Origin of the sequence: Deinococcus sp. Arct2-2, from assembly GCF_004801315.1 — a bacterium.
Taxonomy (GTDB): Bacteria; Deinococcota; Deinococci; order Deinococcales; family Deinococcaceae; genus Deinococcus.
On the sequence record NZ_SSNW01000046.1, the window covers coordinates 1 to 45005 of the forward strand.

Genomic DNA, 45005 nt, shown 5'->3' on the forward strand with positions numbered 1-45005 from the left:
CGCCCTTCAGGCCCTCGGAGCCACCATGATCTAAATCTTAGCAAGGATGTACTTAGATGCTGTGACTGATGCCTGTCAATTCAAATCGAGCCTTTCAGCAGAGCCTGTGTTCAGCACAGCCTTGAGCAGCGGTAGAAGAACTGAGCAGTGAATCTGGAGAGCAGGAAAAAAATATCCGCCAACACAGAGTGTTGATCTGTAAAGCAATTCAGGATTGTCTCCTCAACCTGCGAAATCAACTTCGATCAGGCGATCAAAATGATCAAACCGCCCGATCAGCATGTGATGCCCAAACATTCCGCCGTCGTCATACACCACCTCAAAGCCTTCCGGTTCCCAAGAGATAGATTCGAGCTGCGCCGTGCTAAATAGTGTCTCCACAGAAGGCTGATCCACATCCATCAAGCCGGTCAAGCGTTCAGACTGGCTGAGAACCCCTTCGACCAACGTCCGTTTGATGTCATGCTGGCGCAGACCAAAGCCTGTTAAGAAGCTGTTGACTTGACGAACCGTCCCCGCTTCAATATCCGGCACCGTAAGCCAGATCAACCCGTCCTGGTCCCGAAATTGACCTTGCCAGACTTTAAGCAGCTCATCATGCGTGAACTGTTGAGGACCGATCTGCCAGACCACCGCGCTTTCTCCGCTGCTCACCTGTCCACATCCCCTAGCAGAATGCCGAGCGAGCCACACCCCTGACCACCGATCTGGACCATGGGCCTACCTTAAGCGTTCTAGGCCGAGTGGGCTGCATGATTTCGCGGTCAGGTGAGCCACCAGTGCAGGCCAAGCCCAGCCCAGCCGGTTGCGTGTGCGATCGTGTTTCATGCAGGGGAACTGCTCCCAGTTGGTTAAAAACTTCCTACATACATCGTCAGAAGTTCTACAGGGTACGGCTAGGGCGACGAAAGCTCCGTTTCAAGTGCTACTCAGCGGCTCCGCCCCGGCTTTCCTTAGAGCATCCAACTCAAGGGCCGTTGTCTGGTCATCGGTAGAGACGCGAGTGTAGGCAACGGGAGTTAGTGCAAAACCCTGTGCCAAAAGTAGGTGTAAAAGCAATAGGGATTCTGCTGGCGAATTCAGGCGGCACGCAGTTGAGCGAAGCGCGAGCGCCTTGTTCTGACGGGCCGATCCCCGTCCAGCCAGGCACAGAGCCGAACCACATTGATTGCCAGGGCGGTCAACACATGCTGGAGAGACGTTTTTTGCAGCTCTCGATACCGGCAGTTCCTCAGTCCGAAGGCTCGAACCCCCTGTGAAAGGGTGCCCTCAATGCCCGCGCGCCGCTGGTGGCGACGCTGATGGCCTGATCAGCCGCCTTCACTTGCTGCTCGAGGAGCGCGAGCCGTGCATCGCTCCAGAGTTGGGTCGTGGCACTTGGAGGAGCCTGATGATCCGCAGCATGGCGGCGGCTTTTCTCCAAGGTGATTAGGGCAACGATGACATCACGATCCCGAACCAGAGCACGCAGTTCAAGGACATCCGCTTCTGGCGGCGTCCAGCAGGCTGGACGCATGGTCGCGCCGTATTGCGCGATGAGTGCGGCATCGAGGGTGTCGGTCTTGCCGCGCCTCAACAGACTCCGAGCGAAGAATTTGATCTTGGCCGGATTGACGACACTGACCTTGAATCCGGCGTCGTGCAGCGTGAACGCAAGGACTTCCCAGTACACGCTGGTGGATTCCATCACCACCTGCGTTTTTTGAGGCGCAGCGCCTCTCTTGTGCAGCCAGGTCAACAGATTCTGGTGACCCGCAGCAGTGTTGGCACACGGCTTGGCAGCTTTCTGTTCATCGCCGTCCAGACAAACAAAAAGCTCTGTTTTGCCGATATCGATCCCGACCATCAACATAAAAACCTCCAGTGAAGAGGGATGGTCACTGCCCTGATCAATCGACGTTACTTTGTGTTCGGGCTTGGTAGCCGCTGCAGAGGGTTGCGTCTGAGTGAATGGGTCTCGGGCCGACCATGATTTCGCCCCCGATCTTGAAGATCTATGTGGCTCACAGGTGTGTTGGCCCGAGTGGGAGTGACGCGCCCAGCTTTCCATGGCTGGGCGCAACACACAATGTGGCTACTACCCGTGGACGCATCTCGAAGCTTGGAAACCCTCGACTCAGACGGATTGTGTACAGCGCCGCCGTGGCAGCAACGCGTACCAAGACGAAAGAAAAGGCGTTTTATCAACGCCTTCGGGAACAGGGAAAACCGGGGAAAGTCGCGGTGATCGCCTTGGCACGCAAATTGCTGTGCGTCGGGTTTGCTGTGGTGAAATCCGGCTTATCCTCTGACCCAGAGTTCATGAGGCCCACTGGCGAGGCTTGACAACTCAGGCGCACAACAATATCTACAAAAATTTCAAAATTGTGTCTCTTCCCTGGCCGAAGTCAATGCGTTCCCCACCTTCCTCACGGGTGTCAGCCTCTCAGGCCCTCATGGCTTTCAGGATCAGCAGCTCTGAGTCCAGGCGAGTGGTGCCGTCTGTGGCCCGGTTGTGCTCGGTCCAGTGCGCTTCCAGGTCGTGGCGCAACGTGTCCTGCAGATCCTCAGGCAACGCCGCAAACGCGCGGTTGGTCGGGCCGTAGTAGGTGCGGTAGAACCCTACCACCTCGGCGGGGCCGAAGGGATAAGCCAGGGGGTAGGCCATGCGCTCGAAGCTGAGCGCCGTCACGCCAGTACCGAAGCGCTCGCGCAGCACGGTCTCGTCCCCCCACAGCATCGGTGAGGGCATCAGCGGCGAAGGCGGCACGTGGCGCCCGATGACCTTAAACATTCCACCAATGAAACTGGCTGGTGTCCAGCTGCCGATCACTAGCCGTCCGCCTGGTCGACACACCCGCAGTGCTTCGGCCACCACCCGGTCCGGACGCGGAGCGAACATCATGCCAACCAGGCTGCTGACCACGTCGAAGCCCGCGTCCGGGTACGGCAGGTCCTCGGCATCGCCCTCATCGAAGTGAGCGCTTAGGCCGTCGGTTCTGGCCCGCTGCCGGGCCTGCTCAATCAGGTTCGCTGCGATGTCCACCCCTGTAGCGTCGGTGCCTGCGCGCGAGGCAGGAATCACCAGTTGCCCTGCTCCGCAGGCCACGTCCAGCAGACGCTCACCAGGGTTCAGGTTCAGCCGCTGTAGGAACTCCAGGGCACCCGGTTCCAGATAGCGGGCGAAGACCCCGTAGTCGCCGCTTTCCCAGGTGGCCTTGAGACGGGTCTTGAGGGCCTGCATCTCGCTGTCTGGCTGCGCTGTCGTTCCGGTTGTCATCGTTCCAGTCATGGTGTCCTCCCAGGTGGGCCGCTGGTGTTCCCTGCTTCCCGACCTCAGGCTAGGCCACTGCTTCCGCCGACCGGTACGGGGAACTACGGTAGTTGGAAAGGCCGGCTACCGTAGTGCGCGCAGCCCTCCTGGCCGGGGGGGTACGCTGAAGGCAGGATGGACAGCATCGTGCAGGGTTTGCCATGACGGTTCTCGTCGGACGTTCGCAGGAACTGGCCGTGCTGGCCGGGGCGCTGGAACGCGCTGGTCAGGGTTTGGGGGGCGTGCTGCTGCTGGACGGCGAGGCAGGCATCGGCAAGACGCGTCTCCTCGAAGTGGCGCTGGCCGGTCAGGCACTCCAAGTTCTAGCAGGCGCGTCACGCGACACCCGGGTACGCGTACCTTACTCGCCCCTGGTGGCGCTGCTGCTGCCAGAACTGGGGGCACTGGCACCCGAGAATGGCAGCACACCCGCACTGCTGCAAGGGGCTTTGCGCGCGGCCTTGCGCCTCCTGACACAGGGGGGCCCGACAGCGCTGCTGCTCGAAGACCTGCACTGGGCCGACCACGCGACGCTCGACCTCCTTCCGCTGCTGCCGAGCTGGCTCGCAGACCGGCAAGTCCTGACGCTCGGCACCTACCGGCCCGAAGAGCTGCCGCGCGGCCACCCGCTGCGGCAGGCCCGCCAAGACCTGCGCCGGGCTGGGGTGCTGGAGGAGTTGCACCTCGGCAGTTTGACGGCGGAAAGCATCGCCGAACTGGTGGCTGGGACGGTGGGGGCACCCGTGGCCGACAGCGTATCTGACCTAGTACATGAGCGTTCAGAGGGCGTGCCGCTCTACGCCCGCGAATACGCGGCGGCCCTGCGCTCAGGGGGAAAGCTGGCCCCCAACCGCGACGGCCTGTTGGATCTGGTGCCAGGTCAGGGTGCCGTACTACCGCAGACCCTACGGGACGCGGTCCTGCTCGACGTGGACCGCCTGCTCCCCGAGGTTCAGCGGGCCGCCGAGACTGCTGCAGTGCTCGGGGCGGCCTTCGACATGGATATGCTGGACGCCCTGCTGGTGGACGAACTCCTATGTGACGCGCTGATCGGGTGTGGCCTGCTGACCGGGGATCAGGGGCGCGTGTCGTTCCGTCACGCCCTGATCCGCGACGTGGTGTACGCCGGTATTCCTTGGGGTCGCCGCCGCGGCCTGCACCGGCAGGTTGCGGCGGCGCTCACCACCACTGCTGTTTCGGCGAGCCTGATTGCAGAACATTGGCTGGCCGGGCACGAGCCAGAGCAGGCCCGCGCCGCGCTGCTGCGCTCTGCCGAGGCGTCGTGCCGGTTACACGCCTACCGCGACGCCGCCGAAGCGGCCAGCCGGGCACTGGAATTGTGGCCGAGTGGCGCCGATGAAGCGCACCGCCTTGAGGTGCTGGCGCAACTGGGGCGCTGCGCCCAGGCCTGCGGCCTGCTGAGCGAGGCGGCCCGCGCCTGGCGAGAGGCCGCGCAAGCTCACCTCGAGGCGGGTCACACCCACGGGTTCGCCGAAGCGCAGCGCCGACTCGCAGGCACCCTCGACCTGCAGGGATTGTGGGAGCAGGCCAGCGAGACGCGCCGATTGGCCGCCGAGGCCTTCGGGCGCTGCGGAGCTGCCGCCGAGGCCGCTGAGGAGCGGCTGACGCTCGGAACTACCCTACGCGCCGTGAGCCGCAATTCTGCCGCCCTTGAGGTGCTGACACTGGCCCTGAACGACGCCAGGCAGGCCGGGAGGCGCGACTTGGAAGCGCGCATTCTAGGGCAACAGGGCAATGCCTTGGCACGCAGCGGGCAGGCCGAACAGGGGCTCAGGGTCTGCCGGGACGCACTGTCCATCGCCATAAGGGGCACCTTCACCGGGGCGGCGGTCGAGGTGTTGCACCGGCTGGCGGATACTTTGGAGCACTGCGGTGATTTTCTGGGTGCGCGGGCCGCCTACGCCGACGCCTTTGAGCTGTGCGAGGAGACAGGTCCGGCCGCCTTCGCCTGCCGAGCCTGCGTGACCGTGCCGCTGTATCAGAACGGGGCGTGGGATCGGGCTGCCAGCGAGTGCCGGGTGGTGTTGACCTCGCCCCATGCGCCGCTGGCGCCGCGTGCTGTGGCGGGTGCCATGCTGGGCACCATCCTGGCGCACCGGGGGCAGCCTGCTCGCGCCCGCCCTTTCCTGACCGATGCGCCAGAGCTCGCCCAGCGGGCGGGGGTGGCGGCAGTCAAGCTCCGCGCCCTGTGGGGGCTGGCTCTGGTGGGAGAAGGATTGGGTCAAGCTGAGGAGGCGATGAACCGTGCCCGCGAACTGCTCGACATCTGGGAGGGCGTCGAGGATCATTACCACATTCTGTCGCCGATGCGTTGGGCGTCCAGTTATTTCGCCCTTCAGGGCATGGAGCAGGATCTGCGCCGCGCCACCGAGGCGCTGAACCGCGCCGCCGACCTGAATGGCGGGCCGGTCGCCTTCTCTGCCCTGGCGCACGCGCTAGGTGAGCTGGCGTGGCTGGGCGGTCACCCGGAGACGGCCTCAGGGCAGTTCGAGATCGCCGTGAACCTGCTGCGGGATTCCGACAGTCCATATGAGGAGACCTGCACCCGGCTGCGGGCTGGACAGGTGCTAGCGGTTTTGGGCCGTGCGGAGGAAGCCAAAGAACACCTGAGCACCGCGCACCGCGTCGCCCGCAACCTGAATGCTGTGATGCTGACCCAGCAGGCAGCCGCCGCACTGGAAGGGCTAGGCGTGGTGACTGGACGCAGAGGCGTCCGGCCCACTGGCGAGCCCGCGAACGGCCTGACCCGGCGCCAGAGCGAGGTTCTGAAGCTGGTGGCACTGGGCCGCAGCGACAAGGCTATCGCGCAGGAACTGCGGCTCAGTCCCCGCACGGTTGAGATGCATATGAGCCACATCCTGGCGAGCTTGGACAGCCGTTCCCGAACCGAGGCGGTCAGGAAAGCGGCCGAACAGGGACTGCTGGATTGGCGGGGTAGTCCTGGCCCAGGTATCACCTGAGAGAGAAGTCACCACAATCTGGAAGCAGCCCCCCTACGTAGGCGATATGGCGACACGAGGAGACGGAGAAACACCCATTCTCAAGCGCTGCTCTCCGAATCGCGTTGTCCCTGACCCTGAATGTTAGTAGTCTCCTGTCATGCAGAAACGGCCAGATCTGCACAGAATGAATGGGGCTGGCAAACACGATCATTGTGCATTGTGAAAGCCTGTTGCACGGATGAACACAAAAGCAACAAGCTTTCGCAACAAGAAAGTGCCGTGTTCATCAGAGCCCTACCACCTGTGCAAATCCCTCCCTTTTGCAAAGCCTTGAAGTGGAATCCTGGGCGAGTTGGACAACTTGCGACCCTTCGCTGGGTTAAGCCCTGTTGGGTTCTGGGCCAGGCAGTGGGAGGTCGGCGCCCTCCTGACGGAACACTACTGTTGAGCACTCGCACTCGGGCTATGCTGGCGTGACGGGACAGGCTTGAGGTGGACACGCGTCTGGAAGGCTTGAAGCTCGACTTCACGCCGGGGAGCACCCATGAATTCGCACACCGACCTCCAACAGCGCTTCGAAGCCCAGGCCCATACCCTCCAGATTCATCAAGTCGAGCTCGAAGCCCAGAACGAAGAGCTGCGCCAGACCAACCTGGAATTGGAGCTGGCCCGCAACCAGTACGCCGACCTATTCCAGGCGGCCCCCGTGGGTTACGTCGTCTGTGATTCGGCCGGCACCATTCAGCAGATCAACGCCCTGGGCTGCGCCCAATTGGGCTCCCCAGAGATCCACCTCATCGGGCGTCCGTTCGCCCTCTTTGTCGATCCCACTCAGCGGCCCCACCTGGCCACCCTGCTGAACCACGTGTGGACCCGCGCAGACGGACCTCACCGCACCGAGCTGCAGATGCACGGTTCAGATGGCCGCTGGTGGCAGGCCCAGCTGGAATGCACCTCCTTGCACACCCCCGCGGGCTGGCGGGCACGCATGGTGCTCACCGACGTCACCGCGCTGAAATCGGCTCAACAGGAAGCCGATGAACGCCGCCAAGAGGCCCAGAGCCTGAATGCCGAACTCCAGACCTTCCTGCGCGCCCTGACCCAAGACCTGACCGGGCCACAGCGGCAGATCCAAGGCTTTGCCCAGTTCCTCAAGGACAGCCTGACCCCCGCCGATGTGAAGAGTGCCAAAGTCCTCCAGCATTTGCTGGAGGCCGCCTCCGACTTGGGAACGCTCACGACCGCCCTGACTGAATTTTTCCAGAGTACCCAGCCCAGCACGCACCGCACTCAGGTCAACCTCAACCACTTGGTCTCCGGTCTAGCTCATGACCTCGAACCCGAGTGGCCGGGCCGGGAGGTCAAGCTGACGTATGACTCTCTGCCCACCATCTGGGGCAGTCCTCAACAGCTCCGGCTGATCTTCAAACACCTGCTGTCCAACGCGGTCAAATTCACCGGGCCTCGCCCGGAGGCCCAAATTCATGTGGGAGTTCAGGAACACAGGGAAGCCTACGTGTTCAGCGTGCGGGACAACGGCGTGGGCTTCGATCCGGCGCAGAACGAGCGGCTCTTCACGCTGTTTGGGCGGCTGCACCGCCCCCGCGACTTCAAGGGGCAAGGACTGGGCTTGGCGCTCGTCAAACGCATAGTGCAGCACCTTCACGGTCAGGTCTGGGCGGACAGTGTCCCCGGTGAAGGCGCCGTGTTCTGGGTTCAATTGCCCAAGCCGGAGGGTGCCGTCACGCCCACAGACTCTGCAGCGTAAGCACCAAGTCTGGGTTCAGAAACACTGAAGGCTGCTGGCGTGCCTTTAGGCCACACTGGGGCTATGCTTCCACACCGACTGGTGGTCATTGGCGCGTCTGCGGGGGGGATGCACCCCCTGCAACTCTTGGCGGCCGGGCTGCCAGCCGACTTCCCCGCCACCGTGTGCATCGTCTTGCACATCCCCGCCCATGTACCCAGTTTCTTGCCCGAGATCTTGGGCCGGGCCGGGCCGCTCCCGGTCTCGACTCCGGTTCAAGGTGAACCCCTGTTGCCGGGGCACATCTACTGTGCCCCGCCCGATCATCACCTGCTCGTCGAAGAAGGCCGCTTCAGTGTGACTAAGGGCCCCAAAGAAAACCGGATGCGCCCGGCGGTGGACACCCTGTTCCGTTCAGCGGCCTACAGCGAGGGGCCAAACGTCATTGGGGTGGTGCTCTCGGGCCTGCTGGATGACGGTACCTCGGGGCTGTGGACAGTCAAGCACTTTGGCGGCAGGGCGGTCGTCCAAGATCCCGAGGACGCCCAGTACAACTCGATGCCGAAGAGTGCAGCAGATCAGGTGGACATTGACCACACGGTGACGGCTGAGGGACTGGCCGCCTTGCTGATCCGCTTGGTGGCCGAGCCCATGGGGACGGAGGTGCATGTTGACGAGGGTGACCGGGAACGGGTGGGGATTGAAGTCAGTATTGCCAGCACGGCACATGCGTTCCGGAAAGGCGTCATGAAGTTCGGCCAAGTGACGCCCCAGACCTGCCCGGAATGTGGCGGCGTGTTGGTACAAATTAAGGAGGGGGGCATTACCCGCTACCGCTGCCATACCGGTCACGCCTATACGGGCGACACGCTGCTGGTCAGCGTGACGGAGAAGATCGAAGATACCTTGTGGATCACCATGCGGGCCTTAGAGGAAGCCAGCATGCTGCTGGAGAACACCGGCCGGGAACTGGAAGCCAATGGACAGACCCGGCTGGCCAGTGAATACCTGCGGAAGGCTGAAGAGATGGAAGACCGCACCCAGCGGATCTTTCAGAACATCACCGAGAATCAAGCCCTCAGTGACGAGCAGCTCATCTACGACACCGCCAAGGAAGAGGTCTAACGGGCGCCAGAGTTCAGGAACGTGGCCAGCTGATCGGCGGGCAGGGGCGGGGCGAAGAGATACCCTTGGCCGACGGTCAGGCCCAACGCCATGAGTTGGGCGCGTTGTGCTTCGGTTTCAACACCTTCAGCGACCACCGTCAAGCCCAAGGTGTGGCCCACGACGGCGATGGTTCTAACCAATTCCCGGTTCTGATCCAGCGTCGTCACGAACGAGCGGTCAATTTTAAGCATCCGCAAGGGGAAGCGGTGCAGGCTGCTCAGGGAGGAAACCCCGATCCCGAAATCGTCGACCACCAGTTCGATCCCGGCGGCGTGTAAGACCTGCAGGGTGGCTGCGTCGGTGTCCGCAGGCTGGGTCAGCACCCGTTCAGTGATCTCAATCAAGACCTGCCATGGGGCGGGCAACGCCGTCCCGGCGAGGTGCGCGGCCACGTCGGCCACTTGCCCCAAGTGCGCGGCTGACACATTGACATTCAGCCACAGTGCCGGGAACTGGGCTGAATCGACCGGCCAGCGGGCCAGTTCCCTGGCTGCCGTCTGCAGCACCCAGCCGTCGAACTGGCCCATCAGCCCCAGCTCTTCGGCCAGGGGCACAAACGCGCCGGCGGACAAGAGCCCCTGCTGGGGATGCTGCCAATGGATTAAGGCTTCGAGACCCAGCAGCCCCCCATCTTTCAGCGCGACGATGGGTTGATAGTGCACCCGCAGTTCGTCACGTTCGAGCGCGTGCCGCAGGTCGCCCTCCAATGCCAAGCGGCCTCGGAACTCGTCGCGCATGGCGGGTTCAAACAGCCGGGTGCCCGCCGGCCCACCCCGTTTGGCTTGGTAGAGGGCCAAATCTACGTCCCGGAGAATCTCTTCCGAGGTGTGGTACTCGGCGGTGACCAGCAAGACCCCGCTGCCGATCTGAATGAACAGCTCTTGGCCTTCGACGATGAACGGACCGAGGAGCGCGTGTTCCAGCCGGGCCATCACCCGGGAAACGACGGCCTGATCCGCCACGCCGTGGAGCAGCACCGCGAACTCATCGCCGCCGAGCCGGGCCACGTGATCCGTGGGCCGGATCACGCTGTGCAGGCGCCGGGCCAGTTCCTGAAGCACATGATCCCCTGCCGGATGGCCCAGAGTGTCATTGATGCGTTTGAAGCGGTCCACGTCGCAGAAGAGCACCGCGAACGGTTCTCCTCGCTGGTGCAGACCCTCGAGCGCCAGGAGAAGACATTCCTCAAAGGCGGCCCGGTTGGGCAGGCCGGTCAGGGCATCATGCCGCGCCTGATGCCGGAACTGGGCACTCAAGGCATGGAATTGCTGGGTGCCTTCACGCACCCGGTCTTCCAGAGTGGCGTTCAGATCATGCAACGCCCCTTGGGCTTTAACCAAGGGCGTCAGGTCGGTCAGGCTCAAGAGATAGGTCGCCTGATCCTGTGGGGGATGGGGCAGCGCCAAGACCTGCAGGTGCACGTCCAACAGCTGGTTCCCGCTGGGGATCAGCCTGAAGGGCTGGCCCCCAGTGGCGCCAGGGACGGACAGGACGCGCAGCAGCTGGTTAAAGGCTGCACGTTGAGCAGGAGCAATGAACTGCAAGAAGCGCCGGGTCAGCAGGTGACCTCTCTGGAAACCGAGCAAGCGTTCTCCCGCCGGATTGACATTCAGCACCATGGCTTGCGCGTCGAGCGTCAAGTAGGCGGTGGGCACGTGCTCATACAGGCTGTGCTGGAGCTGGTGTTCGCGTTCGAGTTCGGCCACGGTGAGCTGGAGCTCTTCGTTTTGTGCGGTGAGTTCCGCGTGATAGACGTGGAGTTCATAGTTCAGGGCTTCTGCAGGCCAGCCCGCCCAGAGCGGCAGCGGTGAGGTGGAGCGGACGTGGTGTTCGGCTTGCGCTCGGAGGTGCTGGGCTTCAAACACAGGGTCTGGATTAGTCATGTCGCCTCAGGGAGGGGCCGGGGACTGGAGGGGTGGACAGTGGACAAGCGGCGCCTCTCCCAAATCCGTTTGCGGACGGGGAATGTTAGGTATATTACAGAGTTGTTCAGTGGATGGGATGTGAATCTGGCCAAGCTCAACGACGAGAAACGAGCGCTCAGCATTTGGACACCGGTTGGATAACTCTGCATCCACAGTCCCTGCACGAGTCCTCTCTGGTCTGTCTGGGCGTCTTGCAGCACGGAGTTGCTCTTGGGCGGACTACCTCTGTTTTATGACGTCTCCTCGCGTTCCAGCCGGACAGGGCGTCCTCCCGTATACTTCGAACTGACAGCGGGATGCGATAACGCCGGGAACCGTTTGGGGAACGAACAATTCAGGAGATCGCTATGGACACCTCGTACACCCTTTCGCCCGATCTCCAGCTCCTGAGTCAGACCCTGGCTGCCTGTGCTATTGGCGTCATCATCACGGACGCTCTTCAAGCCGATCAGCCGATCGTGTACGTCAATCCAGCATTTGAGCACCTCAGCGGGTACTCGGCAGTTGAGTTGATCGGGCGCAATTGCCGCTTCCTGCAGGGTCAAGACCGCGGTCAGCCTGGCGTGGTAGAGATCAAGCAAGCTCTTGCACAGGGACGCAGCACCACCGTGACCCTGCGCAACTACCACAAGGACGGTACCCTGTTTCACAACGAGCTGACCATCAGCCCGATTCACGACCAGGCAGGCAAGGTCACGCACTTTGTCGGCTTCCAGAACGATGTGACTGCACGCGAACGGGCCTACCAGAGCGAAGCCCAGGCCCACGGGCGGCTCACCTCGACCCTCAACCGCACGACCGAAGGCTTTGCCGCCCTCGACTGGGACGGAACCATCACCTATATCAACAGTTCTGCGTCCAGCCTGCTGGGCAGGTCATCAGCCGAGCTGCTCGGGCACAACTTCTTTACCACCTTTCCTGAACTCGAAGACCGGACCCTGGGGCGCGCCCTCCGCATGTCGCAGGAAAATAGAGCGCCTCAGCGGGCCGTCAGTTACCTGCCGACCCTCCGAAGGTGGGTCGAAATGACGATCGAAACATCGGATGAGGGCCTGTGGATCGTCAGCCGAGATATCACGGCCCAGAGAACCGCCGAGGAGGAGCACGCGTATTTAGCCGCCATTGTTCAGGCCAGCCATGATGCCATCATTGGGGTAACGCTCGACGGCACCATCCGGGCCTGGAATGCAGGTGCGGAGCACCTGTATCAGCACGCCGCTGCAGAGATGGTCGGGCAGTCGATCACGATGATCGTGCCGCCTGAGTTCCATGAGCAGCAGCAGCAGGCCTTCGAACTCGCCCGAAGCGGCCAGCGGACTCAGCCCTTCGAGTCGGTCAGGCTGACCAAAGGGGGTCACCGGCTTCCCGTGGTGGTCAGTGTCTCCCCGATCATCAACGTGGCGGGTGAAGTGATCGGCCTGTCCAAGCTCGCGCATGACATCAGCGAGCGCAAGGTCGCCGAAGTCAGGATTCAGGCCCTCCATGAGGATCTTCAGCAGCAGGTTCGGCGCATCACCGCGCTGCGGGAGATCGACCAAGCCATTGTCTCGAGTGGGGAACTTTCCATCACGCTGGGCATGATCCTCGACAACATCAGGCATCAGTTGGGTGTAGACGCCGCAACGGTGTTGCTGCTCAACGCCTCTACCCTGACGCTCGAGTACACCGCCGCGCGTGGCTTTACCACCGCACTTCAGGGGTTCACCGTCCGGTTGGGTGAAGAGTTGTCTGGGCGGGTCGCGCTGACCCGTCAACCGCTTAGCATCCCTGATTTACAGAACGTGCTGGTGTCTCAGCCCTGGCGCGAGATGTTAAACAAGCATCACCTGATGGCGTATTACGCGGCACCGATCATCGCCAATGGGAAGGTGCTGGGCGTGCTCGAAGTGCTTCACTCTCAGCCGTTCGAGCCGTCTTCGGTCTGGCTCGAGATTTTTGAACTGCTGATCAGTCAGGCTGCCATTGCCGTCGACAATGCGGGCCTATTTCGGTCACTTGAACACACCACCTTGGAATTACGTTTTGCCTATGAGGAAACCATTGAAGGCTGGGCGCGGGCCCTGGACCTGCGCGACCATGAAACAGAAGGCCACTCAAGGCGCGTGACTGAACTGACGGTGAGGCTGTGCCAGCACTTGGGCCTTCGTGCGCAGCAACTGGTCGATGTGCGCCGCGGGGCCCTGCTGCACGACATCGGCAAGATGGGCGTGCCGGACGCGATCCTGCTCAAGCCCGACAAGCTCACGCCGGAGGAGTGGGACAAGATGAAGCAGCATCCCCGCTTGGCGGTGGAGCTGCTCTCGTCCATCAAATTCCTGCGGCCGGCGTTGGATATCCCGCAGTATCACCATGAAAAATGGGATGGCAGCGGGTATCCGCTGGGCCTGAAGGGCAAGGACATCCCTTTGGCAGCACGGGCATTTGCGATAGTGGATGTGTATGACGCCCTGACCAGTGACCGGCCTTACCGGAAAGCATGGACTCGGGAGCAGGCCATCAACCACATCAGAAACGAGGCCAATGCCCACTTCGACCCCAGTGTGGTCGAGGTGTTCATCCAACTCATAGAAATGCCCTGAACTGGCGCCTGTTCTATCCCCAAGGACGCCACTGATTCGGGCAGTTGTCTTCTCTCGTCAGCAGCGAGCGCCTGTCTTGGGCGATCCGCTGGCTGGGAACGCACTACACCAGGCCCCTGAACGTTACAGAACTCGCGGAGCACGTGGGCCTGAGCCCTGCGGCGTTTCACCGGATGGTCAAAGAACGGCTATGAGTCCCTTGCACTCTCAGAAGATCCTGCGGCTCTCCGAAGCCCAGCAGCACTAGGCCGCCCACTGCCGAAACCATCCTACTGGGGCTTAACCTGGCGAAGGCCGAATTTTTGGCTAACTCGGCCGTGCGGGCTAGCCGTTGAGCAGCCGCTCGTGCATGTCCAGTGCGAAGGTGCCGTAGGGGTTGATGTGCTGCTCCTTCACTGGCGCCAGGGCCCGCAGGTCTGGTTCGGTCAGCCGGCCCTGCCACTCTGGTTCCGCGAGCACTTGCTGCATCATCAGGGTGTTGCTGTAGACCCGGCATATTCCAGTCCACGCGGCATTGCTGGCTGGACATGACTGGACGACGCACCGCCTCTCGGCGCCTCAGGCGGCTTCAGGGCCCGCCTGGGCGTGGATCATCTGCATGAAGATCTGAACCAGATCGGGATCGAAATGGGTGCTGGCCCCACTCTGAAGATGCTCCAGGGCTCGTTCCTTGGTCCAGGCCCGACGGTAGGGGCGGTGACTGGTCAGCGCGTCGTAGACATCGACGAGGGCGAACGCTCGGGCGGCCACAGGAATGTCAGTGCCTCTAAGGCCCAAGGGATAGCCGCTGCCGTCCCACTTCTCGTGATGGTACTCCGGGATGTCCAGGGCGGGGCGCAGGAACTTGATCGGTCGGAGCAGGGCCACGGCGTAGCCTGGATGTTTTCTCATCTCCACCCACTCCTCGTCGGTGAGCGCGCCGGGCTTGAGCAGCACCGCGTCCCGGATCCCCATCTTGCCGATGTCGTGCAGCAGCGCGCCGCGGCGCACATGGACGAGTTCCTCGGGCGGCATACCCAACTGCTGACACAGCGCGACTGTCTGCTCCGTCACGCGTCTAGAATGGCCTTCCGTTTCGTGATCCCGCAGATCCAGCGCCCGGGCCCAGCCTTCAATGGTTTCGTCGTATGCCAGGCGCAACTCCAGGTTGCTCCGTTCCAGTTCCTGCAGGAGCTGAGCATTCTCGACGGCGATGCTGGCCTGTCCCAACAGGGTGGCGAGCTTTTCCAGCCACCCCTCGGAGGGCATGAATCGGCGCTGATGCATCACCTCAATCACCCCGATCACCTTGCCTTTGGCGATCAGCGGCGCGGCGTAATACGAGGTGACGCCTTCGCGCCTGAGCACCTGCTGCCAGTCCGGTGCGAGGAGGACCGTCTTCAGGTCCGAGACGCTGACCGCCTGACGGTTCAGCACCGCCCGACCGGCGAGCACGTCGGTGAGCATCACCGCTGACCCCTGCAGCATGGTGCTGTGCAGGCCGCGGGTGGCCACATATTCGAGGGTGAGGGTGTGTGGATTGAGGGTCAGCGCGGTGGCCGCGTCTGCGCCGAGGTGCTGGCGGATGTTCCCAAGAATCAGCCCCAGGGAGGTGGTGAGATCGCCACTCGAGGCGATGGCCTGGTCGATCTCACGCAGCCCGGTGATGTACCGCACCTGCTGCTCGAGCGTCTGGTTGAGCAGCCGGATATTGCGCTGGGCGAGCTGCAAAACGGTGATGTCGCGCATCATCTTGGCCACGCCGATGACCTGACCCTGCGGATTGCGGATCGCCGCAACCGTTATCATGACCGGGATGCGCCGACCGTCCCGGGCGATCCGGACGGTTTCGAAGGCTTCAACGCGCTCACCCTGCGAGACCTGATGGAAGATGAGGCGCGTCTCGCTGTGCAATTCAGACGGGATGATGAGGGTCATCGGTTGACCGATGGCCTGTGCCGCCGTATAGCCGTACAACTCCCCGGCCCCCGCGTTCCAGGAGCGGATGACGTCGTCGAGGCCTACGCCGACGATCGCGTTGTGACTGGCCTGGACGATGGCCGCCAGAAAGGCCTGATCTTCCTCTGCCGCCCGCCGCTGGGTCACGTCGCGGGCCACACCGTAGAGCAGGGCGTCTCCTGGCTCCAGCATGACGTTCCACTCGAGCCACACGATCTGGCCCTGCTTGTGGAGGTAGCGGTTTTGAAAGACTGTCAAGATCCCCGTCTCATTCAGGTCGTCACGCTCGGTGCGGGTCTTGGGATGGTCATCGGGATGCACGAAGTCGAGGTAAGATCGGCCGATCAACTCCCCAGGCATGTAGCCCAGGATGCGCTCACAGGCCGCACTGATGCTGACGAATCGGTCGTCCAAACCGATCGTCACGATCATGTCCAGCGAGAGATCAAGGGTGTGCTGCAACTTCATAGCGAGGTGGCGGGAGCGTTGCTCACTCTCTTCAAGCTCTCGCTGTGCACGTTTTTCCGGCGTGATGTTGCGGACCAGCGTCACGACGCATTCCTACTGACCGAGCATGATCGGAACCATCGACACCGTTGTGTCGGCCACCTTTCCCGATCGCAGACGAAACTGCACCTCATGGTTGTAGAGCTTCCCCTGCTCCCGCAGTGTTCGCCAGATCTCCGCCTGCTGCACCGGATCGACCCAGAAGTCTAACTCGGGCCCCGTAGATCCGATGATGTCTTCGCGACTGTACCCGCTCTGGCGGAGAAATTCAGGATTGGCGTCGAGGTAGCACTCGTCGCTGAGTCTGGTGATCACGATCCCGATCGGCGCGGCCTCAAAGACCCTGCTGAAGCGTTCCTCGCTGGCCAGCTGCTGTGCCTGAGCGTGATGTTGCTGGGTCACGTCACGCACAAACAGCGAGACGCCGTCCTTGGCCGGGTAGGCGGTGGCCTCCAGCCAGCGTTCCACGGTGGGGGCGTAACTCAGTTCACGCTGGACGAGGCCGGTGGCTCCGGCCCGTTGAAGGGCCTGGCCGATGGGCGAGTGGAGGTCGAGCGAGAACAACTCGGGGAGATGCTGCCCCCTGAGCTCGCTCGGCTGCTTGTTGACGATCGCCGCCGCCGCCGCGTTGACGTACCGGATGTTCCAGTCCAGATCGAACGAAACGACGCCGTCAGTGACCCGCTCCAGCGTCGAGGAGAGGGTCTGCTGAAGCTGCGCCTGCTCGTGCAGGGCCTGCTCCCGTTCAGTGACGTCCTTCTGGAAGCCGGCATAGTGCGTGAGGATCCCAGACGCGTCAAAAATCGGCGAGAGGGTCAACTCGTTGTAGAAGAGACTGCCGTCCTGGCGGTAATTGCGCAGGGTGACGGTGACATTCTTCTGCAGCGCGATGGCCTGTCTGATCTCTTCTCTGCCGGCCTGGTCGCGGTCGTGCCCTTGCAGGAAGCGGCAGTTGCGCCCGAGGATCTCCTGAGCCTGGTAGCCACTGAGCTGCTCGAAGGCCGGATTGACATAGATGATTGGACAGTCGGGCTGGCGGGCGTCACTGATCACCACGCCGACGCTGCAGGAGGCCAGCGTTTGGGTCAGGAGGTGAAGATCAGCAGCGTGAGTTGATTGTGTATCCACGAACTCCTCCTGTTTGATTGTGCTGATTGGGTTCATGGGTCGAAGACGCAGAAGGCCAGCGCCTCCAGAGAGTCGACTGCCCCTCTGGAGCAGTTCGGTCCGGGCTTCGTGCAGCGACGTGACGCCGCCTGAGGCGCCGAGAGGCGGGGTCGTGTGCGGCCAGCAATGCCGCGTTGACTGGAAGACGCGCGACGATGATCAGCCCGTCACGAGCGTGTTCTTTCCCTGGTGTTTGGCGGCGTACATGCAGTGGTCCGCGCGTTCGAGTAACGCGGCTGTACTCTCGCCGGCGACGTGCTGAACCAAACCGAGACTGGCGTGCATCGTCACGGTATCAGCGTCCAGCACGAATGGGGACTGAAACGCAGCCAGAATGCGGGGCCCCAGCAGCTCAAGAACGTCTCGGGACTCCGTCTGCCTTAGCAGCAGCACGAACTCGTCTCCAGCCAGCCGCGCGACCAGATCACTGCCCCGAACAACTCCCGTCAGGCGTGCGGCCACCTGCACCAGCAGCTCATCCCCAGCCTGGTGCCCGTAGCGGTCGTTGATCGATTTGAAGCCGTCCAGATCCACGAACCCCAGCGCGACATGCCCTTGACGGTCGATCCGTGCAAGCTCGCGTTCCAGCTCGAGCATAAACTGCGCCCGGTTGGGTAAGCCAGTGAGGACATCGGTGAAGGCGCGGTGTTCCATCTGCTGTTGAAGATCGATACGTTCGGTCACGTCAGTCTGAACACCGATGAAATGCGTCAGTGTTCCCTCAGCATTGTGGATCGGCCCAATGTTGAGGGCATTCCAGAAAGGCGTTCCACCTTTCTTGTAATTCAGGACCACAAGGTCGATGGCTGCCCCGGCGTCGAAGGCAGTCCGCATTTGGTGGATGGCCTCGGGATCCGTGCCCTCACCCTGCAGGAAGCGGCAGTTGTGGCCGACGATTTCGCTGAGGGTGTACCCGGTCAGCCGTTCGAATGCTGGATTGCAGTACACGATGGGCCGTCCCTCGATATTGGCACTGACGACGATTCCATTGGTGGCGTTGGTCAGTGCGGCGACGAGCATCAACAACCATTCAGGCTGATCACTCGGCAGCAGATGTGCAGTGAAAACAAAAGGCGCCTGTGCGTCTGTTTTGGGGGCTTGGAGATCGGTTAGACGAACAAACTCGCCCTCAGATGACGGCATGTTTGGCATGCTTAAGACTAGGTTAAGGGGGTTGACACAAACATCACAGTCGTGGTAATCCGTGGCGCCTTAACGTGGTTCGCGGCTGCCTGAGGGCAGAAGTGGCTCAATCGTCTGGCTACCCCTGTTGCAAGGAGGGCACCAAAAACGGGGGCAACACCGTTTCACGGTGATTGAACGAAACGATAGGGCGTTTTGAATTCGCCTTGTCGGAGTTCACCAAAATCCGGGGGCTAGAGATCCAGTAACCGGACGGCTCACTGATAGGCGGCGTCCACAGCGTCCAACGATAGGTGCTGGTAGGTTTCCAGGCTCTTCTTGCTGGCGTGTCCACTGAAAAGTTGGATCTGTGCGTCTGACAACTTCTGGTCATTCAGGAAGATCGTCAGAGGTGGCACGGTTAGCGTGTAGGGCTGTTCTGGCCCTCACGCGACAAAGCTCATGTGGGTTTTGACCTGCAGGGGCACCACGTCTGCTGGCCGGTAGAGGCCGCAGAGGTGTTCGCGGTCGCCCGTTCGAAGCTTGAACAGGGCAGCGACGGTTTGACCGTCCGCAGGTTGCAAGCCTTCCAGTTTCAAGGCTTCAATGGTGGCGAGGTCGAGTGGATGGGTTTGGTGGGAGGTGGGGATGTTCTCTTTGGGCATGAAGGCACTCTTCCGCTTGCTCAAGCGTGGGCTCAGGCAGGCACACAGTATCCCTCAGTGGGCAGGGGGCCGAACGGAGGCGGGGGAGAGTGGGGGGGCGGCACCTCAAACACCCGGTATCTATGCCTGAAAACGGCACCAGGCCAGCCGCTGCCACCACCATCTGGGTTCCGAACCGCGGCTTGAACTTTCACTGCTCTCCGCAAAAGCCTTTCTTGTTGCACTGCTGGCTGCGGTAAGTCAACCCATGGCTGAGTAGGGCTTGGTGCTGTGTATCCAGGGCAGCGAATCAGCCACAGCATTGGCACCCCATTAGCTCAGCGCCAGAGCTGTGCCAACCGCTCGCGCACGTGGGGGGCCACTTCGCCTCCCAGCAGGCCGATGGCCCGCAGCATGCGGTCATGGGCCACTGCCACATTCGTCATCTGAAACGTCAGGCGCGACACCCCTCCCAGCACCTCATGTACATGTACGGCCTTGTCGACCACCTCCTGCACGCTCCCGATCAAGTACGCCCCAGACGGGCCACACTCCGCCTCAAACCGGGCACGTGAAGCCGGGGGCCAGCCGCGCTCACGGCCGATGGTGTCGACCATGCGGGCGTAGCCTGGATAGAACGCGTCGCGCGCTGCTTGGGAGGTTTCCGCGACGAAGCCGAAGGCGTGCACGCTCACCCGCAGTATTTCTGGTGCGTGCCCCGCCGCCTCGCCTGCACGGCGGTATAAGTCCACCAGCGGCCGGAACCGCCGGAAGTCCCCTCCAATGATGGCCACCATCAGCGGCAGTCCCAGGGTTCCCGCACGCACGAACGACGCGGGTGTGCCGCCGACGCCGACCCAGATAGGCAGCCGCTCCTGGTGCGGGCGCGGGTACACGCCTTGTCCGGTGAGCGGCGCGCGAAATTGTCCCTGCCACTGGACGTGGGTCTCGTCACGCAGTTTGAGCAAAAGGTCGAGCTTTTCGACGAACAGCGCGTCGTAGTCTTCCAAGTGCAAGCCGAAGAGTGGGTAGGCTTCCACGAAAGAACCGCGCCCGACCACGATTTCCGCACGGCCACGGGACAAGAGGTCGAGGGTGGCGTACTGCTGGAACACCCGGACAGGATCGTCGGCGCTGAGAACGGTCACGGCACTGTTGAGGCGAATGCGTTTGGTGCGGGCGGCGGCGGCGGCGAGGATCATGGCGGGCGCGGCATCGAGATATTCGCGGCGGTGATGTTCGCCGACGCCAAAGGAGTCGAGGCCAACCTCGTCGGCGCGTTCGATTTCTTCGATGAGGTGGTTGAGGCGGTCGGCACCGGAGAGCGTGACTCCGGTGTCCGGATCGGTGATGGTGGCGGCGAAGCTGTCGATGCCGATCTGCATATGGAACTCCTTCACGAGGGGGGAGAGAAGGGCCAGGAACACAGGCTGTCCCTGAACTTGACGCGGATTCACTTTAGCACTAAAGTGAACGTATGGCGCAAGTTCCCCCTGCCCCGAATGCTCGGCGTGCCAGCACTGGCCGCCCCGCCGTGCTCGCCTGGTTGCGGATGTTGCATGTGACTCAGCGCATCAGCAAAGCTTGGAATGAGCTCCTCAAAGAGCATCAGCTCAGCCCAGCGCAATTCAACGTGATTGCCACCATTGGCGGCCAGCCCGGCCTGACCCAGCGTGACCTCAGCGAGAAGCTGTTGGTGACCCAAGGCAACACCAGCCAGCTGATGCTGAATTTGGGTCAGCGCCAGCTCATCGAGCGGCGTCCTGTCGGGAGAGAAAAGCTGCTGCACCTGACCCCCACGGGCCAGGCCCTGTTTGACGCGCTGGTACCTGCGCATGAGGACTGGTTGGTCGAGCAGTTCGGAATCTTGACGGCCGAAGAGCAGGCTCAGCTGGCCCTAGTGCTACGGCGGCTGGAGCGTGCACAGCGCTGATGGTGCGGTGCATTCAGGGAGACCTTGTCTGGTGAGCCACCGCCCTCAGTGGACTGAAAAAAGTTGAACCTCAAGATCCCTCCCGATACAGGGGTGCGCCCCAACCTTCGCCCGACAGAGAGGAACCTGGAGACCTGCATGACGCCCACCCCACCGCCTCCTCTTCTCTCTCCGCCTGGGGTCTCCCTCAAGACGCATGTCGTCGTCGTCGGTGCCGGTCAAGCGGGGCTGTCTGCGGCCTATCACCTCCAGCAGCTCGGTTTAGTTCCGCATCAACACTACGTGGTGCTCGATGCCGCCGCCGCGCCCGGCGGGGCGTGGCAGTTCCGTTGGCCTACCTTGACGCTCAGCACCGTCAACCGCATTCATGACCTGCCCGGATTGCCGTTTGCACAGACGGTCGGTTCGCACGAGCCGCAGGTACGGGCGAGCCTTGCTGTTCCACGTTACTTCGCAGCGTATGAAGAGACCTTTCATCTGCCGGTCGTCCGGCCGGTGCGGGTCAGCTTGGTCACTGAACATGGCCAGCGTCTGAAGATCGGGACAGACCGGGGAGACTTCTCGGCCCGGGGACTGATCAACGCTACCGGCACTTGGGAGACCCCGTTCATTCCGATGTACCCCGGTGCAGACCGCTTTCGCGGGCGGCAACTGCACACCCGGGACTACACAGGCGCGCAGGCATTTGCCGGGCAGCATGTGCTGATTGTCGGGGGCGGCATTTCCGCCGTCCAGTTGCTGGATGAGATTTCGCAGGTCACCACCACGACCTGGGTGACGCGGCGGCCACCCGAGTTCCGCGAGGGCCAGTTCACCGAGGAGGCGGGGCGCGCGGCGGTCGCGCTCGTGGAGGAGCGGGTGCGCCTCGGCTTGCCGCCGCAGTCCGTGGTAGCCGTGACGGGTGTGGTGCTGACGCCAGCAGTGGAGGCCATGCGGGCCAGAGGGGTGCTCACGCGGCTGCCCATGTTCAGCGAGATCACCGAGGACGGAGTGCGCTGGGCCGACGGTACCGAGCAGCACGCCGACGTGATCTTGTGGTGCACGGGCTTTCGAAGCTCACTCGATCACCTGGCACCCTTAATGCTGCAAGGCAGCGAGGGCGGCATCCGGATGACCGGACGGCTCGCGACGCAAGTGGCCAAAGATCCGCGCGTGCATCTGGTGGGCTATGGCCCGTCGGCGTCGACGATTGGCGCCAACCGGGCAGGCCGCAGCGCCGCGGCGGAATTGATGACATTTCTTGGGCTGCCTTGACTGTCCTACCTAGACTGCACAAACGTTCCAGAGAGAGCAGGGGGCCTTGCTGTAGAGCTTTTAGTGTCTCAGCAGGCCGCGCTCAAGCGCCGCCATGACAGCGGCAGTGCGGCCCTTGACCCCAAGCTTGTCGAAGACCCGAACCAGATGGGCTTTGACCGTCGGCTCACCAATGAGGAGCTTGGAAGCGACCTTTTTGTTGCTCAGCCCATCTGCCACCAGAGAGAGGACTTGAAGTTCTCTGGCGGTCAGGAGGTCGGCAGGCTGATCCATCGAGCGGTGCATGAGCTTTTCGGCAACACTGGAGGCCAGCCGACGTTCTCCGCGCGCGACCGCTCGAACGGCGGCGAACAATTCGTTGTGGGGCGTGTCTTTGAGGAGGTGGCCGACAGCGCCCGCTTCAATGGCCTTTAAAATATCCATGTCACTGTCGTACACCGTCAAGACGAGTACGCGGCTCCCGGGAACCGTCAGTGTCAGTTGGGCTGTGGCCGCTGCACCGTCCAGTTCTGGCATCCGCAGATCCATCAACACCACATGTGGATTGGTCTGCTGAGCCAGCGAAATAGCTTCAGCGCCAGTGGCTGCCTGACCGACCGTTGCCTGTCAACTCGCCTTCCAGTACATGGCGAGAACCTGAGGGATGGTCTTCGGCAGCGGCGGCGTCAACAGTACGCTCGACAAACCCGACGTCACCCTGTGTCTGCGCACGGCCCAGCTGGAAATCAGAGTTTGGTCGCGGAGCCTCTGCGCTCAGAGTGCCGAGGCTCAGCTGGGCCGGTGCTTGCTCAGTTGCTCGCGTACCGATGTCCAGCGCAAGTCCCGGTAGCGGTCGTTATCGAGCGGGGTAAGTTTGCCTTTCCCGGTGAACATGTCGCGCATGTACTGCATCCCCTGCCAGGCTGGAAAGGGATCGCCCGGCTGCGGCGCGGCGCGCTTGGCCACCCTGATCATCAGGCCAAGCATTCCTTTTCCACCCACATACAGCGGCCGGTACAGTTCCCCGGTCACCTCGCTCATCACCCCGGCGAGTTCGCGGGCGCTGATTGTTTCCCCAGCGATGCGCAGAAAGCGCGGCGTGCTGCCGTCCAGGGCAGCGGCGGCCACATAGGCGGCCACGTCGTCCTTGGTGGTGAAGTCCATCGGCTGGTCGGCACTGATCCAGTACAGCACCCGGCGAATCTTTGGCTGGATGATAGGCATCTCGGCTCCCAGCACGTCCATAAACGCGCCGTTGAGGATAGACGTGATCTGGATGGAGGCGCGGTCAGCCCGGCCCATAAATTCGCGGCGCAGGTCGAGGTTGCGGTTGTCGCCCGGCGCCGTGTGGGTGAAGTCCTCGGAGTAATCCGACGGGATAAAGCGCGGCACTCCCGCGCTCACGGCGGCGTCAAGGAGAAGGCTCTGGCGGTCTAGGATCACGTCATGCAGGCCGTTGAGCGCCGAGACGACACAGGAGGCGCCAGCCATGGCGGCGGCAAGTGAAGCAACGTCTTCCGGATCCGTTTCCGCCAGGCTCACGCCGAGTGCGGTGAGGTGGATCCGCTCAGGAGCGGACAGGTTCGGGCGGATTAGGGCACGGACTGCGGCGCCGCGGGACACCAGGGCCCTGGCGATGCGGGTGCCCAGGTCGCCAGAGGCGCCCGCGAGCACAATGATGGGTTGGGGGGAAATCATAGAAAAGTCCCCTGTGCCAGAGACAGGGCCCTGGTGGGTGGTGAGCGAAATGTGCTGTCAAGAGGTTAAAGGCCCATGAACAGGGAGTGAGGTTCCGGTGTCGGTCTGATGTGAGTTTGTCTTCCCTGAGCAGGTCGGAGAAACACCCTCTTCACTCCTTGAAATTCAGTGGTCTCAGCCCATTGACTGGTGGACGCTCGAAAAGCGTGGGTGGCCTGATGGTGCCCTTCGAGTGTGCCGGTGATGTGCCAGAACCTGCTGGCGAAGAGGAGGCGCACGCGGAGACAGGGCAAGTCTTCCTACTGGCCGGCGCAGTGACCGGGACGCACCGTCTCCTGTCAGGCCGCGTTGACCTGATCCGTTCCACTATGCGGCCGAAGACGCGCCCGACGAGCAGTTGGGACCCGGCTGTCAACCTGTCCACCGGACAGGGCCCACGCTCAAGGTCAGTGCTCCTCGGGACGCAAAGGGTTGGGGCCGGGCACGATGTCCATGCCGTAGCGTCAGAGTTGCTCGGGCGTCATCAGGGGATTGAGCGTGGCGTTCTTGGGCGGCAGGATCCGTGCGGGTGCGGGCATCGCCATCTCAATGACGGCGGCCTCCAGGCTGGCCGGGGTGTAGCCGTTGAGGAAGCGGGCCGTCTCGCTGTCGACACGGAACGCATGGCGGGTGCCGCGCGGCACCATCAGAAAGTCGCCCGTACGCGCGACCTTGGTTTCGTCGCCCACCAGAAACGTGATCTGGCCATCCAGGATGTAATAGGTTTCATCCGACCAGGTGTGCTTGTGCGGCCCGGGTCCTGAACCCTGAGACAACCATTCTTCCATCAGCGAGAATCGCCCCCCCGTGTCCTGAGCGCCGGGCAGCACAATCCACAGGATGTCAAGCCACCGGTAGGCGGGCGCCGTATTGCTGCCGTGGTTGAACCCTTCAGCGCCGGGCAGCGGCGAGAGAGCGGCGGGCGTGTCGTTCGTCATAGCAGACTCCTCGGTCCTTTCAGTCAAGTGGATCTCCGGTCTGCTCCGCTTCGCAGATTCAGGCGGTTCGGCGCTGGGGCAGGGCGCGGGCAGCAAACTGAGTGAAATTCTCCAGCGGCACGTCCGGGTACCGCCCGTTCTGAAGGTGACTGAGATTGGTCTGACCGATCAGCATGTAGAGCTGGTAAGCCAGCAGCACTGCAGCGAACGGATGAGAGGTCTCTTGGAGTGCCTGCGAGTGTGCAGCGCGCAGTTCCGCTTCTGTGCCCATCACGAGGTGCTTGAATGTTCGTCCGGTCTGGGCTTCTATCACTTTGGTCGCGTCAAGGATCGAGAGGCGGTCACCCGCGAAGGCGAACTTACCCTCCTGCACGCCCGGATCCAGGGCAATCCGGGCCACCATCCGCGCCGTGTCTTCCAAGCTGGTGGTGTCGATCATCTGGGTACCGTCGCCCCAGTAGGTCACGGTGCCAGTGTCATCATCGAACGTCCCTGCACCAGGCGCAAACATTTCCATGAAGGCACCCTGGAGCACGTTGATCTGCTGAATCCCGGTGGCGGCAATCTGCTCATCCGCAGTGCGGCGCAGGTCGAACATCAGGTGCTCGCCGGGCGTCGCCTGAAAGAGGTCGAGGCCGTAGTCGGACGGCAGGATACGGCGCGCGCCGTTGCGTGCACCGCTCTGGGCCAACGCCACCTGACCATCAACGATCACGTCTGGCCCGCCTTGGACGGCGGAGATGATCACGTCCGCGCCCTGCGTGGCCCGGTCGAGGGAAGGTGGATCGGAGAGGTCGCCTTGAACCACTTCAGCGCCCCGTTCGATCAGCGGCTTGAGAAGCGCCTGCTGGTTGGGACGCTCGGCAGATCGCACCAGCAACCGGAGATGGATTTCCGGCTCAAGGAGCAGGTGGTGGGCAATGCGGCCACCGAGCATGCCGGTGGCTCCGGCCAAAAGAACGTTCTGGGTCATGGTCGATCTCCTGCAGGCGGTAAGGCGGGCACGGCTGGGTCTGCGCCGCAACAGTGCGACAATTCAGGCATGACCCGTTCACGCCCGGTTCAGGGCTCACCGCTGAGGCTCCCTGAACCGCTTGATATAATCACAAATGTGATGATCTCAATTGTGATAAAACGTGCCCAGGGCTAAGCCTCGCCCTGACCTTGTGCTGGAGTCATCGGCCTTCCCCCCAGAATTTTTGGAGCATCTGGGGTTTCTGATGAACAAAGTGGCCGAACAGCTCAACCGGCAGGTGGAAGGGGTAATTGCGCCGCACCAGCTGACGGTGGCGCAGTACGGCCTGCTGCTGCTGCTTCAAACCCGTGGCCCTCAGGCACAGATTGTGCTGAGTCAACAGGTGGGACTCGACCGAACAGCCGTCATGCGAACAGTTGATCTGCTCGAAAGCCGCGGCCTTGTTCGGCGGGATGCCGACGCGATCGACCGCCGAAAAAACAGCGTGGCGCTGACCGACGCCGGAACCGAGTTGCTGACCCAGACGCTGCCAGATGTTCGTCAGGCTGAGCAAGCAGTCACGGCCCGGCTGTCCAGTCACGAACAGGGCCTGTTGATGGCCTTGCTCCGCCGCCTGCTCAGCTCCCCGTAACGGCTGCACGATGCTTCAGCTTGGGGAGCGTACCGGTCTACGCTCAGCCACATCTTCCACAGGTGCGGCGTGACACTGGGGAGAGTGCGCTCCAGCGCCTCACTTGCTGGTTGTTCCGCCAGCGGGGGTTCAGCGCCGGCAGAGAAAGATGCGCCGCCAGCAGGTCTTCAGGTGTCTCGTCATCCCACCATCACGTGTGGCTAGACGCTCCTGAATATCAACACAGGATCAGGCTTTCAGCGTTTTTACCGCTGTCCCGGCCCAGGTTCAGCCAAGCTCGCCGGCGCTCAGTTCAGGTGGGCCAACTCGAATGGGTGCTCTCTCCAGTTGCCCTCAAGGAAAGACTCTGTCCGAATTCAATCAAAAGCGGTCATAGAACATACCGTTTGTTATCGTGTGGCATGACTGTCGTTGAAGGCCAGATCTGGACGCCATTGGGTTGGCAGGCAGGACGCCTGACGTTTGAAGCTACCATTACTGCATTTGAAGCCCTGCCCCAAGCTCCTGACGAGTGGATCGCGCCAGGATTTATCGATGTTCATGTGCACGGGGGAGGCGGGGCCGATGTGATGGACGGTCCAGATGGCATCCGGCAGATGGCGCGGTTTCATGCCGGCCACGGCACCACGGCGCTGCTTGCCACGACGATCACGAGGCCTTGGGAAGACGTCTTGCAAGCGTTACGTGCTGTCCGCGACGTGAGCCGGGATCAGCGGAGTGGAGAGGCGCAGGTGCTTGGCGCTCACCTGGAGGGGCCGTTCATCAACCCCGGCAAATTGGGAGCGCAACCCCCCTTCGCCTTGAATCCTTCAGCAGCGCGGCTGCAGCAAGTGTTGGAGAGCGGCGCACTGCGGGTCGTCACGCTCGCCCCGGAACTGCCGGGGGCTTTGGCTGCGTCCGCCGTGCTGGCGCGCTCAGGCGTCAGGGTCAGTTTCGGGCACACGCTGGCCACTGCAGCAGAAGCCGCGGAGGTGATCAGCGCCGTACAGGCTGCCGGGGGAACGGTGGCTGGAACGCACTTCTTCAACGCGATGACCGGATTCTCGGGCAGAGAGCCGGGCGTGGTGGGCGCGCTATTGGCCCGCCCAGATACCTTTGCAGAAGTCATTTTAGACACCCACCATGTCCACCTTGAAAGTTTTAGGGCGTTGATGCAGGCCAAACCGCACCGAACCCTCCTGATTACCGACGCCATGCGGGCGGCGGGGATGCCGGACGGCCGCTATGAGCTGGGCGGACAGCCTGTACTGGTGCAGGCGGGTCAGGCCAGACTCCCCAGCGGCAGCTTGGCGGGCAGCCTGCTTACGATGGATCAGGCTGTGCGTCAAGCCGTTCGGGCGGGGCTGTCTCTTCACCAGGCAGTGAGCCTGGCCAGCGTGGTTCCCGCCCAGTATCTCAATCTCACTGACCGGGGAGACGTTCAGCCTGGCCAGCGTGCAGATCTGGTGATTTTAGGCCAGCAGGGTGAACTCCACCACGTCTATCTGGCTGGCAGGCTAAATCTCAGATCTCATACGATCACTTAAATGGTTGCTTTTGATCGTTATATTTGCTAAGGTTGATGTGTTCCGCACCACAACCTGCCCAAATGCCATGTCCCTATTCCAAAACGCCGTCAGGCGGAGGTGAGCCGTGCAGTCCGACCGCATCAGCAAGATTCAGCAGCATCTCTACAGCAACGGGCTGTCCAACGTGCAGGAACTGGCCGAAGCCACCGGCGCGTCAATCGTGACCATTCGGCGCGATTTGCAGCGGCTCGAGGAGGTCGGCACCATCACGCGCACCCACGGGGGCGCGAAACTGGCCGATACGGCTGGCCCAGAAATTGCCTTTCAGTCGCGTGTTCAGGAGGCCCTGGATGCCAAGCGGGCCATCGCACAGGTGGCGTACGGCCTGCTCCGCCCACACACCACGGTTTTTTTCGATGCGGGCACGACCGTGCTTCAACTTGCCCGCCGCCTGAAGCTTGACCCCTTTCCCCTGACCGTGTTCACCAACGGTCTCGCCGTGGCGCAGGAACTGGTCAATGTCGACGGCCTGAACGTCAACCTGCTGGGCGGGCAGCTCCGGAACGAGAACCTCTCGATGGTCGGCCCTTACGCCGAGCAGATGCTGGGAGAACTGTGGCTGGATCAGCTGTATCTGGGCACCAGTGCGGTGCGCGACGACGGGCGCATGTACACCCTCAGTCAGGCGGAGGCCAGCCTCAACCGCGTCATGATTGGCCGAACCGCACAGCCGATCGTGCTGGCCGATTCCAGCAAGTTCGGTCATAGCGCCCCGTACGCGGTCGCGCCAGTCACGGCCGCGCACACCCTGATTACCGACAGTCATCTTGACGCCGCGTGGAAGTCGCGGTTGGTCGAGTTCAATGTGGCCGCCACCATCGTGCCACTCGGGAGACCCTCATGAAGCGTGCTCTACCTTTGCTGGCCCTCACTGTGCTCACCGCCTCGCTCGCCTCCGCCCAGACGTCCAGCGGCCTTGTCCTGACCAGTAGCGTCGCGCAGGCCGTCCGCAAAACCATCACGCTCGGCGGCGACCTGAAGCAGTGGGACGGCGTGCCCCAGTATCCGGTGACCTTGAGCAATGGGGTGCCGAGCGTGCCCGTCAAGAACAGCGGCTACTACTCGCTGGCTTGGGATGAGCAAAACCTCTATGTCCTCGGCGTCTTCAATCAGCCCAAAGCCACCGTGCTGGCCAAACTCGCGCCGGAAGCTGGGGAATGGTGGAACGACGACGTTCTGGAACTGTTCGTCCGGACAAACCCCTACGCCAAAGCGCCCGCCGACCTGCATTTTGCCATCAACCCGGCGGGCACCCGTTTCAAGGCGTACACGGCCACCACCGACTACAAGAGTGCCGGGCGAATTGAGGATACGCGCTGGGTGCTGGAGCTTGCCATTCCCCTCAACAGCGCCACGTTTCCGGCCGCCAAGACAGGCGATGTGTGGGCCCTCAAGGTGGGACGCGAACACCAAAAAGCGGCCGAGTACCCCATCTGGCCAGTCGGGGGCGACTTCAATTCCCCCAACAATTACGGCTACCTGGCCTTCGTGCAGCAGGCCGGCGACCCGGCGCCCCTGGCCCAAACCATCAGCGCGGCCCTCGGCAAGTCCCCGGCAGGCGCGCCCCTGACAAGCCGAATTTCGGACGTCGGATCGTATTCCGTCTATTACGGCAAACAGGCCAGCACCGTCGCCAAGCTCAACAATTATGACCTCGCCATCGTGCAGCCTTCCACCGTCACTGACGCGCAGATTCAGGCGTTGCACGCCAACGGCACGCGTGTGGTGGCCTACCTGTCTGTCGGAGAACTGGAGAAAAACAGTCCCTATGCGGGCCGTGTGCCCGCGGCGTGGGTGCTCGGAGAAAACAAGAACTGGGGATCGAAATTTATCGACGCGGGTCAAAGCGGTTGGCAGACCATCATTCAGGAGCAGGCCGCCGCCCTCAATAAACGCGGCTTCGACGGCTTTTTCCTCGATACCCTCGACACCGCCGATCTGTACCCCAAGATCGCTCCCGGCCTGGTAAAGATCGTCGAGAATCTGCGGGCCACCTACCCAGACGCAGTGTTGGTGCAAAACCGGGGCTTTGCGCTGCTCAACGACACGGCCACCACCATTGACGCCGTGATGTTCGAAAACTTCTCCAGCGCCTACGATTTTGGCAAGAAGACCTACGGCAGCGTCAACGGTGATCCCAGCTTCGTCGAGAACCTCGCCAAGCGGGGCCTGGTCGTCTTGGCGCTCGATTACGCCCAGCCGGATCAGACGGACGTCATCACCCGCGATTACCAGCGGGCGAAGTCTTATAACTTTATTCCCTTTGTCTCGACTATCTCTCTGGATCAATTACTGGAGGTCAATCCATGAACTTCATCCGTACCAGTGGAGCAGTCCTTGCGCTCACCGCCCTGATGTGCCTATCGGCCTGTGGGTCGAACACGCCCACAGCCGACATAACAGCCTCAACCCCGACGTCGGCGGCGCAGTTGACGGCGTTGGCCGCCACCAAAGCGCCCTCCCGTCTGCGCCGGGCCGACGGTACCTCCAAAGTCTCTACCTTCGACACCTACTACGCCCTGCCCGATACCACCACCCTCGACCTCCTCAGCAAACGTGACATCAGTTTTGTGCAGCCGGGCATCACGCCGGATCAGATGAGGGCCCTTCAAAACACCGGCTACGCGGCGGTGTATCTGGCCCTCGGTGAACTGGCGGTCGACAACCTGTACATCGACGGCGGCGTGACCAAGACAGGCCGGCAGGTCAAAGCCGACCACCTCAACGACAGCCCTAAATGGTTCATAGGCACCAACGGCAACTTCGGGGCACCGATCCTGAACCTCACCACTCCGGCGGTTCGCACTTTCCTGGTCAACAACGCTGGCGCACTGCTCGACCGGGGCTTCGACGGCCTGTTTCTGGATACCATCGACGACGCGGAGTTCTTCTCGAATGCCGACGCTGCTGGGCCGACCACGGCCGTGTACATCGAGGGGGCTGTGACGTTGGACGCAGGGCGTCCCAACTATGCCGCCATGAAGCGCGCCTACATCGACACCATCAAGGCGCTGCGCTCGGCGCTCCCCAGTGCCCTGCTGATCCAAAACGGCGGCTTTGACCTGCTGCTCGACCGCGAGAATGCCACTGACGGCAGCCAAGGCTATGTGGACGGCGTGATGCATGAAGTGGCCGTCACCAAACCCAACAAGCCCAGCCCCACCGCCGACGACACCGTATGGCCCTTCGCGCCGCAGAACTACGAAACGTGGGAGCAGTACTACGCCCGCAGCACGCCGGCGGACGCCACCCGCGACCGGGCCTACCGCGCCAACCGGGACAACCACGCGCTGGAATATTTCCGGGCAGGCGGAATCGTCTTTCAACAAGACTTTGGGCACCCCGACAACTACATGGTGCAGTGTGCGTCTTATTTGTACGCGAAAAATGTGCGGACGCAAGAACGCCGGGACGGCTGGCTGGCCGCGTATTCGGACGCCGGATTTCAGCGGGCCTACGACTTCGTGGAGACCAGCGCACCGGTGCGGGCCGCGCCCGGATGCAGCGCCTACGACAAGGTGACGGAGCCAGATTTCAGTACCACCTTCGGACCCTCGTCCGTCAATGTGGGGGCCGGGCGCACCGCCACCACCACGCTCAGCATCGCGTCGGTCAATGGCTACGCGGGCAAGGTGTATTTGAGTCTGGGTGACCTGCCCGCTGGAGTGACGGCGTCCCTCTCGCAGACCTCGGTCACGCCCGGCCCATCCACCAAGGTCACGTTGACCCTGACGGTGCCGTCTACCGCCGCTGCTGGCACGTACATCATTCCTGTACAGGCCCAGAGTCAGGGCGAGAGCATGCGCTACGACCTGCGCCTGACCGCATGGAAGACCACAGGCGACAGCGTGTTTGTGGCGCAGGCGGGCTTGGGCAAAGTCCTGGCCTATGACAACAGCGCCTCGCTCACCAGCACCTCGGCTCCAGCACGCAGTCTGCCCACCTACAGCGTGCAGCAAGTGTGGAATATCGCGCTGGATTCCCAAGGCACGCAGTACGTGGTGGACAATGTGGCCGCTGGAAAAGTGACCCGTTATCCTTCATACAGCCTGAATGCTGGGGCGGGAATAGCGCAACTCGGCAACCTCAGCTACCCCACCGGGGTGGCCGTAGACCCCCAGGACCGACTATGGGTGGTGCAAAGCGGCAGTATGCCCAACGGCACGGCCGTGACCACCCCCCACGTGGGCCGCTATGACGGAGGCGCCGCTACCGAGTCTGTCGGCTTCAACGTTGAGCGCACCCTCAATCTAGGCTTTCCGCAGATGGTGGCTGTGAGCGGCAGTACGCTGTGGATGAACACTAACTTTGGTCTGATCCTCAAGTACGACGTTTCTGCTGCCCCGACCCTGAGCGGCGTGTACGCTTTCCCCACCAAGTTAAATGACCTGGGCGGCGGCAGCCTGACAGTCCGGAGCGGCGTGTTGTGGCTGAGCGGCAAGAATGCCGGAACCAGCACCATTGCCAGCGTGAACATTGCGGCCCTCCCCACTCCGAATGGCCCCTACTCCGTCAACGGCGACGTCGCCGTGACGAAGTCGATCACGTCGGGCCTGTATGAGCCCGCAGGGTTGGCCTTTGACGGGACAGGCAACCTGTGGGTCGTGAACAAGACCGGCGCGGCAGGGGTCGCCGGCACGAACACCACCGATCCCGGCTCGCTCGTCCGCTTTCCAGTGGCCAGTTTAGGCACGGCCACGCCCACCCCGAATTTGAACATTGGCTTGGGCAGCCGGTATCCGGTCGGCCTCGCTGTCGGCAAACCCTGAGCTGGGGCCGCGTGCGCTTCGGCGCGGCGGCCCTGACCTGGACTCCCCCCCTCGTTCTACATCCCATGAATGTGTCAAGGAGGTGACATGCAACTTTCCCCCCCAGCCCTTTCCCGTCCTGGCCGCAAGTCCCGTAGTTCACCCATGCGCCGGCAGGAAGCGGCGCTGGCCGCGCTGCTGATCTTGCCCAGCACCCTGGGTATCGTGGTGTTTGCAGTCCTGCCCATTGCGGCGTCGTTGGGTATCTCCCTGACCGATTGGGGCGGTCTGAGCCGGCCCAATTTCGTGGGGGTGCAAAATTACGCCTCGGCGCTGCAAGACCCCCGCGCCACATCGGCCCTGTCTCATACTCTGCTGTATGTGCTATTGGCGGTGCCGACCGGTGTCGCGGTTTCGATGACGCTGGCGGTGTGGATTAACAACCTCAAGGCCGGGTGGCTCCAGACGATGTTCCGCACCATCTACTATCTGCCGATGGTCACAATTGGCGTGGCAGTGGCGCTGCTGTGGCAAGTGCTGCTCGCGCCGCAGGGTCTTGTGAACTTAATTCTGGGCTGGCTGGGTGTGCATGGCCCCAACTGGTTGGGTTCGCCCTCTTGGGTGCTCCCTGCTGTCGCCATTTTCAGCGTATGGCAGGGGTCTGGACAGGGCATCATCTTGTTTTTGGCGGCGCTCGCCAATGTGCCCAAAGACCTGTACGAGGCCGCGCAACTGGACGGAGCAACCCCGTGGCAAGCCTTTCGGTCGATTACGCTGCCGATGGTCAGCCCGACCATCTTTTTGGTGCTGGTGCTGAGCATGATCGGGGCGCTGCAAGTGTTCGAGGCCGTATTGGTGCTGTCCAATGGCGGCCCCGGCGACAGCAGTACCACGGTGGCGCTGTATATCTACAAGACGGCCTTCACTTTCTTCAAAATGGGCTACGCCTCGGCGCTCGCGTGGTTGCTGGCTGTGATTCTCATTGCGCTGATGGCCTTGCAGTGGCGTACCCAAAACAAGTGGGTGAACTATGACCAGGTCTGAAGCGGTGCGCCGCGCCGCCGGGCCAGCTGAACAGCAAGATCAGGTGCGGCGTGCCCGCGTGCAAGGCTCGCAGGTGGCTCTCTTGGCTTTCCTGACGCTGGGCGCGCTCGCCATCGTTATTCCCTTTGCGTGGATGATTCTGACTGCCTTTAAGACGCCCGCCGAGGCCTACACTTGGCCGCCGGTGTGGTTGCCTGCCAAGTGGAGCCTCGCCAATTTCGAGCAACTGTTCGCCACCATTCCGTTCGGCAAGATGTTCTTCAACTCGTTTTGGACGAGCGTGCTGGTCGCCAGCCTGAATATCTTCTCGGCAGCGCCCGCTGCTTACGCCTTTGCGCGGTTGCGCTTTCCCGGCCAGGGCCTGTGGTTTGGCTCACACCTGTTGTCCCTGATGATCCCCTGGCAAGTCACGATTATCCCGGTGTTCCTGCTGATCCGGGCGCTGGGCTGGTACGACTCCTACACGGCGCTGATCGTGCCCAGCATCGCCAGCGGCTTTACCGTCTTCCTGCTCTTTCAGTTCTTCCGGTCGCTGCCCCGCTCGCTGGAAGAAAGCGTGCTGATTGACGGCGGGTCGTGGTTCACGGCGCTGCGGCATGTGGCCCTGCCCGCCGCCAAGGGCGCGATCGCCGCAGCGTGGCTGTTCTCCTTTTTGGGCAACTGGCAGTCGTTTATCTGGCCGCTGATCGTGCTGCAGAGCAGTGACAAAATGCTGCTGCCCGTGGGCCTGCTGAGCCTGCAAAACCAGTACTCCGTGAACATCCCCGTGTTGATGGCGGGCGCGACCCTCTCGACGCTGCCCACCGTGATTGCTTACCTGTTCGTCCAGCGTTACCTCACTGACGCCGCTATTACCAGCGGCATGAAGGGCTAGTCCGTTTCGTTGAGTTCATTCGCCTCTCGCGTGTTCAATCCTTTCTGGAGGAACTGCCATGACCAAGACCCTGCTCCTGCTTGCTGCCCTGTCGCTGTCCACTGCCGCCACTGCCGCCACCACCGTCGACTACGCCACGTGGGACGGCACCCGTCAGCAGGCCGATGAAGCCCTGATCGCGGCTTACAACAAGTCGCAGTCCGAAGTCACCGTGAAGTACAACCTGGTTCCTTGGGGGGTGTACTGGCAAAAAGCCGCGGCCATGACGGCGGGCGGCAGCACCTACGACGTGATGTGGATGAACCTCGACAACTTCGCCTTCTATCAGTCGCAGGGCGCGCTCTCGCCCATCACACTGGACGCCAAGACCGCCGCGCTGCTGCCCGCCACGCGCACCACGCCTTACCGGGTGTCGGGGCAGCTCTACGGCGTGCCCCTCGGCCCGCAGCCCGTCACGGTCTACATCAACCGGGCGCTGTTCAAAGAGCGCGGCGTCCCGGTGCCCACGTCCGCCTGGACGTATGCCCAGATGCTCGACGCCGCCAAGAAGCTCACTTTTGTCAAGGACGGCAAACAGATCTACGGCATCAACGGCGCAGACTTGCAGGCGGATCTCGAATACGGCATGAGCTTTTACTACGGGGCGGGCGGTCAAGGCCTGATCAAGAAGACGGGCACCACCTACGCGCCCAATCTGGACGCCACCTTCCAAAAAACCTCGCAGATGCTGCTGGACCTCATTTACAAAGACAAAGTGTCGCCTGGCCCGCAGGCCGCCACGCAGCAGGGCTACCAGATGTTCTTGGCCGGCCAGATGGGCATTTTGGTGCAGGGCAGCTGGATGGTCTCGACGTGGGATCAGAACAAAGACCTCGACTGGGCTTTTGCGCCCTTTCCCAGCGTGGGCGGTTTGAAACCCCGCCCGGTGGTCAGCGCCCACGCGTTGGTCGTGCCCAAAGGCAGCAAGAATCAGGCCGCCGCCCAAAAATTCATTTCTTGGATGAACACGTCCACCCAGGCGCAGCGCATGTTGGCCCAGCGCGGCCTCTTGCCGACCCTGGCCGAGCAGTACAAGAGCCAGTACCTGTCGGCCTTGCCGGGCCGCAACGCCCAGACGGTCTTCGCGCAGCTGCCCAATTCGGTAGTCATCAACGGCAGCTTGCGGGCCTTGAAAGGTTTGCCGGAAGTGCTGACCGTGCTCAACCAGAAGCTGAACTTGGCCTGGACAGGCAACGCCAAACTCCAAGACGCCATTTCGCAGGCGAGCACCGAGATGACCACGCTCCTGAAGCAGAGCAAATAAGCGTGGCCGACACCTGGATTCTCGGCCTCGACGGCGGCGGCAGCAAAACTGCGCTGGCGTACCTGAACCAACGCGGCCAGGTGTTCGGCCCCTTTTACGCTCCAGGCATCAATCCCTTTGACCGGCCCGGCTGGGCGGCTGAGTTCGCGGCGTTCCTCTTGGAGCACCCGGCCCCTGGCCCGTTGGTTGCGGCCACCCTGGGTTTACCGGGCTACGGCGAGTCTCCAGCCATCACGGCGCAGCAGCGGGGCGTATGCCGCCGGCTGATCCCTGTGCCGCATACCCTGATGAACGATGTGCAGGCCGCTTTTTCCGGTGCGTTTCCTGCAGGGGTGGGCGCGCTGCTGCTCTCCGGCACCGGCTCCATGGCGTGGGCCAGCGACGGCACGCGGCATGTCCGGACAGGCGGGTGGGGCGACGCCTTTGGAGACGAAGGCAGCGCGTACTGGATCGGACGGCAGGCCCTGGGTCTGGCCAGTCAGGGGATGGATGGCCGACACCCCGATGCCGAATTTGCTCGCATGTTGCTGGAAAGCACGCTGGAGGGGCCGCCTACTCCGTCCCAACTGCTCCAGTGGTATCACGCCTTGACTCACCCCCGTTCCGGCGTCGCGGCCCTGGCCCGCACGGTCAACGATCTGGCAGTCGCTGGGCAGCCCACGGCCCTCGGTCTGCTGGACAGCGCGGCTCAGGAACTGGCCCGCCACATCCAGTCCGTCTGGGCACAACTGGGCAACGGGCCCTTGCCTTGGAGCTTTGCAGGCAGCGTCCTCGGCAGTCCACCTCTGCTGGCCGCCGTGACTCGCCTGCTCGCCCCCCCCGTTCCGCCGGCGCTGCCTCCCCTGGGTGGGCCGCTGTACCACGCCGCTCTTCAGGCTGGACATGACCCCACTTGGACGCTGAACGTCCTCACCCATGCCCTGGCTCCGGCCCAACGTGTCCCTCCCTTTCCGTTTCCACACGCCCCCCGCACCCCCGCCGTACAGGAGCACTCATGAATTCCACTTTTCGCAGCATCGCCGGGCAGTTCCCCTATTGGCAGCGGGCCACCGCCCCCAGACCGTTGGTGGGGGGCCAGCCCCATATCCTGCTGGGCTGCGGCACGTCGTACTACTTGGCGCAGAGTGTGGCCGCCGCCCTGAATGTGGCGGGCGTGGCGGCGTTGGCCGTACCGAGCGGAGAATGGCTCGCGCGCCCAGAAGCGTACCTGCCCGCCGGAATACAGCCACACGTCTTGGTGTTCTCCCGCAGCGGCGAATCCACCGAAACGGTGCAGGCGGCGCGGCGCAGCCAAGAGATGCACCTTCAGGTCACGGCCCTGACCTGCGAAGACGGCTCCTCCGTGACCCGCCACGCCCAGACCGTGCTGTATCTCGAAACGCATCCCGAAGAGGGGATTGTGATGACGGCCTCGGCTAGCCTGATGCTGCTGACCGGTCTGCGGCTGGCCGGTCTATCGTACGGCGAACTGCAGGTTCAGGCCGCTGAGAAACTGCTGCACCAAGCCTACGCGTCGTACGGCGAGGTCATTGCCGGCCGCACGCACTTCGTGTTCCTCGGCGCAGGCGAGCTGTACGGGACTGCCCAAGAAGGCGCCCTCAAGCTGCAGGAAATGAGCCTGACCTATACCCAGGCGTACCACCCCATGGAGTACCGTCACGGCCCCGTCAGCTTGGTGGATGAGCGCACCGCCGTCGTGATGCTCTCTCACCCAGACAGCGCGGCCGAGGACGCCAAACTGGTGAGCGAACTGCGCATGAAGGGTGCGCGAGTGATCGGCTTCGGCGCGCCGGGCGACCTGAGCCTCGAGGTGCGGGGCGACGCCATGACCCGCGCGGTGACGGTGCTGCCTGCCCTCCAAGCGCTGGGAGAATGCGTGGCGGACGCCAAGGGCCTCGACACAACCGCCCCGCGCTGGCTGACCAAAGTGGTGACGCTCGCGTGAACGCGGTCTGGCATCCGGTGCGGCCCAGCGGCTTGGCCGTACTTCAGGCGGCGCGGGAAGGCGGGTACGCGGTGGCCGCTTTTAACGCGGTGAACCTGGAGACAGCCGAGGCGGTCGTGCAGGCCGCCGAGGCTCAGCGGGCACCGGTGATCTTGCAGTTCTCGCAGAATGCGGCGCGTCATGCGGGCCTGGCCCAGTTGGCAGCCTTGGGCCTGAGTCTCAAGGCCGGTGCGGCGGTGCCGGTCATCCTCCACTTCGACCATGCAGAAAGCGCGGGCGTCGCCCTTCAGGCCATGCGCCTAGGCTTTGAGGGCGTGATGCTGGAAGGGGATGACCCGGCCCTGCTGCGCCCCTTGGCCGCCATGGCGCATGCGGGCGGGGGCTACCTCGAAGCCGAATACGAAGTGGTGGTCAAAGGTGAGCGGCGCGGTGAGCGGCATGACCCGGCGCTGCTGGGCCACTTCGCTCAGGAAAGTCACTGCGACCTGCTGGCGGTTGACCTGGGCAGCGCACACAAGCAGGAAGACAAAAGTGCTCAGCTGGACTTTGGACGCCTCGCGGCCCTGGCCGCCGCGACCTCTCTGCCGCTCGTGTTGCACGGAGCCAGTTCTGTGCCGGAAGGTGAACTGGCCCGCGTTGCCCGGGAAGGTGTCGCCAAGGTGAACCTGGCCACGGACCTGACCTTGGCCTTTACGGGCGCGGTGAGAGACTCGCTGCATCAGGGGGCCAAAGATCCAAGGTCATACCTGCATGCGGGGCGCAGCGCCATGCAGGCGCGCGCTGAGGAATACATCAAGCTGCTGGGCGGGGCCGGCCGGGCGTGATCGTCGCGCTGACTCCCAACCTGAGCCTTGACCGGACACTCTGGCTTGACCGCCCCCTCACCCCCGGTCAACTGCACCGCGCGCCGCGGCTTAGCGTGGCAGCGGGCGGCAAAGGGCCCAACTTGGCGCGGATTGTTCAGGCGCTTGGCGGGCAGACCTGTGTGGCCGGTGTGGTGGCCGGCTTCAACGGCACGCACTTCCGTACCCTGCTGGCTGAAGAAGGGTTGCAGGGCATCTTGGAAGACACCGCAGGCGAGACGCGGGAATGCCAAATCATCCTCTCCCAGGACGGCAGCCATCCCACCGAGATCAATGAAGCCGGGCCCCTGTACGCGCCGGACGCGGTGGCCCGCCTGCTGACCCGGCTTCCGGCAGGGCAGGTAGCGGTGTGCGGCAGCCTCGCGCCGGGCACGCCTTCTGAAGCGTTCCGGGCCATGCTGAGGCTTCTCGGCCAGCCGGTCGTGGATTCCAGTGGGCTTGGGCTTCAAGCCGCGCTCGACGCCCAAGCCGGACTGATCAAACCGAACGAACACGAACTCGAAGCCCTGACCGGGCGCGGTACGGTTGGGTCAGCACAAGACCTGTACGCCCGGACGGGCGTGCCCATTTTGCTCACCCGCGGAGCACAGGGCGCCGCATACATCGGCGCGGAAGTCTGTGAAGTGGCCGCCCCTGTTGTTGAAGTTCGAAATCCAGTTGGTTCAGGCGACTCGTTGTTAGGCGCGTTCCTCTACGCACGTGAGCAGGGCCAGTCTATCCCGGATGCCCTGCAATTGGCTGTGGCCGCGGGGAGTGCCAACGCCCTCTTGGGCGGCCCTGTCCACTTTGACGCGGCCGTGGCTCGCTCACTGCTCTCCCGAACCTTTGTGACTGTCTCCGCTTGAGTGGGCTCTGCCCTTCGGCGGACACGGAATTGCCTTCCCCCAGGAGGAGCCAAACCGCGTGACGAAAACGACCCTTATCGGTGCGGGCAGTGCAGTATTCGCCCAGCAAATGATCACAGATGTCTTGTCCATCCCTAGTCTGGATGCCGGGGAGTTCGCCCTGATCGACACCGACGCCCAACGTTTAGAGCTGGCCCATGAATTGGCGGAGTTGACGGTGGCACGCAGTGGTAAGCGCTTTCCAGTCAGTGCGTCCACAGATCGCCGTTCACTGTTGCCGGGCACCGACTTCCTGATCAACACCATCGAGGTCTCAGGAGTCAGGAACGTGCAGCACGACTATGCTATTCCTCTGCGGTACGGCGTAGATCAGTGCATTGGGGATACCACTGGGCCGGGCGGCGTCATGAAGTTCCTGCGAACCGCCCCTGCCTGGCAGGGCATCCTCCACGATGTGGAAGCGCTGGCTCCAGCAGCCACAGTCATGAATTACACCAATCCTATGAGCGCGTTGGTGCTGCTGTCAGCGCGTGCCTCAGGTCTGAAGGTATACGGTCTATGCCACTCTATTCAGAACACCCTGCGTGAGTTGGCCGGATATCTGGACCTGCCTGCGCAGGAGATACAGTACCGCTGCGCGGGCATCAATCACTTGTCTTGGTTCACCGAACTGACTTGGCGAGGAGAAAACCAACTGCCCCGGCTGCGGGCGGCGATGGAACGCCCGGACATCTATGAGCAAGACGTCGTGCGCTTCGAGATGCTGCGGCACTTCGGCGCTTTTCCCACGGAGTCCAGCGGTCACTTTTCGGAATACGTGCCGTACTTTCGCACGCGGCCTGAACTGGTTGAGCAGTACACCCGCGCCGCGTATGGAGGCGAGAGCGGCTATTACGCCCGCAATTGGCCCCGCTGGCGCGATGAGCATACGCTTCAGGTGCAAGACTTGATCAGGCGTGAACGGGCGGGCGAGGCCGCTATCCACATGACCCGTAGTCCAGAATTTGCTTCAAACGTGATTGAGGGCTTGGTGCTGGGCCGGGCGCAGGCGATCACCTGCAACCTGCCTAATCAGGGGCCGCACGCCACCTTGATCGAGAATCTCCAGGCCGATGGCGTGGTTGAAGTGAGCTGCACGGTGGACGCTCATGGCGTCCATCCAGAAGTCTTCGGACGGTTGCCTGAGGCGCTGGCCGCCCTCGACCGGCCGCATATGGCCATTCACAGTTTGCTGGCCGACGCAGTCCTGTACGGGGACGCAGAACTGGCAGTGCAGGCCCTGCTGCTTGATCCATTAACGGCGGCCCGCTGCTCTCTGAGGGAGATCCGCGCCATGTTCCGTGAGCTGGTCGAGGCCGAGTGGCACGATCTCCCCCCCTTTATTCAACATACCGTCCCTCCACAGGTCAGCGCATGAGCCGCGCCGCCCAGCCGGTCCAGCTCTTGATTCTGGGTGCAGGCAGCCGCGGCGCCACCTACGCCGATTACGCTCGGCGCCATCCGGACGAGTGTGTGGTGGTGGGCGTGGCCGAGCCGGATGCTGGGCGTAGAATTGCCTTTGCCCAGGTATTCGGTCTGCCAGCAGAGGCTGTATTCACGGATTGGCAGGCTGCCCTGGCCGTGCCCCGGTTTGCTGAGGTGGCCGTGATTGCGACGCAAGACTCGGATCACGTCGCGCCCGTGGAGGCGGCCGCCGCGCTCGGGTATCATCTGCTCCTAGAAAAACCGATGGCTCCGGATGAGGCAGGGTGCCGACGGATCGTGGCGGCCGCAGGGGCGCACGGCGTGATGCTGGGCGTGTGCCATGTGCTGCGCTACACCGCGTACACGCAAGCGCTCAGGGCCCTTCTGGACGCCGGAACCATCGGAGATATCGTATCGGTGGAACACTTGGAACCTGTGGGGTACTGGCACCAAGCCCACTCGTTTGTCCGCGGGCACTGGCGCAATGAGGCCAGCAGCAGTCCGATGTTGCTGGCCAAGTCCTGTCATGACCTCGACTGGTTGCGCTACATAGTGGGCCAAACGTGCGAGCGCGTATCGTCCTTCGGCAGCTTGAAACACTTTCGCCGCCAAGAACAGCCCCTTGGTGCATCTGATCGATGCGTGACCTGCCCATCTGTCATTGAAAGCCAGTGTCCATACTCCGCGACCCGGTACTATTTCGGTCAGCTGAATGCCGGACAAACGGGTTGGCCGCTCAATGTCGTGACCACCACATTTACCCCTGAAGGTCTCGGTCAGGCGCTGAGCGAAGGCCCGTATGGCCGCTGCGTCTATGCCTGTGACAACAACGTGGTCGACCACCAAGTGGTGAATTTTGAATTCACGGGCGGCGTGACCGCCAGCTTCACCATGACGGCCTTCACCCGCGCACGTGGCCGCGAGACCCGCATTTTCGGTACCCGCGGCGAACTGCGCGGCAACAGCCAAGAGATCGAGGTCTTCGATTTTCTGACCGGCGAAACCAGCCTGGTGGATACCGAGGTTGCCTCCGACGGCAGTATTTTGTCTGGCCATGGGGGCGGAGATGATGGCCTGATGCGGGCTTTTGTGAGTGCTGTGGCCCAGGAGGACGCCTCCTTGATTCTCAGCGGCCCGCTCGAGACTCTGGAAAGTCATCTGATGGTGTTCGCGGCTGAGCAGGCAAGGCACAGGGGCACAGTCGTGCAGGTCTCACCGAACGCAGCCCACCTCAACGGTCGCTCGTCCACGCGCTGAACCGGGCCTTGTCTCTGTGCTGCAACAACCGCGTGGCCAGACCGGGCTGAAGCTGAATTCGGTGGTGCAGAACTCCGGCCCTCCAGCGCGGAACACCGTCTGATCCTCAAGGTGAGGCAGTGAAGGTCACCTCCAACAACAGGTTCAACTTCACCGGAGCATCCTAAGCCGTGACGCGTTCGCTCAAGCCGTTCACGCATGATCCTGACCTGTGGCCGGGACACCGCAGCACAACAGGCAGTGGATCACCGTTCGGCCCCAGATCGGAGGGGCTGCCCGAGCGGGCCCGCTGACGCCCCTGCTTCGTACCGGTCAGCTCGTCTTTCCACTCCTGGAGACGACCCGGCTGGAGTCCCGAGCCATCAGGGCTTCCAGCAGCGGCGCCGTCAGGGAACCGGTCCCTTGGGGCCAGTGAATCTCAACCGGCTTAACCGCAGCACTGATCAGCATCGCCAGTTCAGTGGCGACGCGTCCACGTTGCTCAGGCCCTCCAGACTGGACTTCCTCTGTAGACCCCCGCGCCAACAATATGTCAAACGGGGAACATTTCAAAGTGGGTCATCCGGTGGAACCGCAGCAACGTCGCCACTTCAGAGGTTCACACCGCGTCTTCAAGAAACTGATGCGGGTCACCAGCGAATTTCGTAAAAAGCGTGTCACACTCTGTTTCCTACGGTGTCCCTCACAAGGCAGCAAGCTGTGTTGGTCTGGATTCGTCCCCCACCTTGGGGAGAAGCCATCACCCCTTGGGCTGCCTTGATCCACGCGTTCTCGAGTGATTCTGGGGGTTGAGTGATGAAACGATGTGTTTAGCCCTCGCCTGTGCTGGCATGTTCAGGCAGCAGCCACCCTCACTGTTGGCACCCTCATTTCTCCTGAAGTGCTGATCATGCAGGGTTTTTCTGGCGAGCTGAACAGATGCCGGCCCTGACCTAAGCAACTAATCGGTCATCAATTCTAAATTTCCGGATGACCTGTAACATCTTTACTGAAATCTTTTGGTAGGTGGCGCAGGCCGACCAGGCTGGCGGCCCCCCTCGCCGGTGGTATTTCGGTGGGGAGGGGCGTCAGGGAATGGCACTAATAACTCTTATTTTGAATCGGCCCATTCTCAGACCAAAAGTGGTGAGCCGGAAAACTGATCCCAGACCAAAGGTGGTGAGCGGGCGGATCAAGGGTGGTGGCCGGAAAACACGGCCTTTTCCCGGCCACGCATGGTGGGCGCCGGGGTGCGTGCGGGCGGAACCTAGCAGTGTCAATGCCCTTCACCGCTTTTCCAGACCAAAAGTGGTGAACAGAAAAAAAGCGCACGACAACCCCCTGATCGGTGAAGTTCAGAGGGGTTTAGTAGGGGTAGTTAGGGTTTGAGCAGTTTGAACCAATCTTTGAGGCGGCTCGCAGAGGAGCGCTGAGCACCCTAAATTTGACAGCGCTGTGTTCAAATCACGAAGAGGCACGATCTCAAAATTGCCGTCCGGAACAGGTGTTTCACGTGGATGGGCGGGTGAGCAACTCATCGGAATTATGTTGATTCGGCCCAAACGAAATCCTGTGATAGACGGTCTTTTGCACCTCAATTGCCCAAGTTCCCAACGGTGAACCTTCTTGTATTACCCGAGCCCCCCAACGGCCTTTTTTGCCCGATTGCCCAAGATCCCAACGGTATAGGACTTCAATTGCCCAAGTTCCCAACGGTGAGCCGTCTAAATCACCACAGGCATATCCAGAATTACTGTCATGCTGGAGAGTGCCGTCCGAGCTTGTCTCCAGCAGCGGTCGCCTCTGCGGTCATCCAGAATTTTGAGCGCCTCCAGCGCCATACTTCTGAGTGGCTGCTGGTTCGGGCCATCGTAAAGCGGATGATCTCGATCGGCTTCTGGGTTGTCATGCCCGTGCCACGAGTGGGAACGACTCTGAAAGAATTTGATGCAGCGGCTGCGCGCAGGGAAAACGCGGTGCTGATCTATCGTCTCGGGACTTGTACTCCGCGTCACGTCACTCTTGCGCAGGTGCCCGCCGCACAACTTCACCTCACCCCTGCACCCAGGAGCCAAGAGGCAGCAGGCATCCAACCAACGTTATTTACAGCAAGCCACCCGTAACAGGGGCAAGGTGGCGAAGGCCGACCACGCTGACGCCCCCCTTGCCGATGGTGGTCTGACGGGGGGAGGATCGTCAGGGAATTGCACCAATGACCTTCAGTACACACGCACCACACAAGCTTTCCTAGCGATTCACGAATGCTCAGGACGCCATGCAATTAAGCTTCCAGAGGTGTACAGATTCAGGGTCGTCTCACTCAGCTCCAGTTCGATTTCACGCAGCGTCGGTTTTCCACCCACCCTTGCTAGCCTGACATCGAGTGAATTGACGAGACGGAATCCAAAGCTCCAGCAATCGAATTGCATGACTTGATAACCGGTGCCCATCAGGCGTTCTAACGAACTCCACAATGCGCCACTGGACAGGTTGACCTGCGGATCAATTTCTCGAATCACGGATTGAAGTTCCTTCTCAGTTGTTGCCAACTTTTTTCCAGGACGTGAGTTCGGGTTAAGCCTATTGGCGTAATATCGCTTTTGATTACGCTGAAAG

Annotated in this window: 36 protein-coding genes and 1 pseudogene; 20 read left to right on the top strand and 17 right to left on the bottom strand. The window is 62.4% G+C overall.

What is annotated here, in order from left to right; genetic code table 11:
- Nucleotides 1-222: 222 nt before the first annotated feature.
- From E7T06_RS16610 to E7T06_RS16630, 4 genes and pseudogenes are all read right to left on the bottom strand, one after another.
- Nucleotides 223-654: a hypothetical protein gene (locus E7T06_RS16610; RefSeq protein ID WP_136366889.1), complete on the bottom strand. Its 432-nt coding sequence runs from the start codon at nucleotides 652-654 to the stop codon at nucleotides 223-225.
- Between the two features lie 425 nt (nucleotides 655-1079).
- Nucleotides 1080-1289, bottom strand: a pseudogene (locus E7T06_RS16615) (transposase); the annotation flags it as partial.
- Complete coding sequence (locus tag E7T06_RS16620; protein WP_136366890.1) at nucleotides 1232-2050, bottom strand: transposase; 819 nt, start codon at nucleotides 2048-2050, stop codon at nucleotides 1232-1234. The pseudogene E7T06_RS16615 and the gene E7T06_RS16620, both read right to left, overlap by 58 nt.
- Before the next feature lie 375 nt (nucleotides 2051-2425).
- A complete protein-coding gene (locus E7T06_RS16630) occupies nucleotides 2426-3271 on the bottom strand; it encodes a class I SAM-dependent methyltransferase (protein WP_240741122.1) in 846 nt (281 codons plus the stop codon).
- A 182-nt stretch (nucleotides 3272-3453) separates the two neighbouring features.
- Here E7T06_RS16630 and E7T06_RS16635 point away from each other — a divergent pair, with 182 nt between their 5' ends.
- From E7T06_RS16635 to E7T06_RS16645, 3 genes are all read left to right on the top strand, one after another.
- Nucleotides 3454-6273, top strand: coding sequence for an AAA family ATPase (locus E7T06_RS16635; protein WP_136366892.1), 2820 nt, complete (start codon nucleotides 3454-3456; stop codon nucleotides 6271-6273).
- Between the two features lie 526 nt (nucleotides 6274-6799).
- The gene (locus E7T06_RS16640; RefSeq protein WP_136366893.1) at nucleotides 6800-8023 is read left to right on the top strand and encodes an ATP-binding protein; all 1224 of its coding nucleotides are present in this window, start codon (nucleotides 6800-6802) and stop codon (nucleotides 8021-8023) included.
- Between the two features lie 63 nt (nucleotides 8024-8086).
- Complete coding sequence (locus E7T06_RS16645) at nucleotides 8087-9127, top strand: chemotaxis protein CheB (protein WP_136366894.1); 1041 nt, start codon at nucleotides 8087-8089, stop codon at nucleotides 9125-9127.
- Here the strand turns inward: E7T06_RS16645 and E7T06_RS16650 are convergent.
- Nucleotides 9124-11052, bottom strand: a complete 1929-nt coding sequence (locus tag E7T06_RS16650; protein ID WP_136366895.1) for an EAL domain-containing protein — start codon at nucleotides 11050-11052, stop codon at nucleotides 9124-9126. The two genes, E7T06_RS16645 and E7T06_RS16650, sit on opposite strands and share 4 nt — an antisense overlap.
- A 389-nt stretch (nucleotides 11053-11441) precedes the next feature.
- Between E7T06_RS16650 and E7T06_RS16655 the strand changes: the two genes are divergently transcribed.
- The gene (locus E7T06_RS16655; RefSeq protein WP_136366896.1) at nucleotides 11442-13673 is read left to right on the top strand and encodes a PAS domain S-box protein; all 2232 of its coding nucleotides are present in this window, start codon (nucleotides 11442-11444) and stop codon (nucleotides 13671-13673) included.
- A 324-nt stretch (nucleotides 13674-13997) separates the two neighbouring features.
- Here the strand turns inward: E7T06_RS16655 and E7T06_RS16660 are convergent, their stop codons facing one another.
- The 7 genes from E7T06_RS16660 to E7T06_RS16685 all read right to left on the bottom strand — a co-directional run bounded on the left by E7T06_RS16660 (nucleotide 13998) and on the right by E7T06_RS16685 (nucleotide 20436).
- The gene (locus E7T06_RS16660) at nucleotides 13998-14171 is read right to left on the bottom strand and encodes a Tn3 family transposase (RefSeq protein ID WP_276605582.1); all 174 of its coding nucleotides are present in this window, start codon (nucleotides 14169-14171) and stop codon (nucleotides 13998-14000) included.
- Between the two features lie 60 nt (nucleotides 14172-14231).
- A complete protein-coding gene (locus E7T06_RS16665) occupies nucleotides 14232-16163 on the bottom strand; it encodes a PAS domain S-box protein (protein ID WP_136366898.1) in 1932 nt (643 codons plus the stop codon).
- A gap of 9 nt (nucleotides 16164-16172) precedes the next feature.
- Nucleotides 16173-17282 (bottom strand): PAS domain-containing protein, encoded by a 1110-nt coding sequence (locus E7T06_RS16670; RefSeq protein WP_136366899.1) that lies wholly within the window; start codon nucleotides 17280-17282, stop codon nucleotides 16173-16175.
- Between the two features lie 162 nt (nucleotides 17283-17444).
- On the bottom strand, nucleotides 17445-18437 hold the full coding sequence (locus tag E7T06_RS16675; RefSeq protein ID WP_240741123.1) for a diguanylate cyclase: 993 nt from the start codon (nucleotides 18435-18437) through the stop codon (nucleotides 17445-17447).
- Nucleotides 18438-18685: 248 nt separating this feature from the next.
- Nucleotides 18686-18826 carry a hypothetical protein gene (locus E7T06_RS21315; RefSeq protein ID WP_168733602.1) on the bottom strand — a complete coding sequence of 47 codons (141 nt, stop codon included), beginning with the start codon at nucleotides 18824-18826 and terminating at the stop codon, nucleotides 18686-18688.
- 27 nt (nucleotides 18827-18853) lie between these two features.
- Nucleotides 18854-19072, bottom strand: coding sequence for a hypothetical protein (locus E7T06_RS16680; RefSeq protein WP_136366900.1), 219 nt, complete (start codon nucleotides 19070-19072; stop codon nucleotides 18854-18856).
- Nucleotides 19073-19389: 317 nt separating this feature from the next.
- The gene (locus E7T06_RS16685; protein WP_136366901.1) at nucleotides 19390-20436 is read right to left on the bottom strand and encodes an Atu2307/SP_0267 family LLM class monooxygenase; all 1047 of its coding nucleotides are present in this window, start codon (nucleotides 20434-20436) and stop codon (nucleotides 19390-19392) included.
- A 92-nt stretch (nucleotides 20437-20528) separates the two neighbouring features.
- Between E7T06_RS16685 and E7T06_RS16690 the strand changes: the two genes are divergently transcribed.
- Both E7T06_RS16690 and E7T06_RS16695 read left to right on the top strand, forming a co-directional pair.
- Complete coding sequence (locus tag E7T06_RS16690) at nucleotides 20529-20984, top strand: MarR family winged helix-turn-helix transcriptional regulator (protein WP_136366902.1); 456 nt, start codon at nucleotides 20529-20531, stop codon at nucleotides 20982-20984.
- Between the two features lie 138 nt (nucleotides 20985-21122).
- Nucleotides 21123-22238 (top strand): NAD(P)-binding domain-containing protein, encoded by a 1116-nt coding sequence (locus E7T06_RS16695; RefSeq protein WP_136366903.1) that lies wholly within the window; start codon nucleotides 21123-21125, stop codon nucleotides 22236-22238.
- 60 nt (nucleotides 22239-22298) lie between these two features.
- Here the strand turns inward: E7T06_RS16695 and E7T06_RS22220 are convergent, their stop codons facing one another.
- From E7T06_RS22220 to E7T06_RS16715, 4 genes are all read right to left on the bottom strand, one after another.
- Entirely contained in the window at nucleotides 22299-22805 is a 507-nt protein-coding gene (locus tag E7T06_RS22220; RefSeq protein ID WP_346763218.1) for a response regulator transcription factor, read from the bottom strand.
- A gap of 201 nt (nucleotides 22806-23006) precedes the next feature.
- Complete coding sequence (locus tag E7T06_RS16705; protein WP_136366904.1) at nucleotides 23007-23915, bottom strand: NmrA family NAD(P)-binding protein; 909 nt, start codon at nucleotides 23913-23915, stop codon at nucleotides 23007-23009.
- Between the two features lie 503 nt (nucleotides 23916-24418).
- Nucleotides 24419-24892 carry a cupin domain-containing protein gene (locus tag E7T06_RS16710; protein ID WP_136366905.1) on the bottom strand — a complete coding sequence of 158 codons (474 nt, stop codon included), beginning with the start codon at nucleotides 24890-24892 and terminating at the stop codon, nucleotides 24419-24421.
- 58 nt (nucleotides 24893-24950) lie between these two features.
- The gene (locus E7T06_RS16715; RefSeq protein WP_136366906.1) at nucleotides 24951-25865 is read right to left on the bottom strand and encodes an NmrA family NAD(P)-binding protein; all 915 of its coding nucleotides are present in this window, start codon (nucleotides 25863-25865) and stop codon (nucleotides 24951-24953) included.
- 247 nt (nucleotides 25866-26112) lie between these two features.
- On the opposite strand from E7T06_RS16715, the gene E7T06_RS16720 reads away from it, so the two are divergent.
- From E7T06_RS16720 to E7T06_RS16785, 14 genes are all read left to right on the top strand, one after another.
- Nucleotides 26113-26499 (top strand): MarR family transcriptional regulator, encoded by a 387-nt coding sequence (locus tag E7T06_RS16720; protein WP_136366907.1) that lies wholly within the window; start codon nucleotides 26113-26115, stop codon nucleotides 26497-26499.
- Nucleotides 26500-26900: 401 nt separating this feature from the next.
- On the top strand, nucleotides 26901-28025 hold the full coding sequence (gene nagA, locus E7T06_RS16725; protein ID WP_136366908.1) for an N-acetylglucosamine-6-phosphate deacetylase: 1125 nt from the start codon (nucleotides 26901-26903) through the stop codon (nucleotides 28023-28025).
- Between the two features lie 106 nt (nucleotides 28026-28131).
- Nucleotides 28132-28911 (top strand): DeoR/GlpR family DNA-binding transcription regulator, encoded by a 780-nt coding sequence (locus E7T06_RS16730; protein ID WP_136366909.1) that lies wholly within the window; start codon nucleotides 28132-28134, stop codon nucleotides 28909-28911.
- Nucleotides 28908-30377, top strand: coding sequence for an endo alpha-1,4 polygalactosaminidase (locus E7T06_RS16735; protein ID WP_136366910.1), 1470 nt, complete (start codon nucleotides 28908-28910; stop codon nucleotides 30375-30377). The genes E7T06_RS16730 and E7T06_RS16735 overlap by 4 nt, the downstream gene beginning before the upstream one ends.
- Complete coding sequence (locus E7T06_RS16740) at nucleotides 30374-32836, top strand: hypothetical protein (protein ID WP_136366911.1); 2463 nt, start codon at nucleotides 30374-30376, stop codon at nucleotides 32834-32836. The genes E7T06_RS16735 and E7T06_RS16740 overlap by 4 nt, the downstream gene beginning before the upstream one ends.
- 87 nt (nucleotides 32837-32923) lie before the next feature.
- The gene (locus E7T06_RS16745) at nucleotides 32924-33859 is read left to right on the top strand and encodes a sugar ABC transporter permease (RefSeq protein ID WP_168733603.1); all 936 of its coding nucleotides are present in this window, start codon (nucleotides 32924-32926) and stop codon (nucleotides 33857-33859) included.
- Complete coding sequence (locus tag E7T06_RS16750) at nucleotides 33846-34733, top strand: carbohydrate ABC transporter permease (RefSeq protein WP_136366913.1); 888 nt, start codon at nucleotides 33846-33848, stop codon at nucleotides 34731-34733. Before E7T06_RS16745 ends, E7T06_RS16750 begins: the two co-directional genes overlap by 14 nt.
- Nucleotides 34734-34791: 58 nt before the next feature.
- On the top strand, nucleotides 34792-36036 hold the full coding sequence (locus tag E7T06_RS16755) for a sugar ABC transporter substrate-binding protein (RefSeq protein WP_136366914.1): 1245 nt from the start codon (nucleotides 34792-34794) through the stop codon (nucleotides 36034-36036).
- 2 nt (nucleotides 36037-36038) lie between these two features.
- Nucleotides 36039-37034, top strand: a complete 996-nt coding sequence (locus tag E7T06_RS16760) for a BadF/BadG/BcrA/BcrD ATPase family protein (RefSeq protein WP_168733604.1) — start codon at nucleotides 36039-36041, stop codon at nucleotides 37032-37034.
- Nucleotides 37031-37981, top strand: coding sequence for an SIS domain-containing protein (locus tag E7T06_RS16765; RefSeq protein ID WP_136366916.1), 951 nt, complete (start codon nucleotides 37031-37033; stop codon nucleotides 37979-37981). Before E7T06_RS16760 ends, E7T06_RS16765 begins: the two co-directional genes overlap by 4 nt.
- Complete coding sequence (locus tag E7T06_RS16770; protein WP_168733605.1) at nucleotides 37978-38805, top strand: class II fructose-bisphosphate aldolase; 828 nt, start codon at nucleotides 37978-37980, stop codon at nucleotides 38803-38805. Before E7T06_RS16765 ends, E7T06_RS16770 begins: the two co-directional genes overlap by 4 nt.
- Nucleotides 38802-39689: a PfkB family carbohydrate kinase gene (locus tag E7T06_RS16775; protein ID WP_168733606.1), complete on the top strand. Its 888-nt coding sequence runs from the start codon at nucleotides 38802-38804 to the stop codon at nucleotides 39687-39689. Before E7T06_RS16770 ends, E7T06_RS16775 begins: the two co-directional genes overlap by 4 nt.
- Before the next feature lie 58 nt (nucleotides 39690-39747).
- Nucleotides 39748-41106 (top strand): alpha-glucosidase/alpha-galactosidase, encoded by a 1359-nt coding sequence (locus E7T06_RS16780; RefSeq protein ID WP_136366919.1) that lies wholly within the window; start codon nucleotides 39748-39750, stop codon nucleotides 41104-41106.
- Entirely contained in the window at nucleotides 41103-42410 is a 1308-nt protein-coding gene (locus tag E7T06_RS16785) for a Gfo/Idh/MocA family oxidoreductase (protein WP_136366920.1), read from the top strand. Before E7T06_RS16780 ends, E7T06_RS16785 begins: the two co-directional genes overlap by 4 nt.
- A gap of 2234 nt (nucleotides 42411-44644) precedes the next feature.
- Here the strand turns inward: E7T06_RS16785 and E7T06_RS16790 are convergent.
- Nucleotides 44645-45005 (bottom strand): hypothetical protein (locus E7T06_RS16790; RefSeq protein ID WP_205750962.1); only part of this gene is annotated, 361 nt, incomplete at its 5' end.

Coding starts and splice junctions, on each gene's coding strand:
- E7T06_RS16620 (WP_136366890.1), bottom strand. CDS start 2,050: ATGGAAAGCTGGGCGCGTCACTCCCACTCGGGCCAACACACCTGTGAG.
- E7T06_RS16630 (WP_240741122.1), bottom strand. CDS start 3,271: ATGACTGGAACGATGACAACCGGAACGACAGCGCAGCCAGACAGCGAG.
- E7T06_RS16635 (WP_136366892.1), top strand. CDS start 3,454: ATGACGGTTCTCGTCGGACGTTCGCAGGAACTGGCCGTGCTGGCCGGG.
- E7T06_RS16640 (WP_136366893.1), top strand. CDS start 6,800: ATGAATTCGCACACCGACCTCCAACAGCGCTTCGAAGCCCAGGCCCAT.
- E7T06_RS16645 (WP_136366894.1), top strand. CDS start 8,087: ATGCTTCCACACCGACTGGTGGTCATTGGCGCGTCTGCGGGGGGGATG.
- E7T06_RS16650 (WP_136366895.1), bottom strand. CDS start 11,052: ATGACTAATCCAGACCCTGTGTTTGAAGCCCAGCACCTCCGAGCGCAA.
- E7T06_RS16655 (WP_136366896.1), top strand. CDS start 11,442: ATGGACACCTCGTACACCCTTTCGCCCGATCTCCAGCTCCTGAGTCAG.
- E7T06_RS16670 (WP_136366899.1), bottom strand. CDS start 17,282: ATGAACCCAATCAGCACAATCAAACAGGAGGAGTTCGTGGATACACAA.
- E7T06_RS16675 (WP_240741123.1), bottom strand. CDS start 18,437: ATGCCAAACATGCCGTCATCTGAGGGCGAGTTTGTTCGTCTAACCGAT.
- E7T06_RS16680 (WP_136366900.1), bottom strand. CDS start 19,072: ATGCCCAAAGAGAACATCCCCACCTCCCACCAAACCCATCCACTCGAC.
- E7T06_RS16685 (WP_136366901.1), bottom strand. CDS start 20,436: ATGCAGATCGGCATCGACAGCTTCGCCGCCACCATCACCGATCCGGAC.
- E7T06_RS16690 (WP_136366902.1), top strand. CDS start 20,529: ATGGCGCAAGTTCCCCCTGCCCCGAATGCTCGGCGTGCCAGCACTGGC.
- E7T06_RS16695 (WP_136366903.1), top strand. CDS start 21,123: ATGACGCCCACCCCACCGCCTCCTCTTCTCTCTCCGCCTGGGGTCTCC.
- E7T06_RS16705 (WP_136366904.1), bottom strand. CDS start 23,915: ATGATTTCCCCCCAACCCATCATTGTGCTCGCGGGCGCCTCTGGCGAC.
- E7T06_RS16710 (WP_136366905.1), bottom strand. CDS start 24,892: ATGACGAACGACACGCCCGCCGCTCTCTCGCCGCTGCCCGGCGCTGAA.
- E7T06_RS16715 (WP_136366906.1), bottom strand. CDS start 25,865: ATGACCCAGAACGTTCTTTTGGCCGGAGCCACCGGCATGCTCGGTGGC.
- E7T06_RS16720 (WP_136366907.1), top strand. CDS start 26,113: ATGAACAAAGTGGCCGAACAGCTCAACCGGCAGGTGGAAGGGGTAATT.
- nagA (WP_136366908.1), top strand. CDS start 26,901: ATGACTGTCGTTGAAGGCCAGATCTGGACGCCATTGGGTTGGCAGGCA.
- E7T06_RS16735 (WP_136366910.1), top strand. CDS start 28,908: ATGAAGCGTGCTCTACCTTTGCTGGCCCTCACTGTGCTCACCGCCTCG.
- E7T06_RS16740 (WP_136366911.1), top strand. CDS start 30,374: ATGAACTTCATCCGTACCAGTGGAGCAGTCCTTGCGCTCACCGCCCTG.
- E7T06_RS16745 (WP_168733603.1), top strand. CDS start 32,924: ATGCAACTTTCCCCCCCAGCCCTTTCCCGTCCTGGCCGCAAGTCCCGT.
- E7T06_RS16750 (WP_136366913.1), top strand. CDS start 33,846: ATGACCAGGTCTGAAGCGGTGCGCCGCGCCGCCGGGCCAGCTGAACAG.
- E7T06_RS16755 (WP_136366914.1), top strand. CDS start 34,792: ATGACCAAGACCCTGCTCCTGCTTGCTGCCCTGTCGCTGTCCACTGCC.
- E7T06_RS16765 (WP_136366916.1), top strand. CDS start 37,031: ATGAATTCCACTTTTCGCAGCATCGCCGGGCAGTTCCCCTATTGGCAG.
- E7T06_RS16785 (WP_136366920.1), top strand. CDS start 41,103: ATGAGCCGCGCCGCCCAGCCGGTCCAGCTCTTGATTCTGGGTGCAGGC.